Annotated in this window: 52 protein-coding genes and 2 tRNA genes (2 of these 54 only partly in view); 28 read left to right on the forward strand and 26 right to left on the reverse strand. The window is 67.4% G+C overall.

Going from position 1 to position 56063, the window contains the following annotated elements; genetic code table 11:
• Window positions 1-606 carry the 3' portion of an acyltransferase family protein gene (locus M0L44_RS14495; protein ID WP_252770517.1) on the forward strand. It extends 549 nt beyond the left edge of the window, so the window shows 606 of its 1155 coding nt (coding positions 550-1155); the start codon falls outside the window, past its left edge; its stop codon occupies window positions 604-606.
• Window positions 607-662: 56 nt separating this feature from the next.
• Window positions 663-1127 (forward strand): hypothetical protein, encoded by a 465-nt coding sequence (locus M0L44_RS14500; RefSeq protein ID WP_252770519.1) that lies wholly within the window; start codon window positions 663-665, stop codon window positions 1125-1127.
• Window positions 1128-1237: 110 nt separating this feature from the next.
• Here M0L44_RS14500 and M0L44_RS14505 read toward each other — a convergent pair.
• A tRNA-Arg gene (locus tag M0L44_RS14505) sits at window positions 1238-1314 on the reverse strand.
• A 137-nt stretch (window positions 1315-1451) separates the two neighbouring features.
• Here M0L44_RS14505 and M0L44_RS14510 point away from each other — a divergent pair.
• Both M0L44_RS14510 and M0L44_RS14515 read left to right on the forward strand, forming a co-directional pair.
• Window positions 1452-2153 carry a hypothetical protein gene (locus tag M0L44_RS14510; RefSeq protein WP_252770521.1) on the forward strand — a complete coding sequence of 234 codons (702 nt, stop codon included), beginning with the start codon at window positions 1452-1454 and terminating at the stop codon, window positions 2151-2153.
• Window positions 2154-2617: 464 nt separating this feature from the next.
• Window positions 2618-4228 (forward strand): type IV pilus assembly protein FimV, encoded by a 1611-nt coding sequence (locus M0L44_RS14515; protein WP_252770522.1) that lies wholly within the window; start codon window positions 2618-2620, stop codon window positions 4226-4228.
• A gap of 24 nt (window positions 4229-4252) precedes the next feature.
• Here the strand turns inward: M0L44_RS14515 and M0L44_RS14520 are convergent, their stop codons facing one another.
• Genes M0L44_RS14520 through lptF form a run of 5 tightly spaced genes read right to left on the reverse strand, consistent with a single transcriptional unit; the run spans window position 4253 to window position 8968 of the window.
• Window positions 4253-5416, reverse strand: coding sequence for a pyridoxal phosphate-dependent aminotransferase (locus M0L44_RS14520; RefSeq protein WP_252770524.1), 1164 nt, complete (start codon window positions 5414-5416; stop codon window positions 4253-4255).
• Window positions 5406-6350, reverse strand: coding sequence for a CysB family HTH-type transcriptional regulator (locus M0L44_RS14525; RefSeq protein WP_252770526.1), 945 nt, complete (start codon window positions 6348-6350; stop codon window positions 5406-5408). The genes M0L44_RS14520 and M0L44_RS14525 overlap by 11 nt, the downstream gene beginning before the upstream one ends.
• A gap of 13 nt (window positions 6351-6363) precedes the next feature.
• Window positions 6364-6738: a sirohydrochlorin chelatase gene (locus M0L44_RS14530; protein WP_252770529.1), complete on the reverse strand. Its 375-nt coding sequence runs from the start codon at window positions 6736-6738 to the stop codon at window positions 6364-6366.
• An 11-nt stretch (window positions 6739-6749) separates the two neighbouring features.
• Entirely contained in the window at window positions 6750-7865 is a 1116-nt protein-coding gene (gene lptG / locus M0L44_RS14535) for an LPS export ABC transporter permease LptG (protein ID WP_252770531.1), read from the reverse strand.
• Window positions 7862-8968 (reverse strand): LPS export ABC transporter permease LptF, encoded by a 1107-nt coding sequence (gene lptF, locus M0L44_RS14540; protein ID WP_252770533.1) that lies wholly within the window; start codon window positions 8966-8968, stop codon window positions 7862-7864. Before lptF ends, lptG begins: the two co-directional genes overlap by 4 nt.
• 28 nt (window positions 8969-8996) lie before the next feature.
• On the opposite strand from lptF, the gene M0L44_RS14545 reads away from it, so the two are divergent.
• From M0L44_RS14545 to M0L44_RS14555, 3 genes are all read left to right on the forward strand, one after another.
• The gene (locus M0L44_RS14545) at window positions 8997-10460 is read left to right on the forward strand and encodes a leucyl aminopeptidase (protein WP_252770535.1); all 1464 of its coding nucleotides are present in this window, start codon (window positions 8997-8999) and stop codon (window positions 10458-10460) included.
• A 19-nt stretch (window positions 10461-10479) separates the two neighbouring features.
• On the forward strand, window positions 10480-10905 hold the full coding sequence (locus tag M0L44_RS14550; RefSeq protein ID WP_252770536.1) for a DNA polymerase III subunit chi: 426 nt from the start codon (window positions 10480-10482) through the stop codon (window positions 10903-10905).
• Between the two features lie 249 nt (window positions 10906-11154).
• Window positions 11155-12306 carry a branched-chain amino acid ABC transporter substrate-binding protein gene (locus M0L44_RS14555; protein ID WP_252770538.1) on the forward strand — a complete coding sequence of 384 codons (1152 nt, stop codon included), beginning with the start codon at window positions 11155-11157 and terminating at the stop codon, window positions 12304-12306.
• 81 nt (window positions 12307-12387) lie between these two features.
• Here M0L44_RS14555 and M0L44_RS14560 read toward each other — a convergent pair whose 3' ends face one another.
• The 4 genes from M0L44_RS14560 to M0L44_RS21995 are packed head-to-tail and all read right to left on the reverse strand — an operon-like array spanning window position 12388 to window position 15056.
• Complete coding sequence (locus M0L44_RS14560; RefSeq protein ID WP_252770541.1) at window positions 12388-13299, reverse strand: metal ABC transporter solute-binding protein, Zn/Mn family; 912 nt, start codon at window positions 13297-13299, stop codon at window positions 12388-12390.
• Complete coding sequence (locus M0L44_RS14565) at window positions 13296-14186, reverse strand: metal ABC transporter permease (RefSeq protein ID WP_252770543.1); 891 nt, start codon at window positions 14184-14186, stop codon at window positions 13296-13298. Before M0L44_RS14565 ends, M0L44_RS14560 begins: the two co-directional genes overlap by 4 nt.
• Window positions 14183-14932 (reverse strand): zinc ABC transporter ATP-binding protein AztA, encoded by a 750-nt coding sequence (gene aztA, locus M0L44_RS14570; protein WP_252770545.1) that lies wholly within the window; start codon window positions 14930-14932, stop codon window positions 14183-14185. The genes M0L44_RS14565 and aztA overlap by 4 nt, the downstream gene beginning before the upstream one ends.
• A complete protein-coding gene (locus tag M0L44_RS21995) occupies window positions 14922-15056 on the reverse strand; it encodes a hypothetical protein (RefSeq protein WP_256490293.1) in 135 nt (44 codons plus the stop codon). The genes aztA and M0L44_RS21995 overlap by 11 nt, the downstream gene beginning before the upstream one ends.
• Window positions 15057-15107: 51 nt before the next feature.
• Between M0L44_RS21995 and M0L44_RS14575 the strand changes: the two genes are divergently transcribed.
• From M0L44_RS14575 to M0L44_RS14600, 6 genes are all read left to right on the forward strand, one after another.
• Window positions 15108-15530, forward strand: coding sequence for a Fur family transcriptional regulator (locus M0L44_RS14575; protein ID WP_252770546.1), 423 nt, complete (start codon window positions 15108-15110; stop codon window positions 15528-15530).
• On the forward strand, window positions 15521-15868 hold the full coding sequence (locus M0L44_RS14580) for a hypothetical protein (protein WP_252770547.1): 348 nt from the start codon (window positions 15521-15523) through the stop codon (window positions 15866-15868). The genes M0L44_RS14575 and M0L44_RS14580 overlap by 10 nt, the downstream gene beginning before the upstream one ends.
• Before the next feature lie 130 nt (window positions 15869-15998).
• Window positions 15999-16571, forward strand: a complete 573-nt coding sequence (locus M0L44_RS14585) for a DUF2796 domain-containing protein (RefSeq protein WP_252770548.1) — start codon at window positions 15999-16001, stop codon at window positions 16569-16571.
• 9 nt (window positions 16572-16580) lie between these two features.
• Window positions 16581-17324: an ABC transporter ATP-binding protein gene (locus M0L44_RS14590; protein WP_435526424.1), complete on the forward strand. Its 744-nt coding sequence runs from the start codon at window positions 16581-16583 to the stop codon at window positions 17322-17324.
• Between the two features lie 3 nt (window positions 17325-17327).
• Window positions 17328-18602 (forward strand): ABC transporter permease, encoded by a 1275-nt coding sequence (locus M0L44_RS14595; protein WP_252770549.1) that lies wholly within the window; start codon window positions 17328-17330, stop codon window positions 18600-18602.
• Between the two features lie 16 nt (window positions 18603-18618).
• A complete protein-coding gene (locus tag M0L44_RS14600; RefSeq protein WP_252770550.1) occupies window positions 18619-19245 on the forward strand; it encodes a DUF3299 domain-containing protein in 627 nt (208 codons plus the stop codon).
• A gap of 67 nt (window positions 19246-19312) precedes the next feature.
• Here M0L44_RS14600 and M0L44_RS14605 read toward each other — a convergent pair.
• Window positions 19313-19403, reverse strand: a tRNA-Ser gene (locus M0L44_RS14605).
• 187 nt (window positions 19404-19590) lie between these two features.
• On the opposite strand from M0L44_RS14605, the gene M0L44_RS14610 reads away from it, so the two are divergent.
• Window positions 19591-21852, forward strand: coding sequence for an arginine/lysine/ornithine decarboxylase (locus M0L44_RS14610; RefSeq protein WP_252770551.1), 2262 nt, complete (start codon window positions 19591-19593; stop codon window positions 21850-21852).
• Window positions 21853-21918: 66 nt separating this feature from the next.
• Here M0L44_RS14610 and fabI read toward each other — a convergent pair whose 3' ends face one another.
• The gene (fabI, locus tag M0L44_RS14615; protein ID WP_252770552.1) at window positions 21919-22716 is read right to left on the reverse strand and encodes an enoyl-ACP reductase FabI; all 798 of its coding nucleotides are present in this window, start codon (window positions 22714-22716) and stop codon (window positions 21919-21921) included.
• A 198-nt stretch (window positions 22717-22914) separates the two neighbouring features.
• Between fabI and rimP the strand changes: the two genes are divergently transcribed.
• The 8 genes from rimP to M0L44_RS14655 all read left to right on the forward strand — a co-directional run bounded on the left by rimP (window position 22915) and on the right by M0L44_RS14655 (window position 33331).
• Window positions 22915-23481: a ribosome maturation factor RimP gene (rimP, locus tag M0L44_RS14620; protein WP_252770553.1), complete on the forward strand. Its 567-nt coding sequence runs from the start codon at window positions 22915-22917 to the stop codon at window positions 23479-23481.
• Complete coding sequence (gene nusA, locus M0L44_RS14625; protein ID WP_252770554.1) at window positions 23478-24956, forward strand: transcription termination factor NusA; 1479 nt, start codon at window positions 23478-23480, stop codon at window positions 24954-24956. The genes rimP and nusA overlap by 4 nt, the downstream gene beginning before the upstream one ends.
• A 59-nt stretch (window positions 24957-25015) precedes the next feature.
• Window positions 25016-27931, forward strand: coding sequence for a translation initiation factor IF-2 (gene infB / locus M0L44_RS14630; RefSeq protein WP_252770555.1), 2916 nt, complete (start codon window positions 25016-25018; stop codon window positions 27929-27931).
• 123 nt (window positions 27932-28054) lie between these two features.
• Window positions 28055-28420, forward strand: coding sequence for a 30S ribosome-binding factor RbfA (gene rbfA, locus M0L44_RS14635; protein ID WP_252770556.1), 366 nt, complete (start codon window positions 28055-28057; stop codon window positions 28418-28420).
• A 7-nt stretch (window positions 28421-28427) separates the two neighbouring features.
• Complete coding sequence (gene truB / locus M0L44_RS14640) at window positions 28428-29396, forward strand: tRNA pseudouridine(55) synthase TruB (protein ID WP_252770557.1); 969 nt, start codon at window positions 28428-28430, stop codon at window positions 29394-29396.
• On the forward strand, window positions 29393-31216 hold the full coding sequence (typA, locus tag M0L44_RS14645; RefSeq protein ID WP_252770558.1) for a translational GTPase TypA: 1824 nt from the start codon (window positions 29393-29395) through the stop codon (window positions 31214-31216). The genes truB and typA overlap by 4 nt, the downstream gene beginning before the upstream one ends.
• The gene (locus M0L44_RS14650; protein WP_252770559.1) at window positions 31213-32136 is read left to right on the forward strand and encodes a DMT family transporter; all 924 of its coding nucleotides are present in this window, start codon (window positions 31213-31215) and stop codon (window positions 32134-32136) included. The genes typA and M0L44_RS14650 overlap by 4 nt, the downstream gene beginning before the upstream one ends.
• Window positions 32137-32209: 73 nt before the next feature.
• Entirely contained in the window at window positions 32210-33331 is a 1122-nt protein-coding gene (locus M0L44_RS14655) for an enoyl-CoA hydratase/isomerase family protein (RefSeq protein ID WP_252770560.1), read from the forward strand.
• Between the two features lie 30 nt (window positions 33332-33361).
• On the opposite strand, the gene M0L44_RS14660 is transcribed toward M0L44_RS14655, so the two are convergent.
• Window positions 33362-35458 carry a phosphocholine-specific phospholipase C gene (locus M0L44_RS14660; RefSeq protein WP_252770561.1) on the reverse strand — a complete coding sequence of 699 codons (2097 nt, stop codon included), beginning with the start codon at window positions 35456-35458 and terminating at the stop codon, window positions 33362-33364.
• Between the two features lie 127 nt (window positions 35459-35585).
• On the opposite strand from M0L44_RS14660, the gene dusA reads away from it, so the two are divergent.
• Entirely contained in the window at window positions 35586-36629 is a 1044-nt protein-coding gene (gene dusA, locus M0L44_RS14665) for a tRNA dihydrouridine(20/20a) synthase DusA (RefSeq protein WP_354004133.1), read from the forward strand.
• A gap of 6 nt (window positions 36630-36635) precedes the next feature.
• Here dusA and M0L44_RS14670 read toward each other — a convergent pair whose 3' ends face one another.
• Complete coding sequence (locus M0L44_RS14670; protein ID WP_252770563.1) at window positions 36636-37559, reverse strand: DMT family transporter; 924 nt, start codon at window positions 37557-37559, stop codon at window positions 36636-36638.
• A gap of 105 nt (window positions 37560-37664) precedes the next feature.
• Here M0L44_RS14670 and M0L44_RS14675 point away from each other — a divergent pair, with 105 nt between their 5' ends.
• From M0L44_RS14675 to M0L44_RS14695, 5 genes are all read left to right on the forward strand, one after another.
• Window positions 37665-38336: a response regulator gene (locus tag M0L44_RS14675; RefSeq protein ID WP_252770564.1), complete on the forward strand. Its 672-nt coding sequence runs from the start codon at window positions 37665-37667 to the stop codon at window positions 38334-38336.
• Entirely contained in the window at window positions 38333-39721 is a 1389-nt protein-coding gene (locus tag M0L44_RS14680) for a sensor histidine kinase (protein WP_252770565.1), read from the forward strand. The genes M0L44_RS14675 and M0L44_RS14680 overlap by 4 nt, the downstream gene beginning before the upstream one ends.
• Before the next feature lie 82 nt (window positions 39722-39803).
• Window positions 39804-40379 carry a cytochrome b gene (locus tag M0L44_RS14685; RefSeq protein WP_252770566.1) on the forward strand — a complete coding sequence of 192 codons (576 nt, stop codon included), beginning with the start codon at window positions 39804-39806 and terminating at the stop codon, window positions 40377-40379.
• A gap of 74 nt (window positions 40380-40453) precedes the next feature.
• Window positions 40454-41809 carry a cytochrome c1 protein gene (locus M0L44_RS14690; protein WP_252770567.1) on the forward strand — a complete coding sequence of 452 codons (1356 nt, stop codon included), beginning with the start codon at window positions 40454-40456 and terminating at the stop codon, window positions 41807-41809.
• A gap of 19 nt (window positions 41810-41828) precedes the next feature.
• Window positions 41829-42224, forward strand: coding sequence for a c-type cytochrome (locus M0L44_RS14695; RefSeq protein WP_252770568.1), 396 nt, complete (start codon window positions 41829-41831; stop codon window positions 42222-42224).
• Window positions 42225-42245: 21 nt separating this feature from the next.
• Here M0L44_RS14695 and M0L44_RS14700 read toward each other — a convergent pair whose 3' ends face one another.
• The 12 genes from M0L44_RS14700 to M0L44_RS14755 form a co-directional block, all read right to left on the reverse strand.
• On the reverse strand, window positions 42246-43430 hold the full coding sequence (locus M0L44_RS14700; RefSeq protein WP_252770569.1) for an ABC transporter substrate-binding protein: 1185 nt from the start codon (window positions 43428-43430) through the stop codon (window positions 42246-42248).
• On the reverse strand, window positions 43414-44769 hold the full coding sequence (gene glnT, locus M0L44_RS14705; protein ID WP_252770570.1) for a type III glutamate--ammonia ligase: 1356 nt from the start codon (window positions 44767-44769) through the stop codon (window positions 43414-43416). Before glnT ends, M0L44_RS14700 begins: the two co-directional genes overlap by 17 nt.
• Before the next feature lie 10 nt (window positions 44770-44779).
• Complete coding sequence (locus M0L44_RS14710) at window positions 44780-46270, reverse strand: aldehyde dehydrogenase (RefSeq protein WP_252770571.1); 1491 nt, start codon at window positions 46268-46270, stop codon at window positions 44780-44782.
• 88 nt (window positions 46271-46358) lie between these two features.
• Entirely contained in the window at window positions 46359-47702 is a 1344-nt protein-coding gene (locus tag M0L44_RS14715; protein WP_252770572.1) for a DUF3138 family protein, read from the reverse strand.
• Between the two features lie 55 nt (window positions 47703-47757).
• A complete protein-coding gene (locus M0L44_RS14720) occupies window positions 47758-48603 on the reverse strand; it encodes an ABC transporter permease subunit (RefSeq protein ID WP_252770573.1) in 846 nt (281 codons plus the stop codon).
• Window positions 48603-49541: an ABC transporter permease gene (locus M0L44_RS14725; RefSeq protein WP_252770574.1), complete on the reverse strand. Its 939-nt coding sequence runs from the start codon at window positions 49539-49541 to the stop codon at window positions 48603-48605. Before M0L44_RS14725 ends, M0L44_RS14720 begins: the two co-directional genes overlap by 1 nt.
• Window positions 49542-49554: 13 nt before the next feature.
• A complete protein-coding gene (locus M0L44_RS14730; RefSeq protein ID WP_252770575.1) occupies window positions 49555-50670 on the reverse strand; it encodes an ABC transporter ATP-binding protein in 1116 nt (371 codons plus the stop codon).
• A gap of 16 nt (window positions 50671-50686) precedes the next feature.
• On the reverse strand, window positions 50687-51802 hold the full coding sequence (locus tag M0L44_RS14735; RefSeq protein ID WP_252770576.1) for a polyamine ABC transporter substrate-binding protein: 1116 nt from the start codon (window positions 51800-51802) through the stop codon (window positions 50687-50689).
• Window positions 51803-51958: 156 nt separating this feature from the next.
• On the reverse strand, window positions 51959-53374 hold the full coding sequence (locus tag M0L44_RS14740) for an aspartate aminotransferase family protein (RefSeq protein WP_252770577.1): 1416 nt from the start codon (window positions 53372-53374) through the stop codon (window positions 51959-51961).
• Between the two features lie 50 nt (window positions 53375-53424).
• On the reverse strand, window positions 53425-54792 hold the full coding sequence (locus M0L44_RS14745; RefSeq protein WP_252770578.1) for a glutamine synthetase family protein: 1368 nt from the start codon (window positions 54790-54792) through the stop codon (window positions 53425-53427).
• 108 nt (window positions 54793-54900) lie between these two features.
• The gene (locus tag M0L44_RS14750; protein WP_252770579.1) at window positions 54901-55722 is read right to left on the reverse strand and encodes a gamma-glutamyl-gamma-aminobutyrate hydrolase family protein; all 822 of its coding nucleotides are present in this window, start codon (window positions 55720-55722) and stop codon (window positions 54901-54903) included.
• A gap of 17 nt (window positions 55723-55739) precedes the next feature.
• Window positions 55740-56063: the end of an NAD(P)/FAD-dependent oxidoreductase gene (locus M0L44_RS14755; protein ID WP_252770580.1), read on the reverse strand. Its footprint extends 972 nt past the window's final position; the window shows 324 of its 1296 coding nt (coding positions 973-1296); its start codon lies beyond the right edge, outside the window — the gene reads right to left on this strand; its stop codon occupies window positions 55740-55742.

Consider the following 56063-nt stretch of genomic DNA (forward strand, 5'->3'; position numbering starts at 1 on the left):
GCCTTGGTCCTTTTTGTGGGGGTGGATGCGCTGTATCACCCCTTCGCAAGGGGGCTGGGATCCTTCTTTTTCGGTGGGGCAGCTTTCTTGGCCTACGAGCACATCACCAGCCATGCGCGCAGGGGTGCCATCGAGGTGGCCTTGGCCTGGGTGGTTCCACTGCTTTGGGGCGCCACGTTTCTGCTGATGGGGCTTGTGTACGGCGCCTTCGGGCCCTGGGGGAGTCTGGTGCATCCAGTGTGGGCTCAGAAGTTCTTCTCAATCATGTCGAAGGTCTGGCCCAACATGGTTCTCTTCCCAGTCACCATTCTTTCGATGGCTCTTTCAGAGAACAGGCTGAAGGTGTATTTTTCAAAGGTTTCTTTTCTTGGGGATATTTCCTACTCGACCTACCTTCTTCATTTTCCTCTGCAAATATTTTTTGTGCTGTTGTTCTCGGCGTTGGGATTTGGGCAGGAGGTCTTCACGAGTGCCTGGATGCTGCTGCTTTTCATCTCGACGCTCGTTGCCGTCGCCGGCATCTCGTTCAGATATTTCGAAAGACCTGCCCAGAACCTCATCCGGCGTGCAGCCAGCACCGTCCTTGGCCGTGGACGGGCTTCATAAGTTGGAGTCGTTGCGCCTGGGCGAGGGGATGTGTGTGCGTCTGGAATGGGAAAGGGATGAAGATGACAGACCGTGTTTCCGCCTTGTCGGTCCTCTTTGAGGACATTGGCTCAGAGGTTCGTGCCCGGCGCGACCCAGAGTATCTCTACACCGCAGCAACGATCGGGGCGCTTGGTGCATTGGCCTGGGGCGTTGCAACGATCGCCACGGTCCAGGGGGCGGGCGGCATTCCGTCATGGCGGCATCCGGCCGTGGCGGGGGCGGTGGCCAGCTTGATGTTGACCTGGGCGGTGTGGCAGAAGATTCAGCGCGAGCACGGCATCTATGTGGCCCTGAGAACCGAGCAACTGCGCATCGCTGGGTTGTTGGCTGAGGCCACCGGGGTCTCGCAGGAGGAACTCCCCGCGGGGCTGCGCCTGGGCGTGACCGCGGGGGCAGGGCATCGGGCGTCTGGCGTCGTCATCGGCAGCACCTGTGCAGCGACGGTCCTCTTCTGCCTGTCCATCTGGTTGCTGCGGTAGTCTGGATGGCGCGGAACGACGCGCTTCGACGCCAGCGGGCCGTCCAAGGTCACCCCACCTGTGAGAACCAGGCCTGCCGACGCTCGTGTGGATCGACCCAGCCATGGATGTGGCCTGCCCGGAGGGACTCGAACCCCCGACCTGCTGCTTAGAAGGCAGCTGCTCTATCCAGTTGAGCTACGGGCAGCAGCGGCGCGGATTCTAAGGCCCAAGCCTGCGGCAGGTCCGTCGGGCCATCACGGGCCCCTCTCGGGGCGGTCAACGCATACACTGGTTACATGGACGGCCTCTTCCTCGCCCCGTTGTCTCTGGTTCGGAGTTGGCATGCCTCGGCGGCTGCGTGACTGGCTGTTTGGGCGACGCGGCGCCGCGCGCTGGCAGGAAATTGCCCAGTGGGGTGAGGCCCAGGGTTGGCAGTTCAAGACCACGCCGGCCCACGATGGCTTCGTGATGGAGCAGGCTGGCGCAGACGGCAGTGTCCGCATCGAGTGGGGACCTTCGCAGCGGCGCTACCTGGGCAAATGGGAGCTTCGTTTGCGGGCCGAGACGGGACTGGACCCCCAGGCCTATGCCCTGGTGATGCCCAAGGTTCTGATGCAGGGCTTGGAGCGCGAGGTGTTCGTCCAGTTCACCGGTGGCGTTCAGACCCGCCTGGACGAAGAAACCCCGGAGGAAATGCGCTGGCTGGCGATGAGCCCCCGTCTGGGGCAGACCCAGCTGGGGCCGTTGAAGGCCTGGTACGCCGCCGTTGGCAACAGTCTGGGCTGGATCGCTGACTGGTTGCGCAGCGGACTGGGTGAGCAGTTGCTGCACTGGGGCCATCTGACGGACCAGGCCAATGCCGCGGGCTCGGCCGCGGGGCAACTGCCCAGCTTTGCCTTGCTCGTGTACCGCGGCCATCTGGTCATGCGCCGGGCGCTGTCCGAGCCGGAGGTTTCGTCCATCCGAGACAGTCTGGCCCTTTTTGACGGTGCTTTGCGTGAGGCCCGCCTGCGCTGCGACGGCTTCGAGGATTCCACGCCTTGATGCCACGCAAGCCCTGGCCGGAGCCCAGCGCTTGGACAGGCGGTATTTCGGTGCAATGTTTGACGGACCGGTTCTGGCAGTGCTTGCCGCACAATGACAGGGAGCCTGAAGTCCGGGGTTCCTTCAGCAACTGTGACGGCGTTGCGCTGACGTAACTGGCGCAATGCGTCACTCTGTTTACGTCTGGTTGCATGCTAGAGTCAAACCGAAAACGGCCCGCATGGCCAACCCCCAAGATGAAAAGAAACAGGGTTCCGGAACTTCTGCTGACTTGCCTGGCATGGGCGGCCGCGACGACTGCGCAAGGTGCCAGCCTGGGTGTACCGCAAGGACAGGTGGTTCTGGGGCAGACCCTGCGGGTCTGGGTGCCCTTGGACACCGATGGCGACAGCCCGGTGGCCCCGGCATGTGTCACGGCCGATGTGCAGGCCGGTGACGCGAGCCTGCCCTCCAATCAGGTGCGTGTGAAGCTGTTGGCCCGCAGCGAGCCAGGGCAGTGGATGGCGCAGGTCACCACCACGTCTCCGGTGGAAGAGCCGGTGCTGAAACTGACCCTGTCCGCAGGCTGTACCGGCAAGTTGGCCCGTCAGTTCGTGCTGCTGGCTGACCCGCCTTCTCAGGTGGCGGATGTGACGGCGTCGGCAGCGCCCATCAAGGGGGCTGCTCCCGAGGTTTCTGAACTGCCGAAGGCCTTGGCGCCGGTGGCTCCTGTGCCGCGCAAGCACCACGCGGCCGTCAATTCCAGCACGCGTGCCCGACCGGTCGAGCCGGGCGTCGTGGCGCCGCACGGCAAGTCCTCCAGCGCTGGCCGCCCTCGGCTTCAGCTTGAGGCCGTGGAGCCGCCCGATGTGGCACCTTTGGCCGCCAGCGCAGCGGCGTCGGCGCCGTCCGTCGCCGTTGCTGCTTCTGCGGCAGCAAGCATGGCGGTCGCCGCGGCCGCCTCACAGCCTGCTGCGGCGTCCTCGGCCGAGGCCGCCTTGCAGGCGCTGCGCCGAAATTCGGATGCCATGCGTCTGGCCAATGAGGAGTTGCACCGACGCCTGGATGCCGCAGAGCAGCGCAACACCTGGCTGTTGCTTGGGCTGGGCGGAGTGATCCTGGCTCTGGGTGTGGGTGGTGTGCTCTTGTGGCGGCGTCAGAAGGCCTTGATGCAGTCCCGGCCCTGGTGGTCGGATGACCACGATCTGCGTCGGGTGCCCATGGTGAAGGCGGATGAGCCCGAGGACGAAGGGGACGAATGGGTCCATTCCGATCCTCCCCCGTCCGAGCCTGCCGTCAGGACTTCCGGGTTTGCGGCGCCCAGTGAATGGGCTGGTGAAGCGCCTGTGGTGCCCAGCGAAGAGACCGTTCCCTTGCCGGATGCCGGCACGCTGGCCACAGCGGTCAGTGCCCCCATTCAGTTTTCCCATACCGACGCACCTGCTGCTGGAGCGTTCAACCCCAGCGCCACGATGACCTTCGGGCCGGTGGATGCGCCGCGCGAGGTGTCCGTCGAGGAACTGCTCGATCTGGAACAGCAGGCCGACTTCTTCATTGCACTGGGGCAGGAGGATGCGGCGATCGAAGTGCTGATGTCTCACCTGCGCAGCACCGGCGGGCAGAGTCCGTTGCCGTACACCAAGCTGCTGGAGATCTACCGTCGGCAGGGCGACCGCAGTGCCTACGAGCGGGTGCGGGCCCGGTTCAATCGTCGCTTCAATGCCTATGCGCCCGATTGGGACCTGGGGCCCATGCATGGTCGGACCCTGGAGGACTACCCGGAAGCCGTCGGTGAGATCGAGGCAGCCTGGAAGGCACCGCTGGATGCGATGGCCGTGCTGGAGGGCATGCTGTTCCGCCGGGACGAGACACGTGAGTTGTTCGACCTCCCGGCCTACAGGGATCTGCTGGTGCTGTACGCCATTGCCCGAGACCTGTGGCAGGCGGCCGGTGGTCAACAGGACCAGGTGGACCTGCTGCTGCCGATGTTCGACACCCCGGCCACAGGCGCGGGCCCGGACATGGACGCCATGCACCTCGACCTGGACCTGGACCCGCCAGCCCCGAAGCCGGCTTCTGACAAGCCCAGGAACTGAGGCGCGACCGGTCCCGCTGCTGGCTCAGAGACCCTGCAGCCGGTCCAGTGCTTGCCTCAGCGTCTGGTCCTGCTTGGCAAAGCAGAACCGGATGAGCTGTCGCTTGGGGGCTTCGGCGTAGAAGGCCGACAGAGGAATGGCGGCCACGCCTGCACGTTCGATCAGCCAGCGGCAGAAATCCGCATCGTTCAGGTCGCTGATGGCGCTGTAGTCCACGCACTGGAAGTAGGTGCCTTCGCAGGGCAGCAGCTGGAAGCGGGTGGCAGCCAAACCCTGGCGGAACAGGTCCCGCTTGCGCTGGTAGAAGGCGGGCAGGTCCCGATAAGGGGCCGGGTCGGCCAGGTAGCGCGCCAGGCCGTGCTGCATCGGGGTGTTCACGGTGAACACATTGAACTGGTGAACCTTGCGGAATTCGGCCATCAGTGGTGCGGGGGCCGCCACGTAGCCCACCTTCCAGCCGGTGACGTGGAAAGTTTTGCCGAAGCTGGACACCACCACGCTGCGTGCGGCCAGCTCCGGGTCGCCGCTGACGCTGGCATGCGGCCGGCCATCGAACACCATGTGCTCGTAGACCTCGTCGGACAGCACAAGGATGTCGGTCGGGCGCAGCAGGTCCCGCAACTGGGCGCGTTCAGCCTCAGTCCACGCCGTGCCCGAGGGGTTGTGGGGCGTGTTGATGATCAGCAGCCGCGTGCGGGGGGTGAGGGCAGCCGCCAGGCGGTCGAAATCCACATGCAGGGTCTGCGGGTTCAGCGGCACCCGCACGGTGCGTGCGCCGGCCAGTGCGATGGACGGCTCATAGCTGTCGTAGCAGGGCTCCAGCACCACCACTTCGTCGCCCGGCTGCACCAGGGCCAGCACCGCGGTGAGCAGGGCCTGCGTGGCACCCGCGGTCACGGTGATCTCGCTGCCCGGATCGTAGCGGTGGCCGTGGATGGCGGCGATCTTGCCTGCGATGGCCTCGCGCAGGGCCGGCACGCCAGCCATCGGCGGGTACTGGTTGTGCCCCTCGCGCATGGCCTGGTTCACGGCGTCCAGCAGGGCCGGGTCGCCTTCGAAATCCGGGAAGCCCTGGCCCAGGTTCACCGCACCGTGCTGCTGGGCCAGGGCCGACATGACGGTGAAGATGGTGGTGCCCACCTGCGGCAGGCGGGAGCGGACGGGTGGGGTGCGGGGGTCAAAGCTCATAGCTGTCTCCGGTGCTGTTCATGGCCCGCTCGATCAGGTGACGCGAGAGGCGGTCGGAGAGCAGCTCCGCAAAAGTCAGCACATAACTGCGCAGGTAGGCGCCGCGGCGGAAGGCCACGCGCGTGGTGTTGGTGCCAAACAGGTGGGCTGCGGGCTTGCTGATCAACTCGCCATTGGGCGGCTCGGAGGCCATGGCCATCTCGGCCACCACGCCCACGCCCAGGCCGGAGCGCACATAGGTCTTGATCACGTCGGAGTCGATGGCCTCCAGCACGATGTTGGGCGTGAGTCGGCGCTGGGCAAAGGCCTGATCGATGCGCTTGCGGCCCGTGAAGGCGGGTTGGTACGAAATCAGCGGCAGCTCGGCCAGTTGCTCCAGGCTGGGGCGTTCCACGGCGGCCAGCGCATGGTCGTGCGGCATCACGATCACGTGCTGCCATTCGTAGCAGGGCAGGGTGACCAGTTCCTCCACATCGGCCAGCGACTCGGTGGCGATGCCGATGTCGGCGGTGTCGTCCAGCAGCATCTGCGCGACTTGCTCGGGCGTGCCCTGGTGCAGGCTGATCTTCACCTTGGGCAGGCGCTTGCTGAGTTGGGCCACCGCGTCGGGCAGGATGTAGCGGGCCTGGGTGTGGGTGGCGGCAATCGAGAGCCGACCGGCATCCTGCTTGGAGAATTCCTCGCCAATGCGCTTGAGGTTGGCCACCTCGCGCAGGATGATCTCCACCGACTTCAGCACCTCCAGGCCGGGCTCGGTCACGCGCTTGAGGCGCTTGCCGTGTCGCACGAAGATGTCCACGCCCAGTTCCTCCTCCAGCTCCAGGATGGCCTTGGAGATGCCTGGCTGGGAGGTGTAGAGGGCCTTGGCGGTTTCGGTCAGGTTGAGGTTGCGGCGCACCGCCTCCTGGACGAATCGGAACTGATGCAGGTTCATCGGCAGGTGGGCTTCAAGGCAGGAGAGGGGGCGGGTCCAGCGCGGCCAGGGCCATGGCCTCGATCACCCGGGGTGACTCGCCCACGGCCGGACGCAGCTGCCAGGTGACCCCAGGATGGCGTTGCTGCAGGGCGGCGGTGCGCGCAGGAAGGTCCTTGCGGACATGGCCGCCAGCACCCAGGAAGAGCGGCACGATCTCGACCAGGGTGCAGCCCTGGGACACCAGGGCGTCGCCGGCCTCTTCCAGTGTGGGTGTCAGAAACTCGAGAAACGCCAGCCGCACGGGCAGGCCGGGCTGGGCGGCCCTCACCCGCTCGACGGTCTCGTGCAGGGGGCCGGCCCAGCCGGGGGCCCGGGCGCCGTGGGCAAAGAGGATGAGTCCGCGCATGGTTGTGCCGATCAGCGGTAACGCACCAGCCAGGTGAAGGCCGCCAGTGACAGCCCCAGGTACAACAGGCTGGGCAGGGATGAGGCGAGCCAGGGGGTCCAGGCATGCAGCAGGCCGAGGTGACCCACCACGTTGTTGAGCAGCACGAAACTGATGCCCAGCATGATGCCGCCGAAGACCTTCAGGCTGATGCCGCCAGAGCGCGCATGCAGGTAGGCGAAAGGCAGGGCCAGTGCCACCATCACGATGCAGGCGAAGGGGTAGAACACCCGCTTCCAGAACTGCAGCTCGTAGCGCTGGGAGGTCTGTTCCTGGTCACTCAGATGCTGGCTGTAGCGCCAGAGCTCGACGGTGGACATCGAATCGATGGGCGAAATGGCGGCGGACACCAGGCCGGTGTCCAGCGTGGTCGGCCAGTCGAGCGTGGGCTGTTCCTTGACCGTCAGGGGCTGATCGAAGGAGGCCGGCCAGGTGGTGATGTTCACCTTCTCCAGGTGCCAGACCGCCCCGTTGCGGCCACTGTCGGCCACCGCACGGTCGGCCTCGATGCGCGAGATCAGCTGCCCGTCGGCGTCATGCTCGAAGATGCGGATGCCCCGCATCACATCATGGCGCTCGCTGCTGCGCACATTGATCGAGTAGTTGCGTTCGCCCTGGGGCGTGCTGCGCCGCTCCTTCAGCCAGGCCCCGGCTTTGGAGGACCACACGCTGGTCCCCCGCTGCTTGGAGCGCAGCTGGCTGGCCTGCTGCTCACTGAGGGGTGCGACATATTCGCCGATCACGAAGGTGAGCGCGCCCAGCAGCAGCCCCAGCCCCAGCAGCAGGGTCAGGGCCCGTTCCGGCCCCAGGCCGGCTGTACGCAGGATGGTGAATTCGGAGGACTGGGCCAAACGCGCCATGGCGTAGATGGTGCCGATGAGTACCGCGATCGGGCCGAGTTCATAGAGCCGTCCGGGCATGGACAGCGCGGCCGACAGCGCGGCCCGACCCAGCGTGTAGCCATCCCGGCCGACCCGGCCCAGTTCATCCAGGAAATCGATGAAGAAGAACAGCGCCAGGAAGGCCAGCGCCACGAAAAAGACCGACCACAGCACATCGCGGTAGATCAGCTTGCGGACGGTCTTCATGCCGTGCCTCCCTGCGGAGCGGGGCGCCGGGTGCGCCGGCTGGTCACCGTGGCATGGTCACGCCACCAGATCAGGGCCAGGGCCGCCAACAGGGTCAGGCCATGCAAGGTCAGCAGCGTGGGCACGATGTGCACCTTGCCCGCGCCCACCCAGGCCTGGCTCAGGTTCACCAGGTTGAAATAGATCAGAAAACCCAGCAAGGCCAACAGCAGATTCCAGTTGCCCGGGCGCCGTGGGTTGGTGGCCGCAGCCCCAATGCCCAGCAGCGACAGATTGATGCCGCCCAGCAGCAGCCCCATGCGCCAGGTCAGCTCGCCCATGTTGGCCGGCGTGGGGTCGCGCAGCAGTCCCAGGGTGTCGATGGCCTTGGGTGGCAGGGCCGACGGGTTGGCGACCGGCTTGTCATCCACCAGCAGCCGGAAGCGCTCGAACTGCATGCGGTTGTTCTCGCCGTTCTTGGCGTCGTGCTCGTTGCGGTGGCCCACATCCAGCACCAGGGTTCGGCCCTCCGCACCGTTCTCGATGTGGCCACTGTGGGCCGTGGTCACCGATTCCGCCTCGTTCTTCTTGGTGAGCAGGAACACGTTGCGAGCCACGCCGGCCGTGTCGCCATTGCGCTCGATGAAGAAGACCCGGCTGCCGTCCGAGGAGCTCTGGAAGGCGCCCGGCGCCACGCGAGACAGGTCGGAGCGCTGCTCATAGCGCGTCTTGATCTCGGCCGTCTGCTGGTTGACCCAGGGCCACACCACCAGCACCAGCACGCCCAGCCCGGCGTAGACCGGCCAGGCCATGCGCATCACCGGGCGGATGAAGCGGTCCAGGCCGACGCCAGCGCTGAACCAGATGGCCATCTCGCTCTCGCGGTACATCCGCCCCAGGCTGAGCACCACCGCGACGAACAGCGACAGGGCCAGCATCAGCGGCAACTGGCCGGCGGCGTTGAAGCCCAGCACCAGGGCCACATCCTGCGGCGAAACCGAGCCGTTGGCGGCCAGGCCCAGGGTGCGGATCAGCATCATGGTCATCACGATGGTGAGGATGACCACGAGGGTGGCGCCAAAACTGCGGGCCAGTTCCTTGCGAACGGATGAATCGAATAACATCAAAAGCTCATTTCAATCGAGACGGATTATGAACTTTCAAGCTCTGGCGGCCACCGCCGAAGGACTTGCTGCCGTCGCGGCGGACACGCTGATCGCGGTCCTGCCCGCCGAAGGCACCCTGAAGACAGGCGATGCCGCCCTGGACGCGGTGCTGGCACCGCTGGCCAAGCAAGGCGACTTCGAGCGCAAGTCCGGGCGCACGCTGTACCTCAACGCCCCCGCCGGCTTCAAGGCTGCGCGCCTGGTGCTGAGCGTGGCCAAGGATGCTTCGCCCAAGGCCTTCCGCACCGCGTTGGTGGCTGCGCTGGCCCTGCTCAAGGGCCGCGGTGTCAAGCATCTGGCCGTGAGCCTGGTGGGCGCCGCCCCCGAGGCCGGCCATGCCGAGGTGCTGCCCCTGTGCGTGGACCAGCACAGCTACGTTTACACCGCCACCAAGCCTTTGGCCGAGAAGCCGGTGCTGCCGGCCAAGGTGTCCTTCGTGGCTGACAAGGCTGCGATGGCCGCCGTCAAGGGCGGCCTGGCCCTGGGCGAGGGCATTGCCGCCGGTGTGGCGGTGGCACGCGAGGTGGGCAACCTGCCGGCCAACGTCTGCACACCCACGTACCTGGGCGAGCAGGCCAAGGGCCTGGGCAGCGAGTTGGGCCTGTCCGTGCAGGTGCTGGACCGCAAGGCCATCGAGAAGTTGGGCATGGGTTCCTTCCTGTCCGTGACCCGCGGTTCCGAAGAGCCTCCGCGGTTCATCGTCATCGAATACCACGGCGCGGCCAAGAAGGACGCGCCGCTGGTCCTGGTGGGCAAGGGCATCACCTTCGACACCGGTGGCATTTCGCTCAAGCCAGGTGCCGACATGGATGAGATGAAGTTCGACATGTGCGGGGCGGCCAGCGTGCTGGGCACCATGCGCGCAGTCGGCCAGCTCAAGCCCAAGGTCAATGTGGTTGCACTGATCCCGACCTGCGAGAACATGCCCAGTGGCACGGCCACCAAGCCGGGCGATGTGGTCACCAGCATGTCGGGCCAGACCATCGAGATCCTGAACACCGACGCCGAGGGCCGCCTGATCCTGTGCGACGCGCTGACCTATGCCGAGCGCTTCAAGCCTGCGGCCGTGGTGGACGTGGCCACGCTGACCGGTGCCTGCGTGGTGGCCCTGGGTCATCACCATGCCGGCCTGTTCGCGGCCGACGATACGCTGGCGGCCGACCTGCTGGCAGCCTCTGCCGAGGCGCTGGATCCCTGCTGGCGCATGCCGTTGGACGAGGAGTACGACGAAGGCCTGAAGAGCAACTTCGCCGACATGGCCAACGTGGGTTCCCGCGCGGGTGGCGCCATCACGGCCGCCAAGTTCCTGCAGCGCTACACCAAGCAGTACCCCTGGGCCCATCTGGACATCGCTGGCGTGGCCTACCGCGCCGGTGCGGCCAAGGGCGCCACCGGCCGCCCGGTGGGTTTGCTGACCCACTTCGTGCTGTCCCGCGCTGCCAAGCGCTGAGCACGACAGGAGCCAGAGCTTGGCGCAGATCGTCTTTCTGACGGGGGTCCAGGACAGGATCGCCTTGGCGCAGCGTCTGGTGCGCAAGAAGGTCCGCGAAGGCGGACGCGTCTGCGTGCTGGGCGTGACGCCGGATCTGCGCCGGCTCAGCCATGCGCTGTGGAGCGAGCCCCAGCTGGAGTTTCTGCCCCATGTCCACACCCGGGTGAGCCCCGAACCGGTGGTTCGGGACCTGACCCCGGTGTGGCTGGTCGAGCAGGCGGTCGAAGGACTGGCGTGCGACAGCGTGATCAACCTCGGGGTTGAACTGGTCGATTGGACCGCCCGCTTCGAGCGGGTGGCCGAGATCGTCGGCGTGGACGACGCGGCGCGCGCATCGGGCCGCCAGCGCTGGAAGGCCTACGAGCGGGCCGGCCACGAACTGCTGCACCACGCTGGCGGCTGAGCGCGGCCGGCCCCGCGCGCTGCCGAACCTTCCTGGTGCCCGTTCGCACCGTCTCCGCACCTCTTTCGAATGTCCCTTGGCATGGGGATTGCGTAGCTTGGTGCAAGCCTTCGGCAACGGGTGTTTTGCTCCGGGGCAACCCGGTGTGCACACGAGTTTCGCAGCGGTCTTTTTGGAGTATCGTTGCCCGCTTGTCGAGAGCCATTCACATCGACATTTCAATTCATCCTTCTGAGGAGATTCGAATCTATGCAAGTCAAACTGAATGTGATCGTCGCGGCTGCCGTGGCACTGGCGGCCGGCTCGGTGTACGCCGAAGACCTGGTGGTCAAGATTGGTCACGTCGGGCCGACCAGCGGCGGCATTGCGCACCTGGGCAAGGACAACGAGAACGGTGCGCGCATGGCCATCGACGAGTTGAACGCCAAGGGCGTGATGATCGGCGGCAAGAAGGCCAAGTTTGAACTGCTGGCCGAAGACGACGCGGCGGATCCCAAGCAAGGCACGGCGGCGGCGCAGAAGCTGGTGGACGAGAAGGTCAACGGCGTGATCGGTCACCTGAACTCGGGCACGACGATTCCGGCCTCGAAGATCTACTCGGACGCGGGCATCCCGCAGATCTCGCCGTCGGCGACCAACCCGAAGTACACCCGTCAGGGCTTCAAGACCACCTTCCGCGTGGTGGCTGACGACGTGCACCTGGGCGGCACGCTGGGCAAGTACGCGGTGACGACGCTCAAGGGCAAGACCATTGCCGTGATCGACGACCGCACGGCCTATGGCCAGGGCGTGGCCGACGAGTTCGAGAAGGGCGTGAAGGCCGCCGGTGGCAAGGTGGTCAAGCGCGAATTCACCAACGACAAGGCCACGGACTTCACCGCCATCCTGACCTCCATCAAGGGCACGAAGCCGGACCTGGTCTTCTACGGCGGCATGGACGCGGTGGCCGGCCCGATGCTGCGCCAGATGAAGCAACTGGGCCTGAGCGCCAAATTCATGGGCGGCGACGGCATCTGCACGGGCGAGCTGCCCAAGCTGGCCGCGGGCACGATGGCCGACGACCAGGTGGTGTGCGCCGAGGCCGGCGGTATCGACCAGAACGACAAGGCTGCGGTGAAGGCGATGGAAGACTTCCGCGCGAAGTTCAAGAAGAAGTTCGGCGCGGACGTGCAGATCTATGCGCCGTACGTGTACGACGCGACCAACGTGATGGTGGCGGCGATGGAGAAGGCGGGCTCGGCGGACCCGGCCAAGTACCTGCCGGTGCTGGCCAAGACCACGGGCTACAAGGGCGTGACGGGTGTGATCAGCTTCGACGAGAAGGGTGACATCAAGAACGGCGCCCTGACGCTGTACACCTACAAGGGCGGTGTGAAGACCTCGCTGGGCGTGGTGCACTGATCGATCCCCACAGGATCCTCCGATCCTGTCACCCAGGCCGCCTTCGGGCGGCCTTTTTCATGGCGCGGAAGACCTGGGGGCTCAACTGCCCCGCATGGCCTGCAGCATGGTCTTCACGTTGTGCTCGAACAGGTGCAGATAGGTGTCGGCGGGACCTCCGGCGGGCGACAGGGTGTCGGCATAGAGCTCTCCGCCAATGTGCACGCCGGCCTCGCGGGCGATCTGCTGCATCAGCCGTGGATCGCCTGCGCTTTCCAGGAACAGCGCGCGCACATGCTGGGCGCGCAGTTCGCGCACCACGCGTGTGACGTCCTTGGCGGACACCTCCTCTGCGGTGGTCCATCCCTGAGGGGCCAGCCAGGTCACACCGTACTCGGCGGCGAAGTAGCCGAAGGCGTCGTGCGTGGTCACGGCGCGGCGCTGGGCCGGTGCGAGGGCGCCGATCTGCGCCCGGACGCGCGCGTCGAGGCCTTCGATGTCCGCCAGGTAGCGGGCCGCCTGTTGGTCGATTCGCGCGGCCTGTCGAGGCAGGGCGGCCTTCAGTCCGGCCCGGATGTTTCTGACGTAGATCGCAGCGAGCCGCAGGCTCTGCCAGGCGTGGGGATCAGGGTGGCCATCCAGCAGGCGGGGTGTCACGCCATCGCTGGCCACCACCCGGCGACCCTTGAAGCCCGAGGCCTGGATCAGGCGATCCATCCAGCCTTCCAGATGCAGGCCATTGAGCACCACCAGGTCGGCCCGGGCCAGCTTCTGGGCATCTGCTGGCCGGGGTTCGAAGACATGGGCATCTCCTCCGGGGCCGACCAGCGTGTGCACCTCCGCCAGGGGGCCGGCAACCTGTTGCACCATGTCGGCCAGGATGGAGAAGCTGGCGACGACCCGCAGCGGGCCGGTGCTGGCGTTGCTTTCCTGGGCCCAACTGCGGCTGATCGGGCCGAGCGCGGGGCCGGCCAGCAGGGCAGCCAGGGTCCGCAGAGCGGTGGCGCGGTTCATCGAGGGTCTCCGGAAATGAGGTCGGGCGAGCGTCGCAGCAGACTGTCATGCCGGCCGCACAGCAGCGACAGCAGGTACATGGCGCCGGCGCTCAGCACGATGGCTGGCCCGGTGGGCAACTGGGCGTGGTACGACAGCAGCAGGCCCAGCGTGCTGGCCAGCGCAGCCAGCAGGCTGGACAGCAGCATCTGCGGCGCCAGATTGCGGGACCAGAAGCGGGCTGCAGCGGCAGGCAGTACCAGCAGGCCCACCGACATCAGCGTGCCCAGGGTCAGAAAGCCCGCCACCAGATTGCTCACCAGCAGCCCCATGAACAGCGGCCGCATCCAGCGGCTGCCACCGGGCCAGGCCAGACGCAGGAAACCCGGGTCCAGTGTGTCGGCAATCAGCGGGCGGGCGAACACAGCCAGCAGCAGCAGCGTGCCGCCGGCCACCGAGGCCACCAGCGGCAGGGTCTGCGCATCGGCGGCCAGGATGTTGCCGAACAGCAGGTGCATCAGATCCACGCTGGTGCCTCGCAGGGAGACCAGCATCACCCCCGAGGCCAGGGCCATCAGATAGAAGGCGGCCAGCGCAGACTCTTCGCGCTGGGCCGTGAGGCGGGCGGCCTGGTGGGCCAGGGCCGCGACCAGCAGGCCGGCCAGGAAGGCGCCCAGCCCGAGTGCGGGCAAGGACAGGCCGGCGAGCATGAAGCCCAGGGCCGCCCCCGGCAGCAGGGCGTGCGACATGGCGTCGCCCATCAGCGTCAAGCGGCGCAGGATCAGCAGCGTGCCCACGGGCCCGGCGCTCAGGCTCAGCGCCAGGCTGGCCACCCAGGCGCGCCGCATGAAGCCGAATTCGGTGAAGGGCTGGATGAGACCGGTCTGCAGCAAGTCAGCGAGGCTCATGCACTGCAGCTCCCACGGGGCACCGGTGCGGGGAGCACGGGCAGGTAGCCCGCCCGCTGCAGCGGCGCCGGCTGCAACACCTCGGCCACAGGGCCCCAGGCCACGGCATGGCCGGCCAGCAGCAGCGCGTGGCTGAAGTGCTCGCGCACCTGGGCCAGGTCATGCAGCACCGTGACCACGGTGCGGCCCTGGGCCGACCAACGCTGCAGCAGGGCCAGCAGTTCCTGGGTGCTGGGCTCGTCCATGGCGGCAAAGGGCTCGTCCAGCAGCAGGATCTGGGCGTCCTGAAGGATCAGGCGGGCGAACAGCATGCGCTGGAACTGGCCGGTCGACAGCGTCTGCAAGGGCTGGTGTGCCAGATCGGCCAGACCCACCTCATGCAGAGCCGCCTGCACCAGACCTCGCTGAGATCGGGTCTGGCGGCGCCAGGGGCCCAGCCGAGGCCAGAGCCCCAGGGCGACAACCTCGTGAACCTGCAGCGGGAAATAGCGGTCCAGGGCGCTGAGTTGGGGCAGGTAGCCCAGGCGCAGGCCGGGCGCCCGGAGGATGGCGCCGGCGGCGGGGGGGATCTCGCCGGCCAGGGCCGCCAGCAGGGTGGACTTGCCCGCGCCGTTGGGGCCAATGACGGCCGTGAGCGAGCCAGCGGCAAAGTGGCCCGACAGATCCTTCAGCACGGTGCGCGCACCCCGCTGCAGGCACAGTCCATCCAGTCGCAGCACGGCCGATCGCTCTGCGTCAGAAGACATCGTGCAGGGCCCAGACCACGGCCAGCCCCAGCAGTCCCACCACGGCGCTGGCGGCGCAGGCTCGCGCCAGGACACCGCTGGCCAGCAGCCAGCGGCTGTCGGAAAGAGAAGGGCGGGAAGGCATCTTATTGAGAATGAATTTTCAAAGTCGAAGTATGCCAGAATCGATCGGACCATGAAGCGAGCCACCCGCCAGCGCAGTGCCATCCGTGCCGCCATCGCAGCCGCGGGCAGGCCGCTGTCGCCGCTGGAGGTGCTGGAAGGCGCGCGCAGCGACGTGCCGGCCCTGGGGCTGGCGACGGTCTACCGCAACCTGCGGCTGCTGTTGGACGACGGCGAGATCCAGGGCGTGAACCTGCCGGGCGACAACGTGCGCTACGAACTGGCCGGGCATGACCACCACCATCACTTCCAGTGCCTGGCCTGCCAGCGGGTGTTTGACATCCATGCCTGTCCTGGCGATCTCCAGCGGCTGGCACCACCGGGCTTCGTCGTCGAGGGCCACGATCTGACCCTGTACGGCTACTGCGCAGATTGCCGCGCCAGTGCCGTGGGCGGGCAGGGGGTGCGGGCCGTGGGCGTGGGGGCATGTTCTTGAGACTGGCTGGCCAGGCCCACCCGTCGCTGCGCAGCTGGCGCGGGTGGTTGCTGGCCGTGGCCCTGGTGGCCATCTGGGCGCAGTGGCACGCGGTGATGCATGCCGAAGAGCACGCGCTGGCCGCCGTCCACCAGCCCACGCACGACAACCTGCTGCCCGTCGACAACTGCCTGGACTGCCTGGCCCAGCATGCCTTGGGCGCATCGCCGCTGGCGGTTTCCTCTCCTTGGCAGGGAGACGCCCTGCCGTCTTTCGACTGTCCCGGCACCGCGACCGAGCGGGCTGTGCCCGCATGGGACTGGCTGTGCGCCTGGCCTCGCGCGCCTCCGCGGGCCTGAGTGCTGCCCTGCGGTGTCCTCTGCTTTCGCAGGGGATGTGACGGCCCTGGGGCCGGCGTGTGCGCCGAGCCCGTGAGCGCCATGGATCTCGCCCGGAATGCGGGATCGGGATTCGTCGAGGAATCAAACGATGCAAGCCAAGTTGCGTGCGGCCGTGCTGCGGCCGTTGTCGATCGTCTGCCTGGGCCTGGTGGGCCTGGGCGCCCAGGCCCACGAACCGGGCGCCCATGTGCACGGGGCGGCCGTGCTGCGGGTGGTGGTGGATGGCAACACCCTGAATGCCGAATTGGAAAGTCCGCTGGACAACATCCTGGGCTATGAACATGCGCCCGGCACGCCACAGGAGCAGCAGGCGGTGAAGCTGGCCGTGGCCGCCCTGCGCAAGCCGGGGGGCATCCTGCAGCCGACACCGGCCGCGCAGTGCACCCTGCAGAAGGTCAGCCTGGCCTCGGCCGCGCTCACGCCCGCCATGCTGGGGGGGGCCGGGCCGGCCACGCCCCCGTCCCCGAATGAGCCCGCGGGCCATGCCGACCTGGACGGTGACTTCAGCTGGCAATGCGCCAAGCCGGAGTTCCTGCACTCTCTGCGGGTGGACCTGTTTCTGGCCTTCCCACGGCTGCACAAGATGCAGGTCGAGGTGGCCGGGCCGAAGGGGCAGTCGGCCGCGACGCTGACCGAGTCCCACCGCACCGTGCAATGGTGAGGTGCCGGCGTGAGCAGTGCTTGTCTTTTGAAAGCCCAGGACCTGGTGTTTCGCTGGCAGCGGGGTCAGGCGCCCTGTCTTGAACTGGCGGACTTCGAGATCCAGCCTGGAGAGCGCTTGTTCGTGCATGGCCCCAGCGGCAGCGGCAAGAGCACCTTGCTGGGTCTGCTGGGGGGCGTGCTGCGGCCTGAGCGTGGCCGCATCATCCTGCAGGTGGAGGGGCGGGCTGTCGAACTGGGCGGTCTGTCGGACCGGGAGCGGGACCGGCTGCGCGTGGACCACATTGGCTTCGTCTTCCAGCAGTTCAACCTGGTGCCCTATCTCTCGGTGCTGGACAACGTCTGCCTGCCGTGCCGCTTCTCGGCCCGGCGGCGCCAGCGCCTGGCGGGGGACGAACGCGCGGAGGCGCGGCGTCTGCTGCGGGCGCTGGATCTGGGGCCGGCGTTGGAGGCCACGCCGGTCACCCGCCTGTCGGTGGGGCAGCAGCAGCGTGTGGCGGTGGCCCGGGCGCTCATTGGTCGACCCGAACTGCTGATCGCCGACGAGCCCACCTCGGCGCTGGATGCGCAGCGGCAGGCGGGCTTTCTCGAACTGCTGTTGCAGGAGTCGGCGGCCAGCGGCGCCAGCGTGGTGTTCGTCAGCCACGACGAGCGCCTGGCGGCCCACTTCGACCGGCGGGTGGCGCTGGCCGAGCTCAACCGCGCTGCGGCGCTGGCCGAGCTCAACCGCGCTGCGGCGCTGGCGGAGACCTGAGCGATGCGACACCTCTTCCAATTGGCCTGGCGCAGCGCCTGGAACCGGCGCGGCACCCTGGGCCTCACGGTGATGTCCATCGCCTTGTCGGTGATGCTGCTGCTGGGCGTTCAGCACCTCAAGGGCGCGGCGCACGAGAGCTTCTCGCGCAGCGTCTCGGGTACCGACCTGGTGGTGGGCGCGCGCACCAGCCCCGTCCAGCTGATGCTCTATGCCATCTTCCGGCTGGGAGACGCCACGAACAACATCCACTGGTCCAGCGTCGAGAAGCTCGCGCAGGACCCGGCGGTGGCCTGGGTGGTGCCGCTCTCGCTGGGGGACTCTCACCACGGCTTTCCGGTCCTGGCCACCAGCAGCGGCTACTTCGAGCACCTGCGCTATGGCTACCAGCAGCCGCTGGTGATGGCCCAGGGTCGGCCCTTTGCCGACGCTGTGCCAGGCCTGTTCCAGGTGGTGCTGGGGGCCGAAGTGGCCCACGAGCTGGGCTACGGCCTGGGTCACCGCATCACCCTGAGCCACGGCAGTGGTGGCGAGGGCCTGGTGGAGCATGCCGACAAGCCTTTCACCGTGGTGGGCATCCTGGCGCCCACCGGCACGCCGGTGGACCGCACCCTGCACATCAACATGGCCTCGATGGAGGCCATTCACCTGGATTGGGCGGGCGGGGCGCCGATGCCGGGGCTGGAGATCCCGCCCGATCTGGTGCGCAAGTTCGACCTCACACCCAAGGAGGCCACGGCCGCCCTGGTGGGCCTGAAGAACCGGGCGGCCGTGTTCAAGCTGCAGCGGCGCATCAACGAGGGCGAAGGTGAGCCCCTGCTGGCCGTGATGCCCGGGGTGGCGCTGGACCAGCTCTGGACCCTGCTCTCGACCCTGGAGCGCTCGCTGATGGCCATCTCGGCCATGGTGGTGGCGGTGGGCTTGGCGGGCATGGTGGCGGTGGTGCTGGCCAGCCTGGGCGAGCGGCGGCGCGAACTGGCCATCCTGCGCTCGGTGGGGGCGGGCGGCTGGCAGATCGGCTTTCTGCTGGTGGCGGAGAGCCTGTCGGTGACGTTGGCGGGTCTGTTGCTGGGCGCGGGCTTGCTGGTGGCGCTGGTGCTGCTGGCGGGGCCGACGCTGCAGGCCCACTGGGGCCTGGTGCTGCAGACCCACAGTGTGCAGCCCGCGGAGTGGCAGGTGCTGGGGGTCGTGCTGGTCGCGGGCGGGCTGACAGGCCTGATCCCGGCCTGGCGGGCCCGGCGCATGGTGCTGGCCGATGGGCTGACCCCCCGTGTGTGACCCAAGGAGTTTGACGATGTCTTTGTTGCGTTTGCCAAAGTGGGGCAGGGCTTGGTCGGTGCCCGTCACCCTGTTCTGCCTGAGCGCCAGCGGAGCCTGGGCGGCCGCACCGGTGGCGGTGGCTGTGGTGGCGGGGGCCTCGGCTCCGGCCCGCGCCGAGAAACCGCTGCCCACCGCCCCGGGGGACTACAAGACCACGGCCTGGAAGGCCCTGGTGCCCAAGGATTGGGACCCCAGCCAGGCCTTCAAGGGGCTCAACCTGCTGAGCCTCAAGGACGGTGACACCAAGGCCAACACTGCGCTGGAGCGCATGCGCCAAGTCTGGGATGCCGCCCCGGCGGAGCCCAGCATGGAGGGGGCCGACATCCGGATCCCCGGCTATGTGGTGCCGCTCGAAGGTGACGAAAAGGGGCTGCGGGAATTCCTGCTGGTCCCGTACTTTGGCGCCTGCATCCACAGCCCGCCCCCGCCGGCCAACCAGATCATCCACGTCACGCTGAGCAAGCCGGCGGTGGGCGTGAAGTCCATGGATGCCATCTGGGTCTTCGGGCGTTTGCACCTGGCCAGCAGCAGCACCGACATGGGCAAGTCGGGCTACCACATGGATGCCCAGATGACGACGGTCTACCAGTCCACGCGCTGATCACACGTTCTGGGCAGAGCCCCAAAGAAAAAGCCCCGCAGCACAGGCTGCGAGGCTTTTCATGTCTTGGCGGAGGGAGCGGGATTCGAACCCGCGGTGGGCTATTAACCCACACACGCTTTCCAGGCGTGCGACTTAAACCGCTCATCCATCCCTCCGCGGGATAAGCCCATCATGATAGCGCATGAACTGAGCTCATGCTGCATTCGGTTCAAAAAATTCGCTCCTGCCTGCGGCAGGGCAGGGGCAGGTTGGCATGCGGAAACTTGCCGCAAGGGGGTCACTGTTCGGCCCTACACTTCGCGCTTCGCGTTTTGGGCTCGCCCTTCCCCTACAGGAGCCGCCATGCAAGGCTTTCACTTTCCGGTCGTCATCATCGACGAGGACTTCCGTTCCGAGAACACGTCGGGCCTGGGCATCCGCGCCCTGGCCGAGGCCATCGAAAAAGAGGGCTTCGAAGTGGTGGGCGTGACCAGCTATGGCGACCTGTCCCAGTTTGCCCAGCAGCAAAGCCGCGCCAGCGCCTTCATCCTGTCGATCGACGATGAGGAGTTCACACCCGGGCCGGAGCTGGACCCCGCGGTGGTGAACCTGCGCAACTTCATCAGCGAGATCCGGTTCCGCAACGCCGACATCCCGATCTACCTGTACGGCGAGACGCGCACCTCGCAGCACATCCCGAACGACATCCTGCGGGAACTGCACGGCTTCATCCACATGTTCGAAGACACGCCGGAGTTCGTGGCGCGCCACATCATCCGGGAGGCCAAGAGCTATCTGGATGGCCTGGCGCCGCCGTTCTTCCGTGCGCTGATGGATTACGCCCACGATGGCTCCTATTCCTGGCACTGCCCGGGGCACTCGGGGGGCGTGGCCTTCCTGAAGAGCCCGATCGGGCGCATGTTCCACCAGTTCTTTGGCGAGAACATGCTGCGCGCCGACGTCTGCAACGCGGTGGAGGAGCTGGGGCAGCTGCTGGACCACACCGGCCCCGTGGCCGCCAGCGAGAAGAACGCGGCCCGCATCTTCAATGCGGACCACTGCTTCTTCGTCACCAACGGCACGTCCACGTCCAACAAGATCGTCTGGCACCACACCGTGGCACCGGGCGACGTGGTGCTGGTGGACCGCAACTGCCACAAGTCCATCCTGCACAGCATCATCATGACCGGCGCGGTGCCGGTCTTCCTGACGCCCACGCGCAACCACTACGGCATCATCGGCCCCATCCCGGAGAGCGAGTTCAGCAAGGAGTCGATCCGCCGCAAGATCGCCCAGCATCCGCTGCTCAAGGGCGTGGACCCGGAGGCGGTGCAGCCCAAGATCCTGACCGTGACGCAGAGCACCTACGACGGCGTGCTCTACAACACCGAGTCGATCAAGGCGACCCTGGACGGCTGGGTGGACACCATCCACTTCGATGAGGCCTGGCTGCCGCACGCGGCTTTCCACAAGTTCTACGGCACCTTCCATGCCATGGGCAAGGGGCGCAAGCGTCCGCAGCAGGCCATGGTGTACGCCACACAGTCCACCCACAAGCTGCTGGCCGGCATCAGCCAGGCCTCCCAGGTGCTGGTGCAGGACTCGCAGAGCGTCAAGCTGGACCGTTACCTCTTCAACGAGGCCTACCTGATGCACACCTCCACCTCGCCGCAGTACGCGATCATCGCGTCCTGCGACGTGGCGGCGGCCATGATGGAGCCCCCGGGCGGCACCGCCCTGGTGGAGGAGAGCCTCAAGGAGGCGCTGGACTTCCGCCGTGCGATGCGCAAGGTGGACGAAGAGTATGGCGAGGACTGGTGGTTCCAGGTCTGGGGGCCGGATCGCCTCACCGACGAAGGCATCGGCCGTCAAGACGATTGGGTGCTCAAGGCCAACGAGACCTGGCATGGCTTCGGCAACCTGGCCGAGGGCTTCAACATGCTGGACCCGATCAAGTCCACCATCATCACGCCGGGGCTGAATGTCTCTGGCGAGTTTGCGGTCAATGGCATTCCGGCCTCCATCGTCACCAAGTTCCTGGCCGAGCATGGCGTGGTCGTCGAGAAGACGGGGCTGTACTCCTTCTTCATCATGTTCACCATCGGCATCACCAAGGGCCGCTGGAACACGCTGCTGACCGCATTGCAGCAGTTCAAGGACGACTACGACCGCAACCAGCCGCTGTGGCGGGTGATGCCGGAGTTCTGCCAGGCCTTCCCGCGCTACGAGCGCATGGGGCTGCGCGACCTCTGCCAGAGCGTGCACGAGGCCTATGCCCGAGGCGACATCGCCCGCCTGACCACCGAGGTCTATCTGTCGGAGCTGGAGCCGGCCATGAAGCCGAGCGATGCCTATGCGCACATTGCGCACCGCAAGACCGAGCGGGTGGAGATCGACGACCTGGAAGGCCGGGTCACCACCGCGCTGCTCACGCCCTATCCGCCGGGCATTCCCCTGGTCATCCCGGGCGAGCGCTTCAACCGCAGGGTGGTGGACTACCTGCGCTTCACCCGCGATTTCAACGCCCAGTTCCCGGGCTTCGGCGCCGATGTCCACGGCCTGGTGTCCGAGGAGCAGGGGCCGGGCGAACCCAAGCGCTATTTCGTGGACTGCGTGCAGGACTGACCCGCACCGGCGAAAAAAAGCCCTCGCTGAGGCGAGGGCTTGTGCAGCAAGACGAGACGGGGCCGCTCAGGCCTCGTCCTCCGGCATGCCGCCGACCATGACGTGGCTGAAGCCGCCGTCCACATAGGTGATCTCGCTGGTCATGCCGGCGGCCAGATCGGACAGCAGGAAGGCGGCCACGTTGCCGACGTCTTCGATCGTCACGTTGCGGCGCAGCGGGGCGTTGCGCGAGAAGATGTCCAGCAGCTTGCCGAAGCCCTTGATGCCCGAGGCCGCCAGGGTCTTGATCGGGCCGGCGGAAATGCCATTGACCCGGATGCCCTTGGGGCCCAGGTTGGCCGCCAGGTAGCGCACGCTGGCTTCCAGCGAGGCCTTGGCCAGGCCCATGGTGTTGTAGGCCGGGACGTAGCGAATGGCGCCCAGGTAAGACAGCGTCACCAGCGAGGCGTTGTCGCGCAGCGAGGGCAGGGCGGCCTTGGCCATGGCCGGGAAGCTGTAGGCCGAGATGTCGTGGGCAATGCGGAAGCCCTCGCGCGACAGGCCGTCCAGGAAGTCACCGGCGATGGCCTCCCGCGGCGCAAAGCCGATCGAGTGCACAAAACCATCGAAGCCTTCGGGCCAGGCGGTCTTGAGTTCGGCGAACAGGCGCTCAATGGCGGCGTCGTCGCCCACGTCGCATTCGAACACCAGCTTGGAGTCGAATTCGGCAGCGAATTCAGTGATGCGGTCCTTGAAGCGGTCGCCGACGTAGCTGAAAGCCAGTTCGGCACCTTCGCGATGGCAGGCCTTGGCGATGCCGTAGGCGATGGAGCGGTTCGAAAGCAGGCCCGTGATGAGCAGGCGCTTGCCGGCGAGGAATCCCATGCGGTCTCCGGAGTGTTGTGGTCCAGCGCGATTTTGACATGAGCAACTTGCTGTGACGAAGTGCTCTGGCTATAATTCGAACTTCGCTAGAATGCCGATAGCTGACGAGAAGTGGGCGGATTCATCTCTGCCCATTTTTTTTGCGTTGGTGTTTTGGCGCTGAATCAGTACTGAGCCAGGAAAGGTATTCGCACCCTGATGAGCTGGAGCCAAGCCGTTGAGAAGACGGTGACAGGTTTGGGTTATGAACTCGTCGATGTCGAGAGATCGGCCGGCGGGTTGCTGCGCGTCTATATCGACCGTGTACCCGGCAAGACCTACCCCACCGGAGGGCAGGAGTTCGTGACGGTCGAGGACTGCGAGGCGGTGACCCGTCAGCTGCAGTACGTGCTGGAGGTCGAGGACGTCGACTACGCCCGGCTCGAGGTGTCCTCGCCGGGGCTGGACCGTCCGCTCAAAACGGCTGAGCACTACGCCCGTTTCGCGGGTCAGCAGGTGCAGATCACCCTGAAATTGCCTTTCCAGGGCCGCAAGAAATATGAAGGCTTGCTGCAGGCCGCCGACACGGGCGAGGGCTGGCAGCTGGTGTTCCATGACGGCAAGGTCGACCAGGTCCTGGACTTCAGCCTGGACGAAGTGCGTGAAGCCCGGCTGGTGCCGGTGCTGGATTTCAAGGGCCGCCGCAACAAGGCCGCCCCCGCCGCCCAGCCCCAGTCCTCTGGCAATGCGGGCGATGAGACAACCGATGGAGGTCAAGAAGAATGAACCGCGAAATGCTGATGTTGGTGGATGCGATCTCGCGCGAGAAGGGCGTGGACCGCGAGGTGGTGTTCGGCGCGGTTGAACTGGCGCTGGCCTCTGCCACCAAGAAGCTGCACGGCGGCGAGGTGGACATCCGCGTGGCCATCGACCGCGACACCGGTGAGTACGAGACCTTCCGTCGCTGGCATGTGGTGCCCGATGAGGCCGGCCTGCAAATTCCCGATGCCGAGATCCTGCTGTTCGAGGCCAAGGAACAGATCTCCGACATCGAGGTGGACGACTACATCGAGGAGCCGATCGAATCGGTGCCCATCGGTCGCATCGGTGCCCAGGCTGCCAAGCAGGTCATCCTGCAGAAGATCCGCGACGCCGAGCGTGAGCAGCTGCTCAACGACTTTCTGGCCCGTGGTGAGAAGATCTTCGTGGGCACGGTCAAGCGTCTGGACAAGGGCGACATCATTGTCGAGTCCGGCCGCGTCGAAGGGCGCCTCAAGCGCAACGAGATGATCCCGAAGGAGAACCTGCGCACCGGCGACCGCCTGCGCGCGTTCATCGGCGGCGTCGATCCGACCGCCCGCGGCCCGCAGATCATGCTCTCCCGCTCTGCCCCTGGCTTCATGGTCGAACTGTTCGCCCAGGAAGTGCCCGAGATCGAGCAAGGCCTGCTGGAGATCAAGAGCTGCGCCCGTGACCCTGGCAGCCGCGCCAAGATCGCCGTCGTCTCGCACGACAAGCGGGTCGATCCGATCGGCACCTGCGTCGGCGTGCGCGGTTCGCGCGTCACCGCCGTGACCAACGAACTCGCCGGCGAGCGCGTCGACATCGTGCTGTGGTCGGAGGATCCGGCCCAGTTCGTCATCGGCGCCCTGGCCCCGGCCAATGTGCAATCCATCGTCGTGGACGAGGAGAAGCACGCGATGGACGTGGTGGTCGACGAGGAGAATCTGGCGATCGCCATCGGCCGTGGCGGCCAGAACGTTCGCCTGGCCTCCGAGCTGACCGGCTGGCGCATCAACATCATGACGGCCGAGGAATCGGCGGCCAAGCAGGCGCAGGAGTCCGATGTCGTGCGCCGCCTGTTCGTCGAAAAGCTGGATGTGGACGAGGAAGTCGCCGACATCCTGATCGCCGATGGTTTCACCAGCCTGGAAGAAGTGGCGTATGTGCCGCTGCAGGAAATGCTGGAGATCGAAGGCTTCGACGAAGACACCGTCACCGAGCTGCGCAACCGAGCCAAGGATGCGCTGCTGACCATGGAAATCGTGCGCGAGGAGGGCGTGGGCGGCGTGTCCCAAGACCTGCGCGACCTGGAGGGCCTGAGCCCTGATCTGATCGCCAAGCTGGTGGCCGGGGGAGTCAATTCCCGCGACGACCTGGCGGACCTGGCCGTTGACGAACTGGTCGAGATGACCGGTGTCGACGAAGTCGAGGCCAAGGCGCTGATCATGAAGGCACGTGAACATTGGTTCAACGCCTGAACTTCCAGAGTCCTCATACGAGCATCCACGCACACGGTACCCAGACAAGGAATCCAAGAATGGCAGTGACCACCGTCGCCCAACTCGCCGCGGAGCTGAGCAGGCCCGCCGCGACGCTGCTAGAGCAGCTGAAGTCGGCCGGCGTCGCCAAGAACTCGCCCGAAGACTCGCTCAGCGAGTCGGACAAGGAGCGCCTGCTCGAGCACCTGCGCAATGCGCATGGCATGAGCTCTGGCGGCGACCGCAAGAAGATCACCTTGACCCGCAAATCGACCAGCGAGATCAAGCAGGCCGATGCGAGCGGCAAGGCGCGCACTATCCAGGTGGAGGTGCGCAAGAAGCGCACCTTCATCAAGCGTGACGACATCCCGGGCGGTTCCACCGCAGAGGATGCCGCCGCCGCCGAGGAGGCCGAACTGGCCCGCCGCGAGGAAGAGGCCCGTCGCCAAGCCGAGCTGATCCGTCAGCAGGAAGAGGAACTGGCCGAAAAGCGCCGCCAGCGCGAGGAGCAGGAGCGCCTCGAGCGCGAGGCTGCCGCCAAGGCCGCCGCAGAAGCGGCTGCGGCCAAGGCCGCCGCGGAAGAAGCGGCGAAGGCCGCTGCCGAAGCCGCTGCTGCGGCGCAGGCCAAGGCAGCGGCCGAAGCCGCCGCGAGCCAGCCTCCCGCCGAGAAGACGGTGGTGGCCGCACCGGTTGTCGCTGCACCCGCCGCGCCGGTGGCTGCGCCTGAGCCCGCACCGGCACCCAAGCCGGCCCTGCGCGTGGTCAAGGCATCTGCCGGACAGGATGCCGAGGAGGCCAAGCGCCTGGCCGATCTGGCCGAGCGCCGCAAGCGTGCCGAGGCCGAAGCGGCTGCCATCCGCGACATGATGGCCCGCAAGTCCAAGGTGATGGTGGCCAAGAAGCCGGAAGAACCCAAGCCGGTCGAGGCCAGCAAGGAAGGCATCAAGGGCACCATCCACAAGACGGCCGCCAAGCCAGGTGCACCCGCGCCGGCTGCTGGCGCGCCGTCGGCGGCCAAGCCGGGCGACAAGAAGTCGGTCAAGTCCGAGAAGCTGTCGTCCAGCTGGGCCGACGATGCCAAGAAGCGCGGTGCCGGTGCCGGCAAGCCGCGCACCGACATGTCGAGCAATCGTCCGGGCTGGCGCGCGCCGCGCGGCGGCCGCCGTGGCGATGGCCGTGACGAGCGTGCCAGCACCTTCCAGGCGCCGACCGAGCCGGTGGTGCAGGAAGTGCACGTGCCCGAAACCATCTCGGTCGCCGATCTGGCGCACAAGATGTCGGTCAAGGCCAGCGAAGTCATCAAGAAGATGATGCTGTTGGGCCAGATGGTCACCATCAACCAGCAGCTGGACCAGGAAACCGCGATGATCGTCGTGGAAGAAATGGGCCACAAGGCACTGGCGGCCAAGCTGGACGATCCGGAAGCCTTCTCCGAGGAGGAAGAGGCCGCAGCCGGTGGCGATGCCCTGCCGCGTGCGCCGGTGGTGACCGTGATGGGTCACGTCGACCACGGCAAGACCTCGCTGCTGGACTACATTCGCCGCAGCCGCGTGGCTGCGGGCGAAGCCGGCGGCATCACCCAGCACATCGGTGCGTACCACGTGGAAACCCCGCGCGGCATGATCACCTTCCTGGATACCCCGGGCCACGAGGCCTTCACGGCCATGCGTGCCCGCGGTGCCAAGGCCACCGACATCGTCATCCTGGTGGTGGCGGCCGACGATGGCGTCATGCCGCAGACCAAGGAAGCCATTGCCCACGCCAAGGCGGCCGGCGTGCCGATCGTGGTCGCGATGACCAAGATCGACAAGCCCGAAGCCAACCCGGATCGCCTCAAGAGCGAACTGGTGGCCGAAGAGGTGGTGCCGGAAGACTTCGGTGGCGACAGCCCCTTCGTCGGCGTCTCGTCCAAGACCGGTCAGGGCATCGACGCGCTGCTGGAGCAGGTGCTGCTGCAGGCCGAGGTGCTGGAACTGAAGGCGCCCATCGACGCGATGGCCAAGGGCATCGTGATCGAAGCCCGCCTGGACAAGGGTCGCGGCCCGGTGGCCACCGTGCTGGTGCAGACCGGCACGCTCAAGCGTGGCGACGTGGTGTTGGCCGGTGCCAGTTATGGCCGCGTGCGTGCCATGCTGGACGAAGACGGTCATAACACGGCCGAGGCCGGTCCCTCCATCCCGGTGGAGATCCAGGGCCTGACCGAGGTGCCTGCCGCGGGTGATGACTTCATGGTGCTGGCCGACGAACGCCGTGCCCGTGAAATTGCCACCTTCCGCCAGGGTAAGTACCGCGACGTCAAGCTGGCCAAGCAACAGGCCGCCAAGCTGGAGTCCATGTTCGAGAACATGGGCGAAGGCCAGGCCCAGACCCTGCCGTTGATCGTCAAGGCCGACGTGCAAGGCTCGCAGGAAGCGCTGGTCGCCTCGCTGCTCAAGCTCTCCACCGACGAGGTGCGGGTGCAGGTCGTGCATGCGGCCGTGGGCGGCATCAGCGAGTCGGACGTCAACCTGGCAATCGCCTCCAAGGCCGTCATCATCGGCTTCAACACCCGCGCGGACGCCAATGCCCGCAAGGTGGCCGATGGCAACGGCGTGGACATCCGCTACTACAACGTCATCTACGACGCAGTGGACGAGGTGAAGGCGGCGATGGCCGGCATGCTGGCACCCGAGCAGCGCGAGGAGATCATCGGCATGGCCGAGATCCGCCTGGTGTTCGTGGCGACCAAGATCGGCACGATTGCCGGCTCGATGGTCACCTCCGGTGTGGTGCGTCGCAACGCCAGGTTCCGCCTGCTGCGCGACAACATCGTGATCTACACGGGCGACATCGAATCGGTGCGACGCGAGAAGGACGACGTGCGCGAGGTCAAGGAAGGCTTCGAGTGCGGTATCAAGCTCAAGAACTACACCGACATCAAGGAAGGCGACCAGCTCGAGGTCTTCGAGATCAAGGAAGTGGCCCGGACCCTGTGATTCCCATGCTCCCGGCCGGTCGCCATCCCCTGTGGGGCTGGCGGGTCGGCGGAGCCGGAACCGCACAGACGACCGGTTCGGAGCCCCGCCTTGGCGGGGCTTCCCCTTTTCAAAGGCACAGCCATGCGACACAAACGCAGTGTTCCCAACCGCAGCTTCCGGGTGGCCGACCAGATCCAGCGCGATGTGGCCGAGCTGATCCGTGATCTGAAGGACCCCCGCATCGGCATGGTCACGATCAATGCCGTGGAGGTCACGCCCGACTACGCCCATGCCAAGGTGCTGTTCTCGCTGCTGGTCGGCGATCCGGTGACCACCGAGGTGGCGCTCAACGAGGCGGCCGGCTTCGTGCGCAATGGTCTGTTCAAGCGCCTGTCCATCCACACCGTGCCCACGCTGCATTTCAAGTTTGACCAGACCACCGAGCGGGCGGCCGGCTTGAGCGCGCTGATCCAGCAGGCCAATGCGACCCGGGCCAAGGATGACTGAGTTGGTCATGAACGACACCCCGGTCTCGGCGCCGCGGCCGCGCATCGTGCGCCGGCCGGTGCATGGCGTGCTGTTGCTCGACAAGCCGCTGGGCCTGTCGAGCAACGACGCGCTGCAGAAGGCCAAGCGCCTGTTCCGCGCCGAGAAGGCGGGCCATACCGGCACGCTGGATCCGCTGGCCTCCGGACTGCTGCCGCTCTGTTTTGGTGCGGCCACCAAGTTCTCGCAGGCCAGCCTGGAGGCCGACAAGGCCTATGCCGCCACCCTGCGCCTGGGCCAGAACCGGGTGGGTGGCGACATGGAAGGCGAGATCGTCCGCGAGCGCCCGGTCGACGTGACGATGGCCGCCATCGAGGCCGCCTGCGCGGGCTTCACCGGCCTGATCTCCCAACTGCCGCCCATGCACTCCGCCCTGAAGAAGGACGGCAAGGCACTGTACGAATACGCCCGGGCCGGGATCGAGGTGGAACGTGAGCCGCGCCAAGTGCGCATTCACGCCATCGACATCCTGGGCTGGGATGCTGCGGCCTGCACCTTGCAACTGGCGGTGCGCTGCAGCAAGGGCACCTACATCCGCACCCTGGCCGAGGACATCGGCGAGGTGCTGGGTTGCGGTGCCCACCTGGCCGGGCTGCGCCGCACCCACAGTGGCGGTCTGGATGTGGCCCATGCGGTCACGCTGGACCGGCTGGCCGAGCTCGACGAGGCCGATCGGGACGCGCTGCTGCGTGGCCCGGACTGCATGCTCGCCGACTGGCCCGCGGTGTGCTTGCCCATGGACGAGGCCGGCCGCTTCCTCACCGGGATGCGGCGCAAGGTGCAGACGACCGACATGCCGGCGGTGCGCGTCTACGGGCCCAACCCGTCCACCTTCTTGGGCAGTGCCCATGTCACCGCCGGTGAACTGATCCCCGACCGCTTGCTCAGCCCCATCGAGGTGCAGGCCCTGTTGGTCAACCAGAAAGAAACTCCATGACCCGTCAGATTCGCAACATCGCCATCATCGCCCACGTCGACCATGGCAAAACCACCATGGTCGACCAGTTGCTCCGCCAATCGGGCACCTTCGCAGAGCACGAGAAGGTCGTCGACACCGTGATGGACAACAACGCCATTGAGCGTGAGCGTGGCATCACCATCCTGGCCAAGAATTGCGCGGTCAGCTGGGAAGGCACGCACATCAACATCGTCGACACCCCGGGACACGCGGACTTCGGCGGCGAGGTGGAGCGCGCTCTGTCCATGGTGGACGGTGTGGTGCTGCTGATCGACGCCCAGGAAGGCCCGATGCCGCAGACCCGCTTCGTGACCAAGAAGGCGCTGGCCCTGGGCCTGAAGCCCATCGTCGTGGTCAACAAGGTGGACAAGCCGGGTGCCAAGCCGGACGCCGTGATCAACGCCGCCTTCGACCTGTTCGACAAGCTGGGCGCCACCGACGAGCAGCTGGACTTCCCGGTGGTCTACGCCTCGGGCATCAACGGCTGGTCCTCGCTGGAAGAAGGCGAGCCGGGGGCCCAGTGGGGCCCCGACATGTCGGCCCTGTTCAACACCATCCTCAAGCACGTGCCCACCCATCAGGGCAATCCGGATGCCTCGCTGCAGTTGCAGATCTCGGCGCTGGATTACTCCACCTTCGTCGGCCGCATCGGCGTGGGTCGCATCAGCCAGGGCACCCTGAAGCCCTCGATGGACGTGCTGGTGATGGAAGGCCCGGATGGCAAGAGCTTCAAGGGCCGCGTCAACCAGGTGCTGACCTTCCAGGGCCTGGACCGTGTCCAGGTGACTGAAGCCGGCCCGGGCGACATCGTGCTGATCAATGGCATCGAGGAGATCGGCATCGGCGTCACGCTGACCAGCCCCAGCGATCCGGCCCCGCTGCCGATGCTGAAGGTGGATGAGCCGACGCTGACGATGAACTTCTGCGTCAACACCTCGCCGCTGGCCGGCCGTGAAGGCAAGTACGTCACCAGCCGCCAGATCTGGGACCGCCTGCAGAAGGAACTGCAGAGCAACGTGGCGCTGCGCGTCTCTGAAACCAGCGAGGACGGTGTCTTCGAGGTGATGGGCCGTGGCGAACTGCACCTGACCATCCTGCTGGAGAACATGCGCCGCGAGGGCTACGAACTGGCCGTGGGCAAGCCGCGCGTGGTGTTCCGTGACATCGACGGCGTCAAGTGCGAGCCGATCGAGATGGTCACCGCCGACGTGGAAGAGCAGCACCAGGGCGGCGTGATGCAGGCCTTGGGCGAGCGCAAGGGCGAACTGGTCAACATGGAGCCGGACGGCCGTGGCCGCGTGCGCCTGGAGTACCGTATCCCGGCGCGGGGCCTGATCGGTTTCTCCAACGAGTTCCTGAACCTGACCCGCGGCTCGGGCCTGATCTCCAACATCTTCGACGGCTACGAGCCGCACAAGGGCGACATCGCCGGCCGCAAGAACGGCGTGCTGATCTCGATGGATGCCGGCGAGATCTTCACCTACGCCCTGGGCAAGCTGGACGATCGCGGCCGCATGTTCGTCAAGCCGAACGACCCGGTCTATGAAGGCATGATCGTCGGCATCCACAGCCGCGACAACGATCTGATCGTCAACGCCACCCGCACCAAGCAGCTGACCAACTTCCGCGTCAGCGGCAAGGAAGACGCGATCAAGGTCACGCCGCCGATCGAGTTGACGCTGGAGTACGGTGTCGAGTTCATCGAGGACGATGAGCTGGTCGAAATCACGCCCAAGTCGATCCGCCTGCGCAAGCGCCACCTGAGCGAGCACGACCGCAAGCGCGCCGCCCGCGCATGACCCCCGTGGCCCCCATGATGAGCCACCGCCGTGCGGTGGCCACCATGGTGCTGGCCACGCTGCTCTGGAGCATCGCCGGGGTCGTTACCCGGCACCTGGACTCGGCCGCCTCCTTCGAGGTGACCTTCTGGCGCAGCGCGGCCAATGCGCTGGCCATGGTCGTGCTGCTGGCCTGGCAGATGGGCCCGCGCGCGCTCTGGCGCAGCCTGCACCAGGGTGGGGCGGTGCTGTGGTGGTCTGGCCTGGGCTGGGGCGTCATGTACACCGCCTTCATGGTGGCGCTCACGCTGACCACCGTGGCCAATGTGCTGATCACCGAGGCGCTGTCGCCTTTGCTGACGGCGCTGATCGCCCGCTTCGTGCTCAGGCAGCAGCTGCCGCTGCGCACCTGGGTGGCCATTGCCATGGCCAGCGGCGGCATCGCGTGGATGCACGCCTCCCATGTGGCCGGCGGTGACCTGCGCCACCTGCTGGGCACGGGGCTGGCCCTGCTGGTGCCGCTGTGCAGCGCCCTGGTGTGGGTGCTGATGCAGGTGAATGCGCGCCGTGCGACCGAGCGTCAGCAGGACCTGTCGGCTGCGGTGCTGATCGGCGCCGTGCTGTCGGCCGCCGTCTCGCTGCCGCTGGCCTGGCCGCTGCAGGCGTCGGCCCATGACATGCAGTTGCTCAGCCTGCTGGGCGTGGTCCAACTGGCCATTCCCTGCGTGATGGCGGTGGCTGCGGGCCGGGTGCTCAAGGCCCCGGAGGCCTCATTGCTGGGGCAGCTGGAGATCGTCTTCGGCGTGGCCTGGACCTGGCTGGGGACGGCCGAGGCGCCCACCCCAGCCGTGCTGGGGGGCGGCCTGCTGGTGCTGGGCGCACTGACGGCCAACGAGGGACTGGCCCTGTGGCGCAGCCGGGCCACCGCCGCGCGGGGCTGAGGCGCCCTCCGTTTTCGGCGACGGCACAATGGGGCGATGAGCCGGCCCATCGACCGGCCGGAGACACGCTCGCATGCAATCGGACGACTTTTCGCCTGCACTCTGTTCGGGCGGCCAGGTGCTGGCCCGTCGCCAGGGACCGCTGGGCCTGATCACGCTCAATCGCGCCGCGGCGCTCAACGCGCTCTCGCTGGCCATGGTGCGCGACCTGACCACGGCGCTGCTGCAGTGGCGCGAGGACCCGGCGGTCAAGGCCGTGCTGGTGCAGGGCGCTGGCCGCGAGGGCAAGCCGCCGGCCTTCTGCGCCGGTGGCGACATCCGCTTCTTCCACCAGGCGGCCTTGGCCGGCGACCCGCGGCTGGAGGACTTCTTCACCGAGGAATACGCCCTCAACCACCTGATTCACCACTACCCCAAGCCCTGCATTGCGCTGATGGATGGGGTTTGCATGGGCGGGGGCATGGGCATCAGCCAGGGCGCTTCGCTGCGGGTGGTGACCGAGTTCAGCAAGCTCGCCATGCCCGAAACCCACATCGGCCTGTTCCCGGATGTGGGCGGCGGCTGGTTTCTGGCCCGCTGCCCGGGCCATGTGGGCGAATACCTGGCCCTGAGCGGCGAGGTGCTGGGCGCGGCCGACGCCATCGCCTTCGGCCTGGCCGACGTGCAGCTGCCTTCGGCCGGGCTGCCCGCGCTGGTGGAAGCGCTGGGTGACGGCTCGTCCGCCAACGGCCCCCAACTGGAAGCGGCGGTGCGTGCCCGGGCCGTGGCGGCCGGTGAAGGTCGGCTGGCCGCGTTGCAAGGGCAGATCGACTTGCATTTCAGCCACGCCACGCTGGGCGAGATCATCGCCTCGCTGGCGGCAGACGACAGCGACTGGGCGCGGCATACGCTGGGCGTGCTGCGCAAGCGCTCGCCGCTGATGATGGCCGTCGCGCTGGAGCAGGTGCGCCGCGCCCGTCACATGAGCCTGGGCGAGGACCTGCGCATGGAGCGTGACCTGGTGCGTCACTGCTTCCACCTGCGTCCGGGCACCGCCAGCGAGACGGTGGAGGGCATCCGCGCGTTGGTGGTCGACAAGGACCACCAGCCGCGCTGGAACCCGGCCCGGGTGGAGGACGTGACGCCAGACCAGGTGGCCGCCTTCTTCGCCAGCCCCTGGCCCGCGGTGGTCCACCCGCTGCGCGCGCTGGACTGAGCCAGCGCGCGACAGCGGCGCAGGGCGCGTTCAGCCCTTGAGCTTCAGGCCACCCATCATCGGGTCGCTGACGCTGGGCTTGCCTGTTTCCACGTGGCCCGCCAGGCGGGTCTGGAAGCTGCTGTCGCCCGCGGCGGTCACGACGATGTCGTACCAGCCGAAGGTGCGGTGCAGCGACCAGCTCACCGACTGCATGGCGCCCGCGGCCAGGCTCAGCGTCTGGCTCTGGCCGCTGTAGCGGTCCACCAGCGTCAGCGCCACGGCGGCCTTGCCGGCATTGCTGAGGGTCACGGTCACGCCTTCGTCACCCGGCACCGGGGTGTAGACCACGCTGGTCTCGACCCGCACCGCGCTTTTGGCCACACCGCCCTGGTAGCGGCGCAGGAAGCCGTTGGGGCCGGAGACCGACAGGTCGTAGCTGCTCGCGCCAGCCGAGAGCAGGTCCCACTGGCCCTTGAGCGTGTGGCCGGGCTCCACCGTGTAGCAGCGCGGCGCGTCGGTCGTGGTGCGGCTGCGTACCTGGAAGGCCGCGGTGGCATTGCCTTCGTTGATGAAGTCCAGCACATAGAGGCCCTTGTCGGCCTTCAGGTGGCCGTTGGCCTGCAGCGCATAGGGCAGGGCGCGGGCGCGGCGCACGCCGGTTTCCTGCACCGGCAGCTGCGGGTTGGTGGGGGCCACCACCACGTAGTCGGCATGGCGCTCCAGATCGACCGGGAAATAGGCCGAGGTGCTGGGCAGGGTCGGCACCTTGGCGTTGGGCGTGGCGAAGTTGAAGGCCGAGGTCAGGTCGCCCGTCACGGCGCGACGCCATGGGGTGATGTTGCTCTCGGTCACCCCGAAGCGGGCTTCCAGGAAGCGGATCACCGAGGTGTGGTCGAAGACCTGCGAGTCGACCCAGCCGCCCTTGCTCCAGGGCGAGACGACCAGCATCGGCACCCGCATGCCCAGACCGTAGGGGCCGGCCGGGTGGCTGCTGTCGCCAGCGAAGAGCTCGTTGGTGGTCTTGACGGTGGAAGCCCCCAGGCTGCTGTTGGCCGGTGGGGTGGGGGGCGAAATGTGGTCGAAGAAGCCGCCTTCCTCGTCGTAGTTGATGAACAGCACCGTCTTGCTCCAGACCGCCGGGTTGGCGGTCAGGGCATCCAGGAACTGCGAGACGAACCAGGCGCCGTAGTCGGTCGGATGGTTGGGGTGCTCGCTGTAGGCCTCGGGGGCGACGATCCAGGAGACCTGCGGCAGCTTGTTGTTGGCCACGTCCTGGCGGAACTGGGTCACCAGGCCGTTGGGGTCGCGGTTGCTGTTGACGATGGCAGTGCCGGTCTTGGCCTTGTCGGCCAGCGGTGTGCCGGCCACGGCGTTCTGGTACTGGTGGAAGTACAGCAGCGAGTTGTCGCCGTAGTTGCCGATGTAGGGGTCGCTGGTCCAGCCCCAGTAGCCATCGGCGGTCAGGCCGGTGCCGGTGTCCTGGTAGATCTTCCAGCTGATGCCGGCGGCCTCCAGGCGCTCAGGGTAGGTCTTCCAGTCGTAGCCGGCCTCGGCATTGGTGATGACCGGGCCCCCGCCCTTGCCGTCGTTGCCCACCCAGCCCGTCCACAGGTGGTAGCGGTTGGGGTCGGTCGGGCCCATCAGCGAGCAGTGGTAGTCATCGCAGACGGTGAAGGCGTCGGCCAGCGCGTAGTGGAAGGGGATGTCCGCGCGCTGGTGGTAGGTCATGGCCGACAGGCCCTTGTTGGGCACCCACTGGTCATGGCGGCCCAGGTTCCAGGCGGCGTGGGTGTCGTTCCAGCCGTGCGGCGGGTCGGGCAGGAAGGTCATGCCCAGGTTGTCCACCGGCGGGCGGAAGGGCAGCACCAGCTGGTCACCGTTCATCTGGTACCAGACCGGCTGACCCGAGGGCAGGGTGATGGCCCGCGGATCGGCAAAGCCGCGCACGCCACGCAGGGTGCCGAACAGGTGATCGAAGGAGCGGTTCTCCTGCATCAGGATCACGACGTGCTCGACGTCGGCAATGGTGCCGGTGCGCTGGTGGGCGGGAATCTCCAGGGCGCGGGCGATGCTGGGGTGCATGCCGGCGGCGGCGCTGCTCGCGCCCATCCATTGCAGAAACTGGCGGCGGCGGGGATCGGTCATGGGAAGGCCTTTTCGGGGTTTGGGGGGGACGGCCGCCACGCTAGGCCGGGCGTTTGACACGCCCGTGTCGGTCCCCCCGCCCAAAGGACCCAAGGTGCGACAAGCTGTGACACCGGATAATCCGGGGGTGACCTCAAGCCCTGAATCCGCCTCCGTCCCGTCTGTCCACCCGTCTCCGTGGCGGCTGAGCGTGGCGCCCATGCTCGACTGGACCGATCGCCATTGCAGGCATTTCCACCGTCAGCTCACCCGCCAGACCCGGCTCTACACCGAGATGGTCACCACCGGCGCATTGCGGTTTGGTGACCAGGCGCGCCATTTGGACTACGGCGCCGAGGAGCATCCCCTGGCCCTGCAATTAGGGGGGAGCGAGCCCGAGGAACTGGCGCACGCCACGCGCCTGGCCCGGCAGTGGGGCTACGACGAGGTCAACCTCAATTGCGGCTGCCCCAGCGAACGGGTTCAGCGCGGGGCCTTTGGTGCCTGCCTGATGGCCGAGGCCCTGCTGGTGGCCGACTGCGTGCGCGCGATGCGCGAGGCGGCCGAGCCATCGCAGGCCGGGCAAGCAGCGCTGCCGGTCACGGTCAAGCACCGCATCGGCATCGACAAGGAAGAGAGCTATGCCTTCGTGCGCGACTTCGTCGGCACGGTGGCCGAGGCCGGCTGCGAGGTCTTCATCGTCCACGCCCGCAACGCCTGGCTCAAGGGCCTGAGCCCCAAGGAGAACCGCGAGGTGCCGCCACTGCGCTACGAGCTGGTCTACCAGCTCAAGCGCGAGTTTCCGCAGCTGACCATCGTGCTCAACGGCGGGGTGAAGACGAACGAGGAGATTGCCGCGCACCTGGCCCATGTCGATGGCGTGATGGTGGGCCGCGAGGCCTATCACAACCCCTGGCTGATGGCCGACTGGGACACGCGCTTCTGGGGCGAGGCGGCCGACCCCGCCAGCGACCGCGATGCGGTGGAGCAGGCCATGGTGCGCTACATGGCCGAGCGCCACGCCGCGGCCGCCACGCCCTGGGCCCACATCGCCCGCCACATGCTGGGCCTGCACAACGGCCTGTCCGGGGCGCGCCGCTGGCGCCAGGCGTGGTCGGACCACCGGCTCAAGGGCGAGCCGCCCGAGTCGGTGTACCGCCACGCCCACCGCGGGGCACCGGCCGCCGCCTGATCCCGCTCAGCCCGCGGCGCGTGGGGCCGGGGTGTTGCGCTGTGGCCAGGTGGCCAGCAGCAGGCCGGCCAGGGCCAGGCCCAGCGCCAGCAGCTGGGCCGGCGCCAGCGATTCCCCCAGGAACAGCACACCCACGGCGGTGGCCGACAGCGGCAGCAGCACGCTGAACACGCCGGCCTGTTGGGCCGGGACATGGCGCAGGCCCTTCATCCAGAGCCAGACGGTGACCACGCTGGCGGCCAGGGCGTAGAAGCCCAGCAGGCCCCAGTGGGCCAGGTGCACCGCACCGAAGTCAAAGCGCAGTGCCTGCCACAGGCCCAGCGGCGTCACCAGGGCCAGGCCCCACAGGTTGATCAGCGCGCTGATGCGACGGGGCGAGACCTGGGCGGTCAGCTTCTTGCCGATGACCATGTAGCAGGCCTCGCAGAACACCGCGCCCAGCAGCAACGCATAGCCCCACCAGGGCGCGGGGGCTGCCGCGCTGCTGCCGTGCCGGCTCAGCGCCAGCAGCGCGATGCCCGCCACCGCACAGGCCACGCCGGCCATCACCCGGGGGTGCAGGGCCTCCTTCAGCCAGGCCCGCGACAGCAGGGCCACGGCGGCCGGAATACCCGCCATCACCACCCCGGCGGCCACCGCCGAAGTGGCGGCCACGCCGAAGAGCATGCAGATCGAGAACAGGAAGTTGCCGAGGAAGCTCTCCAGGAAGAGCAGGCGGCGGTCGGCCGGGCTCAGGGGGGGCTCACAGGGCGAGCGCTTCACCCAGCGGACCATGGCCAGTGCTGCCAGGCCAAAGCGCAGCCAGGCCAGCAGGAAGATCGGGAACACGGCCACCAGGAGTTTGGAGAGGCCGACATAGCTGCCAACCAGCGCCATGCTGGCGGCCAGGCTGGCATAGGCCAGCACGCGGGACGAGGGGGACAAGGGCATGAGGGCGCACAGGGTAGCCGATCCGGCATCGGTGCGCTGGGCGGCGGTCGGCCCGGAGTTACGATGCGATACGGTGCCCGGCATGGGTGGCAACAGGGGGAGGGGATGCGCATCCTGCTGGTCGAGGACGACGAACTGCTGCAGCGGGCATTGGCGACGGCCTTGGCCGAGGCCGGCATGGAGTTGGACGTGCTCAGCGCTGCCGAGCCGGCGCTGGACGCCCTGTCCCACGGCATGCACGATCTGGCCATCGTGGACATCGGCCTGCCCGGCATGGACGGCCTGGAGCTGCTGCGGCGCCTGCGGCGCAGCGGCGACAAGGTGCCGGTGTTGATGCTGACCGCGCGAGACGGCCTGGACGACCGCGTGCAGGGCCTCAACGAAGGGGCCGACGACTACCTGATCAAGCCCTTCCTGCTGCCGGAGCTGCTGGCCCGGGTGCAGGCCCTGATTCGCCGCAGCCAGTCGGCAGCCAGTTCGCGGGTGGAGGTTGGCCCGCTGGCGATGGACATCGCCAGCCACGAGGCCGAACTGGCCGGCCAGCCCCTGGCCCTGACCGGCCGCGAGTGGGACCTGCTGCTGGCCCTGGTGCTGGCCACGCCCAAGGTGCTGGCCAAGCGCAAGCTGGCCGACAGCCTGAGCCGCTGGGACAAGGAGATCACCGACAACGCCATCGAGATCTATGTCTCCCGGGTGCGCAACAAGCTGGCCGACAGCGGCGTGACGATCCGCACCGTGCGCGGCATCGGCTACCGGCTGGACCTGGAGCCGGCATGACGCTGGCCGATCCGCCCTCGCTGCGCGGCCGGCTGCTGCGGCTGCTGTGGTGGCCACTGCTGGCCGTGCTGATGCTCAGCGCCGTGTACGACTACAGCCAGTGGGCTGACCGGGCGCGTGCCAACCAGGATCTGGCGCTCTCGCGCATCGCCATCGCGCTGGCCACCCGCCTGGATGTGGATGCCGACGATGCCCGCGATGACGACGTCGGCCCCCACCTGGCTCGCACGGTGCAGGTGATGCAGCAGGCCGATGGCCGGGACCGGCTCTTCTTTGCTGTGCTCGACGCGAAGGGGACCGTGCTGGGCGGCGACGCGCACCTGATGTCGCTGATCGAGCCCCCCCCGGGCGACTGGGCGGTGTTTGCCGACACCCACTGGCAAGGCAGCGACGTGCGGGTGGTGGCCCTGCCGCACCGCTCGCCGGTGGGGCCGGTGACCGTGGTGGTGGCTGAGACGACCGAGCGCCGCGTGGCGCAGACCCACCATGTGTTGATGGACACCATCGTGCCCAACCTGGTGCTGGTGCTGCTGGCCCTGAGCCTGGTCTGGCTGGGGGTGAACTTCGCCCTTGCTCCCCTGGACCGCCTGAGCGACCAGGTGGAGCACCGTTCGCAGCAGGACCTGGGCCAGATCCCGGAATCTCCGCTGCCCAGTGAGCTCAAGCCGCTGGTGGCCGCGCTCAACCGGCTGATGGCCCATCTGCGGGCCTCGGCCCAGGCCCAGCAGGCCTTTCTTTCCAATGCGGCGCACCAGTTGCGCACGCCGCTGGCCGGCGTCATCAACCAGATTGAGCTGGTCAGCCGCGAGGTGGCTGGCGAGCCGCGCGAGCGACTGGCCGGGGTGCAGGAGGCGCTCCAGCGCATGACCCGCTCCACCCACCAGATGCTGGCGCTGGCCCGCTCCGGGCCGCAGGCGGCCGCGGCCGAGGAGGCGGCGCCGGTCGACCTGGCCGATCTGCTGGAGGACGCCGCCTCCCAGTGGCTGGACACGGCCCTGGCGGCCGGGGTGGATCTGGGCTTCGAGCCTGAGCCCGCGGTGGTGCGGGGCTCGGCCTGGATGCTGCACGAGCTGCTGGGCAACCTGATCCACAACGCGCTGCGCCACAGCCCGCCGGGCAGCCGCGTCACGGTGCGCAGCGGCACCGATGCGCAGGCCGGTTCATGGCTGGAGGTGGAGGACGAGGGGCCGGGCATTCCGCCCGCCCTGCGGGACAAGGTGTTCGACCGCTTCTTCCAGGCGCCCGGTGCGGCCCCCGGTGGCAGCGGGCTGGGGCTGGCCATCGTCCGCGAGGTGGCCGAGCGGCACCAGGCCCAGGTGCTTCTGCGGGACGGGGCCGATGGCCGAGGGCTTCGCGTGCGGGTGGTGTTTCCGTCCTCCCCGTGACATTCCCTTTCAGTCACTGTCAGGCTTTTGAAGGTTGCTTCCCTCTAGCCTGTCGGCCATGTTCGATGCACCTGAGACGACCATGGCTTCTTCGGAACTCCCTACCACGCCCGACTCGACGGCCTGGCACCCTCGCCCCATCGTGGTGGCCCACTGGCTGACCTTCGGCCTGCTGGTGGCGGCCTTTGCCTTCGTGCTCGGGCGCGAGTTCGTGGACGGCAAGGCGCTGGAGACGCTGCTGCTGATGTTGCACCGCTGGGCGGGGCTGTCCATCGCCCTGCTGGCGCTGACCCGCTTGCTGCTGCGCACCCGGCTGCAGCTGGCCGAAGGCACCTCCGATGACCCCGCCTGGCAGCGTTGGATCGCCGCCGGCATCCACGCACTGCTCTACCTCTTCATGCTGGGCCTGCCGCTGCTGGGCTGGGTGCTCAGCAGCGCCCAGGGCCAGACTGTGAACCTGCCCTGGGGCGGCCATCTGCCGGCCCTGATGGATCCGGACCCCGACCTGGCGGACACGCTGGAGGACTGGCACGGCACGCTGGCCTGGACCCTGGCCGGCCTGATCGGCATGCACGCGGCGGCGGCGCTGTACCACCACTGGGTGCGCCGGGACGGCGTGCTCGCGGCCATGTGGCCGCCGGCCCGCGCCTCGCGTTGAGCGACGCGCCGCCTCGCAACCTTCCCCTTTTCCCCTTCCTTGACCCCACCCTCGTTCCGAGAGGAGACGAACGCATGACCATGTCCCGACATCCCCGATGGCGCTTCTGGCTGGCGCAGGCCGCCGGCCTGCTGGTCACCCTGACCGCCGCCAGCCCCAGCCATGCCGTGCCCAGCTACGCCCGCCAGACCGGGCAGGACTGCGTGGCCTGCCACGTGGGTGGCTTTGGCCCGCAGCTGACGCCCTACGGCGTCAAGTTCAAGCTGGGCGGCTATGCCGACACCGATGGCCAGGGCGGCAAACTGCCGCTGTCGGGCATGCTGGTGGCGTCGATGACCCGCACCGCCAAGGACCAGGCCGAGCCGCCGGTCGATGGCGCCAAGCTCAACAACAACAAGACCCTGGACGAGGCCTCGCTGTTCATTGCCGGTCGGCTGGCCGACCAACTGGGCACCTTCACCCAGATCACCTACGACGGCGTGGGCAAGACCAGCTCGCTGGACCAGATGGATGTGCGCTTTGCCCACAGCACCAGCCTGGACGGCAAGGACCTGACCCTGGGTGTTTCGCTGAACAACAACCCCGGCGTGCAGGACCCGTTCAACACCATGCCGGTCTGGGGCTACCCGTACGTGGCCTCGGCCCTGGGCTTCAGCGGCCCGGAAACCGGCACGCTGATCAACGGCGGGCTGGAGCAGCATGTGCTGGGCCTGACGGGCTACGGCTTCTATGACAACCAGTGGTATGCCGAGCTGGGCGCCTACCGCGACCTCTCGCGCACGATGCAGGAGCGCATGAGCCTGGGCACCGCGGACGACCCGGGCCGCGTTTCCAACGCAGGCTACTGGCGTCTGGCCTGGTTCCAGGACCACCACAGCCGTGCCTATTCGCTGGGCCTGTTCGGCTTCAATGCCGGCATCCAGCCTGACCGCCAGCCCGGCGGCCCGCGCAACCAGTACCACGACGTCGGCATCGACGGCCAGTACCAGTTCCTGGGCACCCGCGAGCACATGTTCACCCTGCAGGGCAGCTACATCTGGGAGCGCCAGAACCGCGATGCCATGGTGGCCGCCGGGGAGGCGGACCATGCCCACGGCTTCCTGCGCGAGACCCGCGTGAATGCCTCGTACAACTACCAGCAGACCTACGGGCTGAGCCTGGGCCGCTTCGCCACCACCGGCGATCGCGACAGCCTGCTCTACGGCAGCAACGGCGCCATGGTGCCCAACACCCGCGGCACCGTGTTCCAGGCCGACTGGACGCCCTGGGGCAAGGAAGACTCCTGGCTGGCACCGTGGGCCAACCTGCGCCTGGGCCTGCAGTACACCGCCTACAACCAGTACAACGGCGCCTTCCGCAACGTCGATGGCAATGGCCGCAAGGCGTCCGACAACAACACGCTGTTCCTCTTTGCCTGGACCAGCTTCTGACGCGCGGAGCAAGCACACCATGTTGACACTGAAATCCATGCTGAGCGCCGGCGCCTTCGGGCTGCTGGCCCTGGGGGGCACCCTGCACACGGACGCGGCCCGGGCCGCGGGCGACGCCAAGGTGGGCGCCCGCGTCTATGCCGAGAATTGCGCCGAGTGCCACAGCACCAAGGAAGGCAAGAACAAGAAGGGGCCTTCGCTGTTCCAGGGCTTCGGCCGCAAGGCCGGCGCGGTGGGCGACTTTGCCTACTCCGATGCGCTCAAGGCCAGCGGCAAGAGCTGGACCGAGGCTGAGCTCGACGCCTACCTCACGCTGCCCAAGAAGGCCATTCCGGGCGGCAAGATGAAGTTCGACGGCCTGCCCGAGGCCAAGGACCGGGCCGACGTCATCGCCTACCTGGCCACGCTGAAGTGAGCCGGCGCGGGGGCCGGCCGGTCAGCGGATCGGTCGACCCTCGCGGTCCAGCACCGTCATCGCCACGTCGGAGATGGCCTGGCGCCGCTGCGCATCCCAGCGCAGCACCAGGCCGCCGGCATCCCAGCCGGCCAGACTCTCCATGGCCTGCATGAAGGCCGCCCGGCTGCCCCCGCGCGGCATGCGCCGCAGGCCCTCGACCACGGCATTGCCCGCCACCCAGCCTTCGAGCGACACGTATTCGGGTGCCGGCCCGCCGCTGACCTGCAGCAGGCGCTGGTAGGTGGCCACCACGGGGCGCGAGCTGTCGAAGGGCGAGGGCATGACCTGCGTGACCGACAGGCCCCCCGCCTTGGCGCCCAGCAAAGGCCCGATGGCCGCGGCGCTCGACAGGCTGGTGGCGAAGCATCCACCGGCAAAGCCGGCGTCGCGCAGCGCCAGCATCACCGCCGCGGTGGAGGCATAGGCTGCCAGGAAGACCACCGCCATCGGCTGGCCGGACATCAGCGTCCGTGCGGCCGCCTGGATGTCGCGCGATTTCCATTCGACCTGGTTGGTGGAGTTGCGCGCCACCCGGGCCAGGGCCACGGCCGGTGGCAGGTCGGCCGCGGCCAGGGCGTGCTGCAGCGCCTCCATGCCGGCCTGACCATCGGCGTCGTCCTGCTGCAGCACCGCCACCCGGCTGAAGCCGATGGTGCGCAGGCTGCGGGCGATCAGGGTGGTCTCGGCGCTCAGGCCCGGGCGCAGGTGCCACAGCCAGCGCGAGGGGTTGCGCCGCAGGCTCTCGGCGCCGGTGAGCGGCGCCAGCAGGGGGACGCCGGCCTTTTCGGCCAGCGGCAGGCAGCGGTTGACGGATTCGGTGCCCACATAGCCGACCAGGGCGAAGACCTTGTCGCCCAGCAGGTCCTGGGTATTGGCCAGGGCCACCTCGGGCTCGTAGCGGTCGTCGTAGCTGATCAGCTCCAGGCGCTGGCCGCGCACGCCACCGGCGGCGTTGGCGGCCTGTACGGCCAGTTGCAGGCCGCGCTGGTACTCGATGCCCAGGTGCTGGGCCGGGCCCGACAGGGGGACCGACTGCCCCAGGCGGATCGTCTCCCGGGCACTGGCGGGTTCGGACTGGGCCCGCGCGGTCTGCCAGGGCAGGGCCGCCCCCGCGGCCAGGGCTGCTTTGAGCCAGTCGCGGCGACGTTCAGAAGGTGGCGGCATAGCGCTCGAGCTCCCAAGTGCTGACGTGGCGAGCGTAGCCCAACCATTCGTCGCGCTTGAGTCGCAGGAACTCGCCATGCAGCACGGGGCCCAGGGCGGCGGCCACCACCTCGTCGGCCGCCAGGGCCTCCATGGACTCGGCCAGGGACTGCGGCAGCAGCGGGATGCCGCGCTGACGGATCTCGCCCAGGGACAGGGCGAACAGGTCTTCGGTGCAGGCGGGGCCCGGGTCCAGGCCGCGGTCGATGCCGTCCAGGCCGGCCGCGATCAGCACCGCGCTGGCCAGGTAGGGGTTGGCGCTGGCATCGGGCACTCGCCACTCGAAACGTCCGGGCAGGGTGCGGACCATGGCGGTGCGGTTGTTCGGTCCATGGGCCACATAGGCTGGGGCCCAGGTCGTGCCCGAGAGCGATTCCCCCACCACCAGGCGCTTGTAGCTGTTCACCGTGGGGGCGGCCAGCGCGCACAGCGCCGGCGCATGGGCCAGCACGCCGGCGATGAACTGGCGGCCCAGCAGCGACAGGTCATGGCCCTGGGCGCGCTCGTCCGCGCTGGGGCTGAAGAGACCCTTGCCGTGGGCCGGGTCTTTCAGGTCCCACAGCGAGACGTGGAAGTGCAGGCCGCTGCCGGGCTGGTTGGCAAAGGGCTTGGGCATCATCGAGAAGACCCAGCCCTCGCGCTCGGCCAGCGCCTGCGCGGCCAGCTTGAAGCCCATCAGATGGTCGGCGCTGGCCAGGGCCTCGTCGTAAGCGAAGTTGACCTCGTACTGGCCGTGGGCGTCCTCGTGGTCGAGCTGCAGCACGGTGCGGCCCCAGCCGCCGAGCGTCTCCTGCAGTGCATGCAGGAAAGCGGCCTTGCGCGGCAGCGATTTCAGGTCGTAGCTGGGCTTGTCCAGCCGATCGCCGGCATCGGCCGGCACCCAGCGGCCCTCCTGCTTCTGCAGCAGGAAGAACTCGGGCTCGATGCCGGTCTTGAGTTGCCAGCCGCGTTCGGCCAGGCGGGCGGTGGCGCGCTTGAGCACCTGGCGCGGGCAGGCCTCGAAGGGCTGGCTCGCCACGAAGCCGTCGCAGACCACGCGGGCGTAGCCCGGCTGCCAGGGCAGGGGGTCGATGGGGTGGCCCAGGTCGGCCCGGGCGTAGTACTCGGCCCGCGGCCCGGTGCGGGGCAGGCTGGTGCCCCAGATGGAGGGGCCGGCAAAACCGGCGCCGGTCTCGATCAGCTCATCGAGCTGGGCCAGGGGCACGTACTTGCCCTTGGCCACACCGTGCATGTCGGTGAACTGGGCCAGCAGCGTGTGCACGCCCCGGGCTTGCAATGACTCACGCTGCGTGTCGTTCATGCGTGTCCCTTCAGTCCAGCCGCAGCCAGGTGGTCTTCAGCTCGGTGTACTTGTCGAAGGCGTGCAGGGACTTGTCGCGTCCGTTGCCGCTCTGCTTGTAGCCACCGAAGGGCACGGTCATGTCGTCCTCGTCGTACTGGTTGACGTGCACCGTGCCGGCCCGCAGGGCACGGGCCACGCGGTGCGCGCGGTTGACGTTGAGGCTCCAGACGCCGGCCTGCAGGCCGTAGCTGGAGGCGTTGGCGATGGCGATGGCCTCTTCCTCGGTCTTGAAGCGGATGACGCTGGTGACCGGGCCGAAGATCTCCTCGCGGGCGATCTTCATCTCGTTGTTGACGCCGGCGAACACGGTGGGCTCCACGTAGTAGCCGCCGCTCTCGGTGCGGGCCTGGCGGCCCCCGGCCACGCACTGCGCGCCTTCGCTGTGGCCGGCGTCGATGTAGCCCAGCACCGTCTTGAGCTGGGTCTCGTCCACCAGGGCGCCCAGCACGGTGTCGGGGTGCAGCGGGTCGGCCGGGGCGTACTTGGGTGCCTCGGCGGCCAGCAGCTCGACGAACTCGTCGGCGATGCTGTCCTGCACCAGCACGCGCGAGGGCGCGTTGCAGCTCTCGCCCTGGTTGAAGAACATGCTGCCGGCCAGGGTCTGGGCGGCACGGGCGATGTCGCCGTAGTCCTCGAAGACCAGGAAGGCCGACTTGCCGCCCAGCTCGTTGTAGACGCGCTTGAGGTTGGACTGACCGGCGTAGTCCAGCATGCGGCGGCCCACGCGGGTGGAGCCGGTGAAGCCGATGGCGTCCACGTCCATGTGCAGGGCGAGGGCCTCGCCGGCCTCGTGGCCATAGCCGGGCACCACGTTGAAGACGCCCGGGGGCAGGCCGGCTTCGACGGCCAGCTCGGCCAGGCGGCAGGCGGTCAGCGGGCTCTTCTCGCTGGGCTTGAGGACCACGGAGTTGCCGGCCGCCAGGGCCGGGCCCAGCTTCCAGGCGGCCATGATCATCGGGTAGTTCCAGGGCACGATGGCGCCGATCACGCCCATGGGCTCGCGGGTGATCATGGCCAGGGCGTGGTCACCGGTGGGAGCGATCTCGTCGTAGATCTTGTCCACGGCCTCGCCATACCAGGCGATGCAGCGGGCGGTGGCGGTCACATCCACACCCATCGAGTACTGGATGGGCTTGCCCATGTCCAACGTCTCGAGCAGGGCCAGTTCTTCCTTGGCGGCCAGGATCTTCTCGGCAAAGCGCTGCAGCACCTTCTTGCGGGCGGCCGGGGCCTGACCGGCCCAGCGGCGGTCTTCGAAGGCGGCGCGGGCGCTGCGCACGGCGGCGTCGATGTCGGCGCGCTGGCCACGGACCACGTCGGTCAGGAAGCGGCCGTCCACCGGCGAATGCTTGGCAAAGGTCTGGCCGTCAACGGCCGCCACGCGTTGGCCATCGATCACGGCACGGCCATCGGCCTTGAGGGCCTGGGCGCGTTCAGTCCAGTTCACGTGGTGGGGCATGGTGTGTCTCCAGGGGCAAAAAAAGGGCCGTCGCGGCAGCGCGAACGGCCCCGGTCGGTGTGGGGCGGCGCCGCAGCGCCGCCCGGGATCAGAACGCGACGACCACCGAGGTCGCGAGCATCTGGTTGAGCTTCTTGTAGTCGCCGTTCTTCACGTCGTAGAACACGGCCTTGTCGGCACCGTCCAGGCGGTACTCGAGCTTGACGGTGGTGTTCTCGTTGAAGGCGTACTTGCCACCGAAGGTGATGGCATAGCGGTTGGCGCCTTCATCGGGGTTGCCACCGTTCATGTCGGGGCCGATGCCGTTGCGGTCGTCCGCCTGGCTGTAACCGAACAGGCCGCCGCCGTTCTTGCGGTTGTAGATGTAGTCGGCGCGCACCAGGCCCTGCAGTCGCGGGGTAAACATGTAGCCCACCAGGCCCGAGATGCCGTACCACTGGGCGTCACGGCGGTTGCCGTTGGCGTCCGGCGTGATGGCGGCCGACTTCTGCTGGCCATAGCTCAGCTGGCCCTGCACCGTCAGGTCGCCACGCGTGAAGTAGCCGTCGACCTCGGTCAGGATGGCCAGCGTGCGCTTCTCGACATTGCCGTCGGCATCCCACACCGGGGCGGTGCCGATCATGCTGGCGAAGCCGGCGCCGCTGAATTCGTCCTTGCCGTAGTCGGTGCGGAAAGCCCAGGCGGGGGACTTCTGCCCGGCGTCATGCACGGCCGAGTTCAGGTTGGCCAGCGCCGTGCGGATCCACCACGGGCCGCTCTTCAGGTCCAGGCCGGCACCGGTGTAGCCCACTGGCAGCGTGAAGTCGTACAGCAGGTTGTGGCTGGTGAACGGATTGAGTGTGGGCTGCTGGTACTCGTAGCCCGACCAGTCGGGGATCTGGCCGGCGATGAAGCGGGTCTGATCGTCGGTCAGGGGCACGGAGACCGAAGCCTCCTGGATGATGCTGCTGCCGTCGATCGCGGCGCCCACACCGCGGTTCGGCGCCAGCGTCAGGTGCCACAGCGTGCCGCTGTCGGTTTCCTTGAGCAGGTCGAGCGAGGCCGCCCCCATGAAGGAGGTGTCGTAGTAGTAGCCGTCCGACTGCTGGTTCAGGAACTGGAAGCCGGCGCGGTTCTGGCGCTGGTTGTAGATGAAGGTCGGTTCGATGTAGCCCGTGACCTTCAGGCCCTTGAGCCCTTGCGCCAGCAGGCTGTCTTCGGTGGCCTCGGTCTTGGCGGCGATGCGGTTGAACTCGGCCGACTGTTCGGGGGTCATGCCCCACTGGGCCTGGCCGGCCGGTGCCGCCGGCGTTTGCTGGAGCTTGGATTCCAGCTCGTTGACGCGCTGCTTCAGGGCCTGGAGCTCCTTGAGCAGATCCGCATTCGACTGGGCAGCCGCCGGGAACGCCGCCATCATGGCAACGACCAGCAGGGTGGGGCTCAGAGACTTCATCACGGGGTTTCCTTCTCTTGCTTGCTGTGTGAGGGGGCGTTCGGACAAAGGGGGCTCACTCGCGGGCGGCAGCAGCGATTTCCTGCTGGCGACGGCGTTCGTTGCGGGCGATCACATAGCTGGTGATGATCACGCCGATGGAGACGGCCAGCACGATGAGTGTGGCCATGGCGTTGACGCTGGGGTTCAGGCCCAGGCGGGCCCGGGAGAAGATCACCAGCGGCATGGTGGTGGAGCCCGGGCCGGACAGGAAGGCCGACACCACCACGTCGTCCAGCGACAGCGTGAAGGTCAGCAGCCAGGCGGACATCATGGCCTGCGAGATCATCGGCAGCGTGATCAGGAAGAACACGCTGCGGGGCTTGGCGCCCAGGTCCATGGCCGCCTCTTCCAGGCTGGGGTTGAGCTCCTGCAGGCGGGCCTGCACCACCACGGTGGCGTAGGACATGCCCAGCAGCAGGTGGCCCAGCCAGATGGTCAGGGCGCCGCGGTCCGGGTAGCCGGTCACGCGCTGGATTTCCACCAGCATCAGCAGCAGGGACAGGCCGATGACCACCTCGGGCATCACCAGGGGGGCGTTGACCATGCCGGAGAACATGGTGCGGCCCCAGAAGCGCTTGTACTTGACCAGCGCGAAGGCGGCAAAGGTGCCCAGCACCACCGAACCGGTGGCCGAGAAGAAGGCGATCTTCATCGACAGCCAGAGGCCGCCGAGCATCTCGTCGTCACGCACCAGCGCGGCGTACCACTTCAGCGTGAACCCGCGCCAGACATTGGCCAGCGGCGAGTCGTTGAAGGAGTAGATCACCAACGCCACGATGGGCAGGTACAGGAAGACGAAGCCGCCCAGCAGCCAGGCCTTGCTGAAGCTGCGGTTGAAGGCAGGGGACAAGCGCAACATCAGCGGGCCTCCTGGGCTTCGGCCTGGTATTTGTTGAAGATGGCCAGCGGCACGATGATCAGCAGGATCATCACCACGGCGACGGTGGCAGCCATCGGCCAGTCGTTGTTCGAGAAGAACTCGTCCCAGACCACACGGCCGATCATCAGCGTCTCCGGTCCGCCCAGCAGTTCGGGGATCACGTACTCGCCGACGCAGGGGATGAACACCAGCATGGAGCCGGCGATGATCCCTGCCTTAGACAGCGGCACGGTGATCTTCCAGAACGTCACCCAGGGGGTCGAGCCCAGGTCGGCGGCGGCCTCGAGCAGACGGATGTCCATCTTGGCCAGGTTGGAGTACAGCGGCAGGATCATGAAGGGCAGGTAGGTGTAGGTCATGCCCAGCACCAGCGAGAAATGGGTGTTCATGAACTTGCCCGGGGCAGAGATGAGCCCCATGGCCAGCAGCACCTGGTCCAGACCGGTGGCGATCAGCAGATCGGCCACCCAGCCGTGGTCACTCAGCAGGCCCTTCCAGGCGTAGACGCGCAGCAGGAAGGAGGTCCAGAAGGGCAGCATCACCAGCATCAGCAGGGCCGGCTGAGTGGTGGACTTGGCCCGCGCCATGAAATAGGCGAAGGGGTAGCCGATGAACAGGCACAGCACCGTGGTGGCCGCGGCGTACTTCAGGCTGGCGACATAGGTCATCCAGTAGAGGTCGTCGCTGGCCAGGAAGCTGTAGTTGCCCAGCTTGACCACCAGGGTGATCACGCCATCGGCGTAGGACAGGATGTTCTTGACGACCACCGTGTCCATTTCCGAGATGCTGATCTTGGCCAGGATCAGGAAGGGAAACAGGAAGAAGATCAGCAGCCAGGCGTAGGGCAGGCCGATGACCCCCAGGCGGCCGCGCAGCCAACTGGGCCGGGTGGTGAGGAGACGGATCAGGCGTTCCATGACGGTTGCGTCCTCACTGGGTGAGCACCACATGGGCCGAGCGCGACCAGTGCGCCCAGACCTTGTCGCCCCAGGTCAGCTCGTCCTCGCGCTGACGCACGGTGTTGGCCATGCTCACCTTCAGGGTGGCGCCGCTGGCCAGCTTCAGGCGGTACACGGTGAAGCTGCCGAAGTAGGACATCTCCTCGATCACGCCTTCGGTGCAGTTGAACTCGTCGGCCGGCTTGTGGCGGGTGAGGTGGATCTTTTCGGGACGCAGGGCCACCGTGACGGGCATGCCCAGGGTGCCGGTGATGCCGTGGCCAACGTAGTGCCTGCAGTCTTCGCCCGCAATCACCACGTGGTCGTTCTCGTCGACTTCCACCGTGCCCTCCATCATGTTCACGTTGCCGATGAAGTCGGCCACGAAGCGGGTCTGCGGGGTCTCGTAGATCTCGCTGGGCGAGCCAACCTGCAGGAAGCGGCCTTCGCTCATGACCGCGATGCGGCTGGCCATGGTCATGGCCTCTTCCTGGTCGTGGGTCACCATCACGCAGGTCACGCCAACCTGCTCGATGATGTTCACCAACTCGATCTGGGTCTGCTCACGCAGCTTCTTGTCCAGGGCGCCCAGCGGCTCGTCGAGCAGCAGCATTTGCGGCTGCTTGGCCAAGCTGCGGGCCAAGGCCACCCGCTGCTGCTGGCCACCGGAGAGCTGGTGCGGCTTGCGCTTGGCGTACTTGCCCAGTTGCACCAGCTTGAGCATGGCCTCGACGCGGTCGGCGACCGCATCTCGGGCCATGCCATCACGACGCAGACCGAAGGCGATGTTCTCCCACACCGTGAGGTGGGGGAACAGCGCATACGACTGGAACATCATGTTCAGCGGCCGGTCGTAGGGCGGGAGACCCGCCAGGTCCTGGCCGTTGAGAATGATCTTTCCCGAGGTGGGGGTCTCGAACCCCGCCAACATCCGCAGCAAGGTCGTCTTGCCGCAGCCGGAAGACCCCAGGAGGGCGAAGATTTCGCCCTTGGCGATGTCCAGGCTGACGTTGTTGACGGCCTTGTAACCTCCGAAATCCTTCACCACGTTGTGGATCTGGAGGAAGGCACTGTCGTCGCGGGCGGTGCTGGCGGGGGATTGCGTCATGATGCGTGCCTGATCCTCACAGGCCGGTCTTGAAGGAGGTGTAGGTACGGGTTTGCAGACGGCGCAGGTCGTTGTTCAGCGAGTCCGGCGCCACCATCTTGGACATGTCCGAGGGCGACAGGAAGACGGTCGGGTTCTTGGCCACTTCCGGCTTCACGAAGGGGATCGAGTCCTTGTTGGGGTTGGCGTAGAACACCTTGTTGGTCAGGCTGGCATCCACTTCGGGGCGCAGGATGTAGTTGATCCATTTGTGGGCGTTGCCCGGGTGGGGGGCATCGGCCGGAATGACCATGGTGTCGAAGAACAGCAGGCCGCCGGTCTTCGGGATCAGGGCCTCGATCTTCTGGCCGGTCTTGCCGTCGAGGGCACGCTGACGGGCGATGTTGATGTCACCGGACCAGCCCAGGGCCAGGCAGATGGAGCCGTTGGCCATGTCGTTGATGTAGCCCGAGGACGAGAACAGCGTGACATAGGGGCGCACGGCCTTGAGCAACTGGGCCGCCTTGGCGTAGTCGGCGGGCACCTTGCTCTCGGGCGCCTTGCCCAGGTAGTGCAGGGCGGCGGGCACCACTTCGGAGGCGGAGTCCAGGAAGGACACGCCGCAGGACTTCATCTTGGAGATGTACTCAGGCTTGAAGACCAGGTCCCAGACGTTGTCGGGCATCGGTGCGCCGCCCAGCGCGGCCTTGACCTTGTCCATGTTGATGCCCACGGTGGTATAGCCCCACAGCCAGTTCACCATGTACTGGTTACCCGGGTCCAGGTTGGCCAACTGGTTCAGCACGGCCGGGTCCAGGTGCTTCCAGTTGGGCAACTGGGACTTGTCCAGCTTCTGCAGCAGACCGCCTTCGGCCTGCAGCTTGGCCCAGTTGGAGGAGGGCACCACGACGTCGTAGCCCGTCTTGCCGGCCACCAGCTTGGCGTGGACGATTTCGTTGTTGTCGAAGTTGTCGTACCGGACCTTGATGCCGGTTTCCTTCTCGAAGTTCTTGATCGTGTCTTCGGCGATGTAGTCGGACCAGTTGTAGATGTTGAGGACCTTTTCCTCTTCCTCGGCACGGGCGGCACCGCCGGCCACGGCCAGAACGGCCACGGCCAGAGACAGGACGGAACGCACTGAACTGAACTTCATGAAGAAACCTCCAGGGTCACGGATGATGGGGGGTGAAGAAACGCGAAGGCTGCGAGAGTGCGGAAGTGCACCACCTTGGGTTGCCCCGATCTGGGGCGATTTTGGCAGGCTCAAGAATGGTGCACTTCATGGAAAACGCGTCGATCAACGACAGGCTCAGAGCCAGCCCTTGGCCTTGACATCCGCCAGCGTGAGGTCCAGGCAGCGGCGGATCAGGGTCATCATCTCGTCGACCTGGGCCCGGGTGATGATCAGCGGGGGGGCGATGACCATCCGGTCACCCACCGCACGCATCACCAGACCGTTGGCGAAACAGTGCCCCCGACAGACCATGCCCACTTCCAGCGAGGAGGGGAAGAACTGTCGTGCGGCCTTGTCCTTCACGAGTTGAATGGCACCCATCAATCCGCAGCTGACCGCCTCGCCGACCAGCGGATGGTCACGCAGCGTCTCGAATTGCTGTGCAAGATACGGGCCGACATCGTCGCGCACGTGCTCGACCAGCTTGAGTTGCTGCATCAGCTTGATGTTGGCCACGGCCACGGCGCAGGCCACCGGGTGACCCGAGTACGTGTAGCCGTGCTCGAACTCGCCACCCTTCTCGATCAGCACATCGGCCACGCGGTCGCTGACCATCACGCCGCCCAGCGGCACGTAGCCGGCGGTGACGCCCTTGGCGAAGGTCATCAGGTCGGGCTTGCTGCCCATGGTCTCGCAGCCGAACCAGTTGCCGGTGCGACCGAAGCCGCAGATGACCTCGTCGGACACCAGCAGGATGCCGTACTTGTCGCAGATGCGCTGGATCTCGGGCCAGTAGGTCTTGGGCGGGATGATCACGCCGCCGGCCCCTTGCACCGGCTCGCCGATGAAGGCCGCGACCTTCTCCGGTCCGACTTCCAGGATGCGCTCTTCCAGCCAGCCGGCGGCCACCTTGCCGAACTCGTCCGGGCTCATGTCGCCACCCAGCTCGTACCAGAAGGGCTGCTGGATGTGGGTGATGTTGGGGATCGGCAGGCCGCCCTGGGCGTGCATGTAGGCCATGCCGCTGAGCGAGGCGCCGGCCATGGTGGAGCCGTGGTAGCCGTTCTTGCGGGAGATGATGACCTGGCGCTCCGGTTGCCCCTGCAAGGCCCAGTAGTGGCGCACCAGACGCACCACCGTGTCGTTGCTCTCCGAGCCCGAGGTGCCGTAGAACACATGCTTGAACTGCGGCGGCGTGACCTGGGCCAGCAACTCGGCCAGCTCGATGGCGGGGATGGTCGAGGTCTGGAAGAAGGCGTTGTAGTAGGGCAGCTCCTTCATCTGGCGGGTGGCTGCCTCGATCAGCGAAGGCTGGCTGTAGCCGGTGTTCACGCACCACAGGCCGCTCATGCCGTCGAGGATCTTGTGGCCCTCGCTGTCCCAGAGGTAGATGTTCTCGGCCTTGGTGATGATGCGCGCGCCCTTCTTGGCCAGCGCGGCCGTGTCGGTGAAGGGGTGCAGGAAGTGCGCCGCGTCGGCCTGCTGCCATTCGCGGGTGCTGCGGCGGGTGGCCTGAGCGGGGGCCTGGATGACGATGTTGTCTTGTTGCATGGTGGTTCCTTGAATGGTCGTGCAGCGGCCCTTGTGAGGCCGGCGTGGGATCAGACGTGCAGCAGCAGGTGTTCGCGTTCCCAGGGCGAGATCACCTTCATGAATTCGGCGTGCTCGATTTCCTTCACCTCGGTGTAGACCGTGACGAAGGCTTCGCCCAGCACGCTGGCCAGGTCCTTCTCGGCGCGCAGCAGCTCCAGCGCCTCGCCCAGGCTGCGCGGCAGCTGGTAGTCGCCCAGGTACGCGTCGCCCTTGCACTCGGGGGAGGGCTGGACCTTGTTCTTGATGCCCAGGTAACCGCAGGCCATCGTGGCCGCCAGCGCCACATAGGGATTGGCGTCGGCGCCGATCACGCGGTTCTCGATGCGGCGCGCGGCCGGGGACGAGATCGGCGAGCGGATGCCCACGGTGCGGTTGTCGATGCCCCACTGGATGTTGATGGGCGCGGCGGTGAAGCGGGCCAGCCGGCGGTAGCTGTTCACATAGGGGGCGAACAGGGCCATGGCTGCCGGGATGTACTTCTGCAGGCCGCCGATGTACCAGTAGAACTCCTGACTCGGGCTGCCGTCCTCGTTGCTGAACAGGTTGCGGCCGGTTTTGGTGTTCACCACGCTCTGGTGGATGTGCATGGCACTGCCCGGCTCGCCGGCAATCGGCTTGGCCATGAAGGTGGCGAACATGTCGTGGCGCAGCGCAGCTTCGCGCACCGTGCGCTTGAAGAAGAAGACCTCGTCGGCCAGGCCCAGCGGATGGGCGTGGAAGAAGTTGATCTCCATCTGTCCGGCGCCGATTTCGTGGATCAGCGTGTCCACGTTCAGCTCCATCTTGTCGCAGTAGTCGTAGATGTCCTCGAACAGCGGGTCGAACTCGTTGACCGCGTCGATGGAATAAGCCTGGCGCGAGGTTTCCGAGCGGCCGCTGCGGCCCACCGGCGGCTTGAGCGGCATGTCGGGGTCGGTGTTGCGGGCCACCAGGTAGAACTCGAGCTCCGGCGCCACCACCGGGTCCCAGCCCTCGGCGGCGAACAGGTCGCAGACGCGGCGCAGCACCGAGCGGGGGGCGAAGGGCACCAGCTTGCCATCGCGGTCGTAGCAGTCGTGCACCACCTGGGCGGTGGGGTCGGTGGCCCAGGGCACGATGCGCACGGTGGCCGGGTCCGGCCGCAGGTGCATGTCGTGGTCCATCGGGCTGATCACGTCGTAGTACGGGCCCTCTTCAGGGAACTCGCCGGTCACGCCCATCGCGACGACCGCCTCGGGCAGCCGCATGCCGCGGTCTTCGGTGAACTTTTCCCGGGGCAGGATCTTGCCGCGGGCCACACCGGTCAGGTCGGGCACCAGGCATTCGATCTCGGTGACGTGATGTTGGTTGAGCCAGTTTTCGAGCTCGAGGAAATTGAAATGTTCTTTGCTGGCCATGAGGCACCTGCTTCTGAAGCGTGACGCACGGATTGCCGCCTGGATTCAGGCGCCGGGCCGCGCGGGCCCCGGGGGATTCCGGCCTGCTGCCGGAGAGCACCGATCACCTCAACGGTGCGGTGCCCGGTGACTCTCCTGGGCCTTGCTCACCTGGTAGGCCCGGCAGGCCTGACCGAAGGCGGTGAGCATGGCCACCGATTGGGGGTTGTCGGCCGCCAGCCACTCCGGGTGCCACTGCACGCACAGGCTGAAGCCCGGGGCATTGGTGACCGAGAAGGCCTCGACCAGTCCGTCGGGGGCGCGGGCTTCCACCTGCAGGCCCGGCGCCAATTGCTTGACCGCCTGACCGTGGACCGAGTTGACTTGGAAGGAGCCCGCACCGACGACCCGCTCCAGCACGCCGCCGGGCACCACCTGCACCGGATGGGCTGGGGCGTACTGCACCGCGGCCGGCTGGCCCTCGGGTGCGCGATGGTCGTCGTGGCCTTCGACCTCCTGCACCGCCTGGTACAGCGAGCCGCCCAGCGCGACGTTGGTCTCCTGTGTGCCCCGGCAGATGCCGAACAGTGGCACGCCACGGGCCAGGGCCCGGCGGATCAATGGCAGGGTCCAGCTGTCCCGCACCGGGTCCAGCGGCAGGGCCGGGTTGTGCACCTCCTCGCCGAAGTGGCTGGGATGCACGTTGGACGGCGAGCCGGTGAGCAGCACGCCATCGGCCATGTCCAGCAGCACCTCGACCTCCTCGGCATCGGCCGAAGGCACGATCAGGGGCATGCCGCCCGCCAGGCGCACGGCGTCCAGGTACTTCTTGCCGGCGATATAGAAGGGATGCTCGCCCAGCACGCGGTTGCAGGCGGGCACCAGCACCAGCGGCTTGCGGGAAGTCGAGGAGGATGAGGCCGCGGGGGCCAGGGCGTTTGCTTCAGTCATGTCGTTCATGGTCCGTGTCACCCCAGCAGGTCGCGCAGGCGGTACCAGGCCATGCCGAGCACCAGCGCAGGTGTGCGCAGCAGGCGGCCCCCCGGGAAATCATGGTGCTTCAGGCGGGCGAAGACGTCAAAGCGGCTGGCGTCGCCGTTCATCGCCTCGGCCACCAGGCGGCCGGCCAGACCGGTCAGTGCCAGCCCGTGGCCGGAGAAGCCTTGCAGGTAGTACAGGTTGTCGCGCAGCCGCCCGAAGTCCGGTGCGCGGTTCATCGTGATGTCCACGAAGCCGCCCCAGGCGTATTGCACCTTCACGTCCTTGAGCTGCGGGAAGGTCTGCACCATGCG

Origin of the sequence: Ideonella oryzae, from assembly GCF_024055665.1 — a bacterium.
In the GTDB taxonomy this organism is placed as follows: Bacteria; Pseudomonadota; Gammaproteobacteria; order Burkholderiales; family Burkholderiaceae_C; genus Ideonella; species Ideonella oryzae.

Bases quoted from the DNA above. Each gene is read 5' to 3' on its own strand.
- M0L44_RS14555 (WP_252770538.1), top strand. From the start codon at position 11,155: ATGCAAGTCAAACTGAATGTGATCGTCGCGGCTGCCGTGGCACTGGCG.
- truB (WP_252770557.1), top strand. From the start codon at position 28,428: ATGAACGACACCCCGGTCTCGGCGCCGCGGCCGCGCATCGTGCGCCGG.
- M0L44_RS14595 (WP_252770549.1), top strand. From the start codon at position 17,328: ATGCGACACCTCTTCCAATTGGCCTGGCGCAGCGCCTGGAACCGGCGC.
- M0L44_RS14680 (WP_252770565.1), top strand. From the start codon at position 38,333: ATGACGCTGGCCGATCCGCCCTCGCTGCGCGGCCGGCTGCTGCGGCTG.
- M0L44_RS21995 (WP_256490293.1), bottom strand. From the start codon at position 15,056: ATGCCTTCCCGCCCTTCTCTTTCCGACAGCCGCTGGCTGCTGGCCAGC.
- fabI (WP_252770552.1), bottom strand. From the start codon at position 22,716: ATGGGATTCCTCGCCGGCAAGCGCCTGCTCATCACGGGCCTGCTTTCG.
- M0L44_RS14695 (WP_252770568.1), top strand. From the start codon at position 41,829: ATGTTGACACTGAAATCCATGCTGAGCGCCGGCGCCTTCGGGCTGCTG.
- M0L44_RS14520 (WP_252770524.1), bottom strand. From the start codon at position 5,416: ATGAGCTTTGACCCCCGCACCCCACCCGTCCGCTCCCGCCTGCCGCAG.
- lptF (WP_252770533.1), bottom strand. From the start codon at position 8,968: ATGTTATTCGATTCATCCGTTCGCAAGGAACTGGCCCGCAGTTTTGGC.
- M0L44_RS14525 (WP_252770526.1), bottom strand. From the start codon at position 6,350: ATGAACCTGCATCAGTTCCGATTCGTCCAGGAGGCGGTGCGCCGCAAC.
- M0L44_RS14740 (WP_252770577.1), bottom strand. From the start codon at position 53,374: ATGCAACAAGACAACATCGTCATCCAGGCCCCCGCTCAGGCCACCCGC.
- M0L44_RS14685 (WP_252770566.1), top strand. From the start codon at position 39,804: ATGGCTTCTTCGGAACTCCCTACCACGCCCGACTCGACGGCCTGGCAC.
- M0L44_RS14690 (WP_252770567.1), top strand. From the start codon at position 40,454: ATGACCATGTCCCGACATCCCCGATGGCGCTTCTGGCTGGCGCAGGCC.
- M0L44_RS14735 (WP_252770576.1), bottom strand. From the start codon at position 51,802: ATGAAGTTCAGTTCAGTGCGTTCCGTCCTGTCTCTGGCCGTGGCCGTT.
- M0L44_RS14710 (WP_252770571.1), bottom strand. From the start codon at position 46,270: ATGCCCCACCACGTGAACTGGACTGAACGCGCCCAGGCCCTCAAGGCC.
- M0L44_RS14600 (WP_252770550.1), top strand. From the start codon at position 18,619: ATGTCTTTGTTGCGTTTGCCAAAGTGGGGCAGGGCTTGGTCGGTGCCC.
- lptG (WP_252770531.1), bottom strand. From the start codon at position 7,865: ATGAAGACCGTCCGCAAGCTGATCTACCGCGATGTGCTGTGGTCGGTC.
- M0L44_RS14745 (WP_252770578.1), bottom strand. From the start codon at position 54,792: ATGGCCAGCAAAGAACATTTCAATTTCCTCGAGCTCGAAAACTGGCTC.
- M0L44_RS14720 (WP_252770573.1), bottom strand. From the start codon at position 48,603: ATGTTGCGCTTGTCCCCTGCCTTCAACCGCAGCTTCAGCAAGGCCTGG.
- glnT (WP_252770570.1), bottom strand. From the start codon at position 44,769: ATGAACGACACGCAGCGTGAGTCATTGCAAGCCCGGGGCGTGCACACG.
- M0L44_RS14585 (WP_252770548.1), top strand. From the start codon at position 15,999: ATGCAAGCCAAGTTGCGTGCGGCCGTGCTGCGGCCGTTGTCGATCGTC.
- M0L44_RS14675 (WP_252770564.1), top strand. From the start codon at position 37,665: ATGCGCATCCTGCTGGTCGAGGACGACGAACTGCTGCAGCGGGCATTG.
- M0L44_RS14650 (WP_252770559.1), top strand. From the start codon at position 31,213: ATGACCCCCGTGGCCCCCATGATGAGCCACCGCCGTGCGGTGGCCACC.
- M0L44_RS14500 (WP_252770519.1), top strand. From the start codon at position 663: ATGAAGATGACAGACCGTGTTTCCGCCTTGTCGGTCCTCTTTGAGGAC.
- M0L44_RS14715 (WP_252770572.1), bottom strand. From the start codon at position 47,702: ATGAAGTCTCTGAGCCCCACCCTGCTGGTCGTTGCCATGATGGCGGCG.
- typA (WP_252770558.1), top strand. From the start codon at position 29,393: ATGACCCGTCAGATTCGCAACATCGCCATCATCGCCCACGTCGACCAT.
- M0L44_RS14660 (WP_252770561.1), bottom strand. From the start codon at position 35,458: ATGACCGATCCCCGCCGCCGCCAGTTTCTGCAATGGATGGGCGCGAGC.
- M0L44_RS14725 (WP_252770574.1), bottom strand. From the start codon at position 49,541: ATGGAACGCCTGATCCGTCTCCTCACCACCCGGCCCAGTTGGCTGCGC.
- M0L44_RS14750 (WP_252770579.1), bottom strand. From the start codon at position 55,722: ATGACTGAAGCAAACGCCCTGGCCCCCGCGGCCTCATCCTCCTCGACT.
- infB (WP_252770555.1), top strand. From the start codon at position 25,016: ATGGCAGTGACCACCGTCGCCCAACTCGCCGCGGAGCTGAGCAGGCCC.
- M0L44_RS14670 (WP_252770563.1), bottom strand. From the start codon at position 37,559: ATGCCCTTGTCCCCCTCGTCCCGCGTGCTGGCCTATGCCAGCCTGGCC.
- M0L44_RS14610 (WP_252770551.1), top strand. From the start codon at position 19,591: ATGCAAGGCTTTCACTTTCCGGTCGTCATCATCGACGAGGACTTCCGT.
- M0L44_RS14700 (WP_252770569.1), bottom strand. From the start codon at position 43,430: ATGCCGCCACCTTCTGAACGTCGCCGCGACTGGCTCAAAGCAGCCCTG.
- M0L44_RS14530 (WP_252770529.1), bottom strand. From the start codon at position 6,738: ATGCGCGGACTCATCCTCTTTGCCCACGGCGCCCGGGCCCCCGGCTGG.
- M0L44_RS14575 (WP_252770546.1), top strand. From the start codon at position 15,108: ATGAAGCGAGCCACCCGCCAGCGCAGTGCCATCCGTGCCGCCATCGCA.
- M0L44_RS14730 (WP_252770575.1), bottom strand. From the start codon at position 50,670: ATGACGCAATCCCCCGCCAGCACCGCCCGCGACGACAGTGCCTTCCTC.
- M0L44_RS14510 (WP_252770521.1), top strand. From the start codon at position 1,452: ATGCCTCGGCGGCTGCGTGACTGGCTGTTTGGGCGACGCGGCGCCGCG.
- aztA (WP_252770545.1), bottom strand. From the start codon at position 14,932: ATGTCTTCTGACGCAGAGCGATCGGCCGTGCTGCGACTGGATGGACTG.
- M0L44_RS14545 (WP_252770535.1), top strand. From the start codon at position 8,997: ATGAACTTTCAAGCTCTGGCGGCCACCGCCGAAGGACTTGCTGCCGTC.
- rbfA (WP_252770556.1), top strand. From the start codon at position 28,055: ATGCGACACAAACGCAGTGTTCCCAACCGCAGCTTCCGGGTGGCCGAC.
- M0L44_RS14655 (WP_252770560.1), top strand. From the start codon at position 32,210: ATGCAATCGGACGACTTTTCGCCTGCACTCTGTTCGGGCGGCCAGGTG.
- rimP (WP_252770553.1), top strand. From the start codon at position 22,915: ATGAGCTGGAGCCAAGCCGTTGAGAAGACGGTGACAGGTTTGGGTTAT.
- M0L44_RS14565 (WP_252770543.1), bottom strand. From the start codon at position 14,186: ATGAGCCTCGCTGACTTGCTGCAGACCGGTCTCATCCAGCCCTTCACC.
- M0L44_RS14580 (WP_252770547.1), top strand. From the start codon at position 15,521: ATGTTCTTGAGACTGGCTGGCCAGGCCCACCCGTCGCTGCGCAGCTGG.
- M0L44_RS14560 (WP_252770541.1), bottom strand. From the start codon at position 13,299: ATGAACCGCGCCACCGCTCTGCGGACCCTGGCTGCCCTGCTGGCCGGC.
- nusA (WP_252770554.1), top strand. From the start codon at position 23,478: ATGAACCGCGAAATGCTGATGTTGGTGGATGCGATCTCGCGCGAGAAG.